Genomic DNA, 55796 nt, shown 5'->3' on the forward strand with positions numbered 1-55796 from the left:
GGGCTGGCTTTGGTGAAGGAGTTGACGGCCTTGCATGGAGGGCGTGTCGAAGCGCGTAGCGAGGGGGCGGGTAAAGGTTGTGTGTTTACGCTGCGTTTGCCGCTGGCTTTAGATGCCGTCATTCCCGCGTAGGCGGGAATCCAAGTTCTGCGTGAGCTAACTTAACGCATCCAAACTTGGATTCCCGCCTTCGCGGGAACGACGGGCCATGATCCGCTCGATCATCCGCTCCGGCGACTCTTCGACATCCAGCACCATCCCCGCCTCATCCCCCTCCAGCGGCTCCAGATCCCGCAACTGGCTATCCAGCAGCGACAAAGGCATGAAATGCCCCGCCCGCGCCCCCATCCGCGCAGCGATCGTCTCGCGGCTCCCATGCAAATGCACGAAGCGCACATCGCAACCCGAGACACGCAGCGTATCGCGATACGCCCGCTTGAGCGCCGAGCAGGCCAGCACCACCTCGCGCCCGCCGGCGCAGGCGCGCGCCAGTTCGTGGGCCAGCAGGGTCAGCCAGCCTTCGCGGTCGGCGTCCGTCAGCGCAATCCCGGCCGACATCTTGCGCACGTTCTCGTCTGGATGAAAGCGGTCGCCCTCGATGAATTCGGCGCCCAGGACATCGGCCAGGCGCTTGCCGACCTCGCTCTTGCCGCAGCCGCTCACGCCCATGATCACCCAGGCGCTCATGTGCTCTCCCGCTCGCGCAGGGTGAAGCCGAGGTCGATGCGGCGCGCTGCCGGCGTTTTGCCGGCAATGAGATCCAGCAGCAGCGAGGCGGCCTGGTAGCCGACCTGGTAGCGCGGCGTGTCGACCGTGGTCAGCGAAGGCAGCATCAGGCTGGAGGCCGGCAGGTCGTTGAAGCCGGCCACCGCGATCCGTCCAGGCACCGGTATGCCGGCGCGCTGGCAATGGAAGATGGCGCCATGCGCAAGGTCGTCGTTGCAGAAGAAGACGGCATCGGCATCCGGCAGCTCGGCCAGCACGCGGCGCATCAGCTCCGCGCCGAGGGCGACGGTCGAGGGTGCGGGCGTCATGATTTCGAGGCGCTGGTCGAACAGGCCGGCCTCGCGCATCGCCTGGCGCCAGCCGTCGGCGCGGCGCAGGGTGCGCTCGTCGAGCTGGGCGCCGACGAAGGCGATCCGGCGGTAGCCTTTCCCCAAAAGGTGGCGCGTCAGGGCCATGCCGGCGTCGAGCTGGGAAAAGCCGACCGACAGCGTGGATGGCGTTTCCGCCAGGTCCATCATGGCCACCACCGGCACGCGCAGGGTCTCGAGCATGCTTGCCACTTCGGGGCTGTGGCTCAGGCCTGGCAGCAGGATGCCGTCCGGGTCCGATTGCAGGTAAGTGCGCAACAGCTTCTCTTCTTCGCTGTCCGAATAATGCGTATTGCCGATCAGGAGCTGGTACTGGCTGGCCTCGACCGCATCCTGGATTCCGTCCAGCACCGCCGTGAACACCGCGTTCGACAGCGATGGCACCAGCACCGCGATCACGCGCGACTGGCGCGATGCCAGCGCCCGCGCCGCGCGGTTAGGCACATAGCCGAGTTCCAGCACGGCGCGCTCGACCCTGGCGCGGGTCGCGCTTGAAACCAGCTGCGGCTGGCTGAGCGCGCGCGAAGCGGTCATGGTCGACACCCCCGCCACGCGCGCTACTTCCTCCAGCGTTGCCCGTCCCGTTCCACGTCCTTTGCCTGTGCTGCTTTTGCTCATCGTCTTCCTGATTCAGGCCACTCGGCCGCCCCCGGATTGCGCCACGCTTTGGACAGTTTGTCAATGTCATGTCCGAGATGTCCTACGCGTCCTCCGCCTATTTTCCGATTGCCGCTATCAGTAAGCGGACTACCATGAAGTTTTCGGCACCGAAAGGAGGCGCGAATGCCAAGTAACCAGGAATATAAGGGTAAAGGCAATAAAGGCAGTAATTACGATGAATTGAGCGGTGTAGGGACCAGCAGCGCCGGCAAGACAGGCACGACTGGCAACCTCAACGACGGCGGCCGCGATGGCGGCATCGGATCGCCCGACCTCGCCGACTCGGGCAATTTGCAATCGGCCAACGCCGGCCAGCCGGGCGGTACTCCAGCCCAGGGTGATTCCCAGCGCGGTCAGGCCAATCCGGGCAATCGTCAGCAAGGAGGAGATTTAAATCAGCAACAGGGCAAGCAACAACCGAGCAACAAGCAGCAGAAGTAAACCCTTCCTTCAGCGGCGGGCGCAATGTCCGCCGCGCACTCCTTCCCTCAGTATTATCCACAGTTCTTGAACTGTCGTATCCACGCCGCAAGTGCTGGATGTTTCCGTAGGGAATGAATATACTGCCCTTGCAGGCCTACCCTGCATGCATATCACCACTCCCCTCCCCACCATGGACGCGCCGGCCCCGAATTCCCTCGCCGCAGACCCGCAACTGCGCATCGACGACGCGCTGGAAGAGCTGAAACGCTCGCGCGAGCGCATGAACGCCATGCTGGAGAGCATAGGCGACGCCTTCTTCGCAGTCGACCGCGACTGGCGCGTCATCTACGCCAACGGCAAGGCCGCGAACTTCGTCGATGTGGAACTCGGCAGTACCATCGGCAAGCCCTTGCTGGACGTGGTGCCGGACCTGAAGGACACCGCCATCCTCGAGCGCTACCTGCAGGCGATGGAAAGCGGCCAGCCCGCCGTGTTCGAAGACTACTGGGCGCCTACCGCCACCTGGGTCGAAGCGCGGGCCTATCCGACCGCGGACGGCCTCTCGGTCTACTTCCACGACATCACCGAAAAGCGCCTCGCCGAGGAAGCGCTGCGCAAGAGCGAACAGCGCTTCCGCAACCTGTTCCAGCAGGCCGGCGACAGCATCCTGATCACGGACCGCCAGCTGCGCATCGTGGCCGCCAACGGCCGCGCCTGCGCCCACTTCGGCTACCGCGAGGACGAGCTGCTGGGGATGTCCGCGCGCGAGATCGACAGCAATTTCAGCTATGGCGTCGAACTGTACGAAAGCCTGCTGCGCGGCCAGACGCACCTGCTGCGCATCGTCAAGAAGCGCAAGGACGGCAGCACCTTCCCGGCCGAAGTCCGCGTCTCGCGCTTCGAAGAAAACGGCCAGGGATTCTTCCAGGCGATCATCCGCGACCTGACCGAGCGCGAGGATGCCGAGCGTCAGCTGCAGCATCTTGCGACCCACGACACCCTGACCGGCCTGCCGAACCGCGCCCTGCTGCACGAGCGCCTGCAGCGCATGCTCGACGACTGCGCGCCGGGCCGCTCGGTGGCGGTCATGTTCCTCGATCTCGACCGCTTCAAGGAAGTTAACGACTCCTTCGGCCACGAGCACGGCGACGTGCTGCTGTGCGAAGTCGCCGCGCGCCTGCGCCGGGTGCTGCGCCCGGCCGACGTGGTGGCGCGCCTGGGCGGCGACGAATTCGTGGTGGCGGCCGAAAGCGGCGGCGGAAGCGATGCCGCCGCCTCCATCGCGGCCAAGCTGCTCGAGGTGCTGACCCTGCCGGTCACGGTTGGGGCCCAGGACGTGGTGGTGGGCGCCTCGATCGGCATCAGCATGTACCCGCGCGATGCGGCCACGCGCGAGCTGCTGTTCCAGACCGCGGACACCGCGATGTACCGCGCCAAGGCCGAAGGCCGCAACCGCTACCGCTTCTTCGAGCCGGAAATGACGGTGGCGGCGCGCGCCCGCATGGCGCTCGAGCTGTCGCTGCGGCCGGCGCTGGCGCGCGAGGAATTCGAGCTCCACTACCAGCCGCGGGTGGACCTGCGCAGCATGGAGGTCGTGGGCATGGAAGCGCTGATCCGCTGGCGCCATCCACAGCAGGGCATGGTGCAGCCGCAGCAGTTCATCGGCATCGCCGAGGAGACCGGTCTGATCGTACCGATCGGACGCTGGGTGCTGCGCGAGGCCTGCCGCCAGACCCGCCGCCTGATCGACGAGTACCGACGGCCGATCCGGGTCTCGGTCAACGTCTCGGCGCGCCAGCTGGCCCAGCCGGGCTTTGCGGCCGAAGTGCGCGAAGCGCTTGCCGACGCCGGCCTGGCCCCGGTCGCGCTCGAGCTGGAGCTGACCGAGAGCGCCCTGATCGAAGACCTGGAGCGCACCGCCGCCATGCTGGGCGAGCTGCAGGCCCTGGGCGTGAAACTCGCGGTGGACGATTTCGGCACCGGCTATTCCGGCCTGGCCTACCTGCGCCGCCTGCCGATCGACGTGCTCAAGCTGGACCGCTCCTTCGTGCTGCAGGACGACGGCCGCATCAGCGCCTTCGATTTCGTGAAAGCCTTCGTCGACATGGCGCACGCGCTGCAGATGTCGGTGGTGGCCGAAGGCGTGGAAACCACCGAGGTGCTGGACTTCCTGCGCGCCGCTTCCTGCGACGAAGCCCAGGGGTATCTGCTGGGACGCCCGCTGCCGCTGGCGGAACTGCGCAAGCTACTGGGCAGCAGACCAGAACGCGGCAGTGTCCTCGTCGCCGGCATCGGGGCCTGACGAGGCTTCCAGCGGCTCCGCCACCAGCAGCGCCAGCCTGCCTTCCAGCGCCTCGAAACGCAGCGGCAGTTCCAGCTTGCAGACTTCACCGTCGGCCGCCACCTTGATTCTGCGCCGCCCGGACAGGAATGGCGCCCGCACCGTCATGCTGCGGAAGGCAAAAGCAGTCACGTCCTCGGCCTCGCCCAGGCGCCCGAGCGCGCCGCGCAGCAGTAGCGCGAGCATACGCCATTTGCCGACAGGGCGCGGGGCGATCGCCGCCAGCCTGCCCTCCTCCACCGCATGGTCGAGCGGCTGCATGCCGACCTGCTCCATCTGCAGGCGGTTGTTGCCGACGAAGAGCGTCGGGGTCCGCAGGCGGTGGGCCCGGCCATCCAGCTCCAGCTCGATGCGCAGGTTGCGGTGCCGGCCCAGCGCCGTCTTCAGCGCCGACAGGATCGCCACTACGCGGCTGCGGCCGTACTGGCGCTTGTCATTCTCGCGCTCTTCCAGCAGGCGCGGATACAGGCCAACGCTGGCGTTCACCAGGAAGCTGCGTCCGTTCACGGTACCGACCTGCACGTGACGCACGCGGGCGCGCAGCAGCGCCTGCACGGCCTCGCGCAGGTCTTCCGGTATGCCGTGGGTGCGGCCGAAATAATTGAAGGTGCCCTGGGGCAGTACGCCGAACACGCAGCCGTGGCGCACCGCTTCGTGCGCAACCGCGTTGAGGGTGCCGTCCCCGCCGGCCGCGACCAGGATGGCGGCGTCAAGCGCGGCCTTCTGCGCCACCCTGGCGGCGGCTTCGGGCATGCGCGCGCCCTCGTGCACGACCTCGATCTCGCAACGGCGCCCGGCGCCTTCCAGCACCTCGCGGATGGTGGTGCAGCGCAGCTCGGTATCGGTGCGGCCCGAGCCGGCGTTCAGCACGACGTAGTATGGCGCTTCGGGGCCTGGGTCCTGCATGACCATCTCGTTTGCTCCTCCTCTGTGACGTCGGTGTCGAAAGGGTAGCAGTTTTGGCGGGCGTGCCGCTCCCGCTTGCCGGGCGGAACCGCGACGCCCTTGTCGCCAATTTCGCGACATCGTGCTGCACCGGGCGCGGCTTATACTGCGGCGCTATGAGAATCAGCAAGGAAAAAGCCGCCGAGAACAGGGTCGCCCTGATCCGCGCCGCCAGCAAATTGATACGCGAACGAGGCATCGATGGCGTGGGCGTGGCGGAAATCAGCAAGGCGGCCGGGCTCACGCACGGCGCGCTGTATGCCCACTTCCGCTCCAAGGAGGAGCTGGCCCTGGCCGCGCTCTCGCATGGACTCGAGCAGACCTGCGCCGGGCTGGATGAGGCCAGCGCCGACGGCTTGAGCGGCCTGTCGCGCTTCCTCGACGACTTCCTGTCGCTCGCCGGGCGCGACGACTATGCCGCCAACTGCCCCGTGGCCGCTTCGGCCAGCGAGATCGGACGCCAGGACAGTGCGCTCAGCGCACGTTTTGGGGAGGGGATTCTTTCGATGGCGGCCGCGTTCGAGCGCGGCATGGCGCCGGGCATCGACACCAGGGCGCGCGCGCTGACGGTGGTGGCGGCCCTGGTCGGCGCCCAGGCCGTGGCGCGCGGCGCCGCCAAGGGCGACCCCGCGCTGTCCGAAGAAGTGCTACGCTCCGCGCGCCAGACGATCGTCGGCGCACTGCTGGCGCCGCGCGCGGACTGATTACTTCGCCGTTTACTTCGTGACGGCGATCTCGGTACGGTGGCCGCCCTTGAAGGTGTAGAGGGTGATGGTGCCGTCGCGGATGTCGCCGTGCGGGTCGAAGGCGATGTTGCCGGTCACGCCCTTGTAGCGGATCTTCGCCAGCTCCGGCAGGTATTTCGCCGGCGCCGAGGAACCGGCCTTGTTCATCGCCTCGGCCAGGATCAGGGTCGCGTCGTAGGAATACGGCGCGATGATCTGGACGTCGATGCCGAAGCGCTTCTTGTAATCGGCGCGGAACTTGTCCATGCCGGCCTTGCCGGCCGCCTCGACGCCGCCCGCTTCCGCGCACACCACCTGGCCGTCGGCCATGGTGCCGCCGGACAGCTTGTGCATCTCGTCCGAGCAGATGCCATCGCCGCCCATCATCTTGACGTTCAGGCCCAGCTGCTTCATCTGGCGCAGCATCGGGCCGGCCACCGCATTCATCCCGCCAAAGAACACCAGGTCGGGATTGCTGGCGCGGATGCGGGTCAGGATGGCCGAGAAATCGGTCGCCTTGTCGTTGGTGAACTCCTTCGCCACCACCTTCATGCCCTGCTGGCGCAGGCCGTTGACGAACTCGGTCACCAGGCCCTGGCCGTAGGCGGTGCGGTCGTCGATCACGGCCACGCGTTTGGCGGCCATGCTCTTGACCGCGTAGCGGCCCAGCGCGCGGCCCAGCTGGATGTCGTTGGCGACCACGCGGAAGGTGGTGTTGAAGCCCTGCTTCGTATAGGCCGGATTGGTCGACGAGGCGGTGATCTGCGGGATGCCGGCATCGAAGTAGATCTTCGAGGCCGGGATCGTGGTGCCCGAGGTCTCGTGGCCGATCACGCCGTTGACTTTCGCATCGGCCAGCTTCTGGGCCGCGGCGGTCGCCTGCTTCGGCTCGCCGGCGTCATCTTCGGGCGCCAGCACCCACTTCACCTTGCGTCCGGCAATCGTGGCGCCGCGCGCGTTCAGCGCCTCGATCGCCATGCGCACGCCGTTTTCGCTGTCCTTGCCGAAGTGGGCCACCGGTCCCGTCATGGCGGCTACGTGCCCGATGCGGACGACTTCCTGGGCCGGTGCCAGGCCGGCCGCCGACAATGCGGTCAAGGCAAACAGATACTTCTTCATTCCATCCTCGTATATACAGGTGATTCTTTATACCAAAAACGATATGTTACAAGGGATAGTGGTAACTCTCAAGTATTCCCTGGCAACAATCCGGTTTTCCTGCAGAATGGCGACCATGCCTGAGAAACTGCCGACACTTTCCGCCTCCACCCTGCTGCGAGCCCTGTTCAAGCGCCCTGCCCGCGGCGCCTCCGCCGGTCCGATTCCGACCCGCTACCTTCTCGACCGCATCGACCTTGAACAGGTGGCGCGCTACCGGAGCGGCCTGGGCTTCGGGGGGACGCGCATACCGCTCACCTATTACTACCTGCTGGCCCAGCGCGCCCATCTGGCGACCATGCTGGGCGCGGCCTTCCCCTTCCGCCTGGTGGGGGCGATCCATGTCGACAATACGCTGCGCGCGGGCGTGCAGCCGGTGACCGGGCGCCCGCTGGAACTGGCGACCGAAGTCCGCATCGAGCCGCCTTCCGCCAACGGCGCCGTGCACGCCGTACTGGACACCCAGGCGACCCAGGACGGCCAGCTGGTGTTTGCCTGCAGCAGCACCTACCTGGTCGCGCGCGGTAAGCGCAGCGGCGGCGGTCCGCGCGCTTCCGCAACGGCGGCGCCGGCGCTGGCGTCCGTAAGCGCCTGGCGCCTGTCCGCCGCCAGCGGCCGGCACTATGCCGCCCTGTCCGGCGACTGGAACCCGATCCACCTGTGGCGGTGGTCGGCACGCCTGATGGGCCTGAAGGCGCCCATCATCCACGGCATGCACACGCTGGGCCGGGCCTGCGCCGAGCTCGAACGCGCCGGCGGGCGCCCGCTGGCGCGGCTGGACGGGCGTTTCCGCGCGACGATCGAACTCGGCGCCGAAGCCGCGCTGGCGGCCAGCCTGGCGGACGGCCGTTTTACGGTCGGGACCGGCGGCCGCGTCGCCGTCGAGGGCGAATTCGCGTTTGATTCATCTCAACCCATGCAGGCAGCATATCCGCGATCCTGAATGGGCCGCCTCGCATCGGGCGGCGCATCCATGGGAGGACGGCCATGTACAAACACATCCTGATCCCGAGCGACGGTTCCGAAACGTCCCGGCGCGCCATCCTGGCCGGTGTCGAATTCGCCCGCGAGGTGGGCGCCGAGGTGGTGGGCCTGACGGTCACGCCCGAATTCCACGTGCTGAGCACCAGCAGCGAGATGATCGAAGACACGCCCGAGCAGTTCGCCGCCGCCAGCGAGGGCCGCGCTCGCCGCATCCTGGCCGACATCGACGGCGCCGCGCGCGAAGCCGGCCTGCCCTGCCGCCTCGAGCATGCCGTCGACGACGATCCCTATGCCGCCATCGTCGCCACCGCGGAACGCCTGGGCTGCGACCTGATCGTGATGGCCTCGCATGGACGCCGCGGCCTAAAGGGCCTGCTGCTGGGCAGCGAGACCCAGAAGGTACTGGTGCACGGCACGGTGCCGGTGCTGGTGCACCGCTGAACGCCCTGCTCGCCACGCACCATGTACAAGCGCATCCTCGTGCCCACCGACGGCACCGAACTCTGCACCGCCGCACTCGGCGCCGCCCTCGAGCTGGCGCAGGCGGGCGGCGGCGCCATCCTCGGCCTGCATGCCGGCCCGCCCGAGCGCCTGAACCCGCTGGCCGAAGAAGATCCGGTGCGCGCCGCCTGGCTGATCGAACGCGAACAGGCCGGCGACGACGCCCTGGCCTGGGTCGCGCGCCGCGCCGTGGAAGCCGGCGTGCCCTGCGAAACCCTGCTGGTCCACAGCGAGAGCCCGGCCGCCGCCATCGTCGAAACGGCGCGCGACCGCCTGTGCGACCTGATCGTGATGGGCTCGCACGGCCACGGCGGCCTGCGCGCGCGCCTGCTGGGCACCGAGACCACCAGGGTGTTGGAGACTTGCGCGATACCGGTGCTGGTGGTGCGCGGACCCTACTCCAGACCGAGCCAGCGGCGGTAGGCCGCGTAGTGGTGCACGACGTAGCCGCCGAAGGACCGCATCCGCCCCACGCTGCGCGACGTTGCCGCCAGCTCGCGCTCGAGGTCGGCCTCGCCCAGGTGGTGGAAGGACACCTTTTTCAGCGCGTTCGGCATGGTCTCGATGCCGATCATCACCGGCCGGCCGATCGCCTCGCCGTAACTGAGTTCGTCCATCGCATGGCTGACCAGGCCGTCGCCGCCGTCGGCGTGATCGCGGTAATCCATCAGCGCGACGAAATCGTAGATGTCCTGCACGTGCTGGCTGACCGGCTTGCGCTGGCCCTTCCAATCGAGCTGGATGCCGTCCAGCCAGAACGGTATCGCAGGCCCCATCGGCAGGGCCTGGCCCGAGGCGGCCTTTAGCCGCATCAGCGCATCCGACATCTCGACGAAGTTGGCCAGCAATTCCATCTTGCGGGTCGACCACTCGGCCAGGATGTGCGGCTCGATATCGAGATTGATGCCGTCGAAGCGCTCTTCCGGCGCGGCCGCCTTGTTGTAGTCGAGCACGCGCTGGAGCATGGCCAAGGCGTCCTCGCGGTGGCGCGGCAGCACGTAGCGTTCCGTGTTCAGGTAGCCCGAACCCAGGAGCGCGTAGACCTTGAGGCCGGACGCGTGCATGCGGCGCAGCAGCCGGCGGTATGCCTGGGGCTGGGACGCGATCAGGTTGCGTCCGCGCGAGGCGTCTGCGTACAGGTAGATGGTGCCGATGGACTTGGCCTTCAGGAAGGCGATGCCCTGGGCCGCCGCGCCCTCGCTGTCGAGCATGGCGTAGGACTCGCCTTCCCAGGTCCAGATCGCGCGCGGGCCGGCCGGGGTGAGGGGCAAATCGGCGGCTTGCGCGCTGCCGGCTGCGAGCAGCGCGGCCAGAACCAGGCTGCGCATCACAGCTTCATCTCCACGTGGTACTGGCCGATGCCGATCGAACGGCCGGTCTCCGGATGCGAGGGAATCATCGACACGAAATAAGTCCCGTGCGGCAGCTTGCCCAGCCTGGCCGGCAGCGCCACTTTCAGCGTGGCGCCCGGCGCCAGCGTCTGCGGCTCGCCGGCGGCCTCGCCGACTTCCAGCCCGCCGGCGTCGCTGATCACCAGCAGCGGCACGAAGGGTTGCGAGGTCGAGGTCGACTGATTGCTCATGGTCGCTTCGATCATGGCGGCGCCGTCCGGTCCCGGTGCGGCGGCGCGCCTGACGCCGGCGACGCCGACGCCGCCCTCGGCCGCCAGCGCCACGCTGCGCAATTCACGCGCCTCGGCGCGGTAAGGCGCCAGCTGGTCCATGACGGCGGGCGGCGCCAGCGCGGCGGCCCGTGCGGCCACGCGGTTGGCCTGCAGGAAGCCTTCGAACTGGCTGCGCGCCGTGGCCAGCGCCTTGCCGTCTGGCGCGCGGTCGGTCAGCAGGCCGTCGGCCAGCGCGTACAGCCGGCCCTGGGCCAGGTAGACCGAGCCGGAGACGAAGTCGCTGAGTTCTGTCTTGGTCTGCTTCAGCGGGATCACATGCAGGTTGCGGAAGCTGGTTTCGGTATCGAGACCGGTGCCGAGCCAGGACACCTGGGCGGGCGACTGCAGGCCGTGATTGTTCGACAGGTAGGCCAGCAGCGAAGGCGCGAGGTCGAACTGCGAGGACATCGCCTTGACCGCGCGCGGCGCCTTCAGCATCGGCGAATACACGATCAGGGGCACGTGGTAGCGCTCGATGCGGGTGTCCATCGGCAGCTCGGGCAGGCGGTGGTCGCCGGTGATGATGAAGATGGTGTTCTCATAGCCCGGCAGTTTCGCCGCGCCCTCGAAGTAGCGGCGCAGCGCGTCGTCGGTATAGAGGATGGAGGCGAAGATCTCGCGCTGGGCCGCATAGCCCGGATTCGCATTGCCGGCGATGCCCAGCTGTGCCAGGCGCTGCCCCACCTTTTCCAGGTAGCGCGGCTTGTCCGGGAAGCTGAAAGGGTCGTGCATGCTGGTGGTCTGGATGATCGAGACCGTGGGCGCCTGCTCACGGTCCTGCCCCTGGCGCCGCAGCGCCATATCGACCAGATCGCCGTCCGGATAGCCCCATTCGTTGCTGCGCTGGGCAGGCGGGCCGTAATCGCGCTCGCTGACGAAGCCGTCGACGCCTTCCTGGCGCAGGTATTTGCCTTCGTTGTCGAACTCCAGGTTGGAGCCGCTGTAGAAGTTCAGGCGGTAACCCTGGGCCTTCAGGACGCTCAGCAGCGAGGCATGGCGCGGCATCCGGTCACCCAGTGCCGCGAGGCCGTTCTCGCCGAAGGGCAGCGAACCGAAGACCGTGGTCAGCACGCCGAAGGTGCGGCCCTGCCCTGAAAGGAAGTTCTCGAAGTAGAGGCTGCGCCCGGCCAGCTCGTCGAGGAAGGGCGTGAAACTGCCGAGACGCGCGCCCGGACCCGAGAAGGTGCGGCCCAGGCCTTCGACGATGATGAAGACCAGGTTGGGCGGCGCCGTGCCCGGGTGGCGTTCGAGCAGCGGGCCCAGGGTGTCGGGCGTGCGCTCCGCATGCGCGAAAGGATAACGCGCGTCCTTGCCAGCCCAGGGCAGATCGCCCCTGCCGTGTCCGACCTCGCCGGCGCCGCCCCTTCCCGCCACGTGGGCCAGGTTGCGGTCGGCAAAATAGGCCGTCTTGTTCAGCAGGTAGTCGATGCTGGCTTCGCTCTGGGCGGCCGGCGGCGCGAAGTGATCGGGCAGGACGGCGAAGCCCAGCAGGCTGACGGCGCCCGCGATCAGGGCCGGGCGCGCAGCAGCACGTGGCCACCACGCCCGGCTGCAGGCATTCAGCGCCACCCACAGCACGGCCAGGGCGGACAGCAGGGCCACCACCAGCGGCGGATGGACGCGCCAGCCGCCGCCGACGGTGGTGGCCACCTCGGCGCGCGTATAGCCGAACAGGTCGGCGCCGAGCGGCACGCCGGCGATCCACTCGTATTGAACCAGGCCGGCCTGGCAGGCCAGCAGCACCGACCAGCACAGGCCCAGCAGCGCCAGGCGCCAGCGCCGCGCCGGGATCGGCGCCAGCAGCGGCGCGCCCAGCACGAACAGGAAGCCGTAGCGCAGCAGCGACAGCAGGTCGTTGGCAAGCGCCGGGCCGAACAGGATGGACACCTTGACCGCGCCGGCCACGTGCGAGGTTTCGGCGATGCGCAGGCAGAGCCAGGCCAGCATCAGCGCCGGCAGGCAGCTGAGGACATCGCCGAGGGCGGCGCCCAGCGCGCGGCGCACCGGTCCTGTCTCCTTGACCGGCGCCGGCGGCTTGTCGACGACGGCTACCATCGGCGGTACAGCGCGAAGCTGATGCCGCGCTCGTTGCCGGAAGCGGCGCCGCCCGACGCCGCGCGCGAGAAGCTGGCGCCGATCTTGCCGCCCCATTGCGGGCTGAAGTAGCGCACCAAGGCGATGCCGCCGCCGCCCGAACGGGCGCGCCCGCCGACCAGGCTGAGAGAATCGTCGCTGCGGCCGCTGTTGGCGCTCAGCTCGAGGTAGTTGTCGGCATCGCCCGTGTAATACCAGCGCGCCAGCAGGCGCTCGCCTGTGCTGTGCGAGTCTTCGGAGACGATGTTCTGGTGGCGCAGCTGGATGTAGAAATTGCCGGTGTATTTGGCCAGGCTGATGCCGTAGATATTGACGCGCGAGTCGAAGCCCAGCACGTCGTCGCTGAGCGAGGCTTCCCAGCCCTGGCCGAGCGCCTGCCAGACTTCGACCCGGCCTGAATTCGCCGGGAACAGGCGGCTGCTGGCCGAATGCTGGTAGCGCAGGTTGGCATAGGCGCCCTGCCACAGGCTGGCGTAGCCGTCCAGCGCCCAGGCGTAGTCCTGCTGGCCGAAGCGGTGCGCGCGCAGGGTCTCGAAGCCGAGCGAGCCGGCTTTCATGTAATGGCGCAGGCTGGCCGTTTGATCGTTCCAGCGCGGACCAGTGCCGACGTCCGTCCAGCTCGAGGCCAGGCTGGCGGCCCAGTCGTAACCGGCGGCGCCGGTGGCGTCCGGCGTGCCCGCGGACGGTAGCGTTGGGCGGGGCTGCAGGTCGGCCAGCAGGCCGTCGATCTCGCCCACGTCGCCGCCGAGGGCGCGGGCGCGTTCGAGGTCCGCACGCGCTTCAAACGCATGGCCGAGGGCGCGCTGCGCACGCGCACGCGCCACCAGTGCAGCCGGATCCTTCGGGCGCAGGGCGACAAGGTGTTCGTAGGCTTCCAGCGCCTTCGCCGGCTGTTCGCTCCATCGATACGTATTGCCCAGCGCTTCCCAGACGTCGGCATAGTCCGGCGAGGCGCTCGCGGCCGCCGACAGGTCGGCCACCGCTTCGTTCCAGCGTCCGAGGCGCGAATACACGACGCCGCGGCCCAGCAGCACGTCGGCATTGCCCGGCGAGCGCGTCAGCAGGGCCGAATACGCCGCAAGCGCAAGCTCGGGCTGGCCGCCGTTGGCGAGCGCACGCGCGTTCGCGTACTGATCGTCGAAGGACGGGGCGCTGGGCGGCTGGACCTGGGCGGGCGGAGAGTCGGGTAGCTGGAAGTCGATGGGCATGTAGCAGGAAAAAGAGGCAAAAGACGCAGGCCAAACTGTGCCGGACTCGCCCTATTGCGTCAAGGAAAGCACCTGTTGTGCGGGCCTTGTGTCGCGCAAAATACTCAAATCGATGGTCATCCAGACATCGATGCTGCAGGACTGGCAAGTTCATTTCAGGCCCGGCCGGCTGAGGTCGACCACGCGCCCGGACAGCGTGAAGATGCCCTCACCCTGATAATGCAGGGTCTCGGGGTGCGCCGGCGTGGCCGCGACGCGCGCCGCCACCACTTGCCAGATGAAGAAATTGTATTTGTCGACCAGGCTGTCGTCATGCAGCCGGCATTCGAACTGCGCATGGCATTCGCGGATGGACGGCGCGCCCACCAGCCGCGAGGGCTGGGCCGTCAGGCCATGCATGTCGAACTTGTCGATGTCGGCGCCGCTGGTCGAGCCGATGCCGAGCACCGCCTCCGTGAGCGCCGTGGTCGGCAGGTTGATCACGCACTCGCCGCTGGCGCGCACCAGCTCGAAGCTGTGGTTGCTGGACGCGATGACGCAGCCGACCAGCGAGGGCGTGAATTCCATCACGGTGTGCCAGCCCATGGTCATGATGTCGCGCCGGCCCTGCCAGCTGGAGGACACCAGCACCACCGGGCCGGGTTCGAGGTAGCGCCGCACCTGGTGCAGCGGGAGCGTGTGCTTGCGGGGCAGGTTCATGGATGCATCATCGCTCGGCGGCCGCGGCCGGGGCGCACGGATGGGCGGCGGCGGCGCCAGGCGGTACACTAGCGGGATGAAGTCCACTGCTTTCCTGTCGCGCAACCGCCGTCTCCTCGTACTGTGCGCGGTGTCGGTCGCGCTGCATGGCGCCTTGCTGGAGTTGGCTGCGCACCGCAAGCCCGGCCCGCTGGCGCCGGCGATGGCGCCGGCGCCGCTGGCGCTGCGCCTGGTGGATGTGGTGCCGCAGGCGCACGGCAGCGCCGCCGCTGCGCAGCGTGAGCCGGAACCCGAACCTGGGCGGCAAGCCACGCGGTCCGCGCCGGATAGCGCCGTCACGCCTGTGAGACCACCGGCGCCCGCTTCCCGCCCGCGTCAGGCCGCACCCGCGGCGCCGGCAGTCGCGCCGGCCAATGCCGCCCCTCCTCCCGCGCAGCCGGCGCCAGTCACCGGCGCGCGCCTGCTGATGCAGATGCCGGGCCGCTACCGGGTCTCCCTGCCCCCCTCGGCGCGCCTGCGCTACGAACTGCTGCTGCAGGGACGGCCGGCGCCGGACAGGCCGGCCTATCTCGACTGGCGCAGCGACGGCGCGACCTACACGCTCGACATCGACGGCCTGACAGGCCGCCTGTCCAGCCGCGGCATGGGCGGCGACGCCGGCATTGTGCCGCAGCAGGCCAGCGAAACGCAGGGCGAGCGGGCGCTGCGCACCAGCTTCGATCCGGAGACGGGAGAAGTACGGTTCGAGGCCGGCGGCACCCGCGCGCCGGCCTCGATCGGCATGCAGGACCGCGCTTCGGTGCTGGTGCAGCTGGCTGCGATCGGCCGCGCCGATCCAGAGCAGATGCAGGACGAGATCCGGATCGCCGTGGCCGATGCCGCCGCGGTGGGCGTCAGCCAGTACCAGGTGCTGGGGCAGGAAGACGTCGCCACCGGCATCGGCACCCTGCCGGCCTGGCATCTGGCGCAGGCGGCGGCGCCCGGCCAGGCGCGGCTCGAACTGTGGCTGGCGCCGTCCCAGGACTGGCTGCCGGTGCAGCTGCGCCTGACCGCCGCGGATGGCACGGTGTCGACGCAGGTCCTCACCCGCGTCGACCGCTAGAGATTACTCGCGCACGCGGCGCCAGCCGGCGCGGTGCGCCTCGACATCGGTGGCGCGCGCCACACTGGAGGTGATGGTGTTGCCGTCGGCGGTGGTGGTGACCATCTTCAGGGCGCCCGAAGGCAGGCGCACGATGATGAAGCCGACCGCCGCCGAATTGCCCGACAGCGTGGACCCGGCAATCGCACCGACGCCCTGCTGGCTGTTCACCGGCATCCCCGTGCAGACGTTCAGCTGGTACACATTGCTGCTGCCGCCGACCTTGCAGGAGGACGAAGACGAAGGCATGTTCGACACCACGGTCAGGGTGCCGGCCGCCACTTTCGGATCGAGGTTGACGCGCTCGCCGGCGTTCTGGTCGAGGTCGAAGAACCAGCCGGCCCTGGCGCCCAGGCTCACGGTCGGGCCGCTGATCGTGTACACCGAGGTGTTCGCCGGGTGGGCCAGGGTCTGCTCGTCCATCGAGAGCGGATTGCGCCAGCTGGCCGCGCCGATGCCGGTGTTGCTGTCCTTGAGCACGTAGACGCTCTGGGTCGCGGTGTCGGCGATGTCCGGCAGGTCGAGCAGGCGCCCGGTGCCGAAGATGACGATCTTCTGCGCGCTCACGGTCGTGACCCCGAGCTTGTCGGTGTTCGAGACCTGGCACATCGTCACTTCCGGCCGGCTGGTCACCGGCTGGGCGCTGCCGGCATCGCCCATCTGCACCACCGCAGGGTCGCCCTGGGTGGTGAAGTCGAAGCGCCACATCTTGCCCTGGTTGTCGCCGCCATACACATAGGTGACCAGCGGGTCGGTGAGCGGATTGTTGGTGACAGCCGTAATCTTGGCCAGGCCCGAGGGCGTGGTGGTATCGCCCACGCCGGTGCTCTTCTTGCTCAGCACGCGGCCGCTGGCGATGTCGACCACGTACAGGTAGCCCTTGCCGTCGCCGCCGAAGCCGGTGGATGGGATGTTGTTGTAGCCGGAGGTGAGGAACACGACCCAGTGCTCGACGCCGGACGAATCCTTCCAGGTGCCGAATTGCGGATTGCCGAAGGACAGGCCGATGTCGGCGTCGTAGCTGGTGCCGCTGCAGACGCTGGCGTCGGCGCACAGCTCCCACAGGGCCACCGGCGTGGCCGGGTTGGTCACGTCGATCGCATAGTAGCCGCGGCCGCCGGCGTTCAGGCCGGCCACCAGCACCGAGCGCCACTCGGTGCCGATCTTGACGTCCGAGATCTCGGGCGAGCCGTCGGTGCTGAACTGGTGGTTGGTGCTGTAGGTCGTGCTGGCCTGCAGGTGCAGCTTCTTCATGGTGGCGCGCGGCAGGTAGCCCCACAGCTCGTTGCCGTTGGCGGCGTCGAAGGCGTGCAGCATGCCGTCGTTGGCGGCGACGAACACCGCCGGCGTGCGGCCGACATTGTCGACCTTGAACTTGGCGTAGCCGGCGGCCGTGTAGTTCTTGCGCGGCTCGCGCTGGTAGGCCGGCTTCGACGCGGCGATGTCGCCGAGGACGATCGGCAGCACCTGGGTCACGCCTTCGTCCTTGGTGTTGGACAGGGTGTAGGCGCGCAGGCGGGTGTCGTCCGCATACTGCTGGCGCCCGCGCAGCCAGTCGACGATATTGCTGCCGTTGTTGACGATCAGGCGGTCGGCGGCCGACAGGTTGGTGCACTGGGCCAGCGCACCGCACTTGTTGTCGAACCAGGCTTTTTCGGTGGCGTTCAGGTTGTCGTACAAGAATTCCTTGAGGCCGCCATTGTCGACGTCCAGCATCTTGAGCTTGCGGGTGTCCGTGGCGGCCGCCACCTTGGCGCCGAGGGTATTGCTGGAGTGCCAGGTGATGGTCTTGATCACTTCGCCGCTGACCGGGTCCAGCTTGCGGTCGGTGAGCACGCCGAACCATTTCACGGTGGTGAAGGTCGCGGAGAAGATGTCGTTGTCTTCGAGCGTGATGTTCGGGGTCGAGGTCGCGGATGCGGCGGCGGCGCCGACGTGCACCTCGATGTTGGCGAGGGCCTTGGACAGGCCGTCCACCACCTGCGTCGGGTCGGAGGCGCTGAAGTATTTGCCGTGGCCGTTGATGGCCGCGTGCCAGAGGTCGTCGACGCGCTCCTGCAGGGCCGCGCTGCCGCTGTCCTCGCTGGTGTTCGGATCCGGCCACACGTAGGCGCCCTTGTTGTTCCAGGGGCAGCCGGTGGTGACGCCGGTGACCAGCTTGTAGAAGTCCGAGCCCTCGGTGGCGCCGGTGTCGTACTTCGGGTCGAAGGTCATGACCCCGTCCACGCCCAGGCCGAGCGCGTAGGTGTTCATGTGCAGGTGCTGGTTGTCGCCGGCGGCGGCCGGCACCACGCCGTCCTTGGTCATCGGGTCGATGTCGGTGCGCAGCGAGCTGGTGCCGGTGCTGCTGCCGCCGTTGTACCAGTGCAGGGCCACGTCGGCCAGCGAGGCGGCGCTCTGGTCGCGGGTGTCGACGCAGCCCAGGCGCTTGCTGCAGAAGCGCGACAGGTTTTCCGTGTTGTCGTTGTTGGCCACATTGCTGGCCGCGCCGCCGTTCCAGTAGCCGTCGGTGGTGACGAAGGCGAAGTTCTGCTGGCAGGGATACTGGATCACTTCCGAGCCGGCCGCGCGCTTCATGTTGCCCTGGTTGGCGTACATCTTGCCGATCGCGTTCAGGGCCAGCCGCAGCGGCGTCGAGTTCGAGCCGTTCATCTTGTACAGCGCGGTGTACCAGGCGCTGCGGTTGGTGCCGGAAAACTCGGCGGGATAGGTGAAGCCGCTGGACGACTCCGCCGCGGCGCTCGACAGCGAGACGATGCCGACGTTGTAGTTGCCGTTCAGCGCCTGGAAGGCCTGGCCGACCGCCGTCTTCATCATCTGGTTGCGCGTCTTGTAATAGGCGTACCAGTTGGCGAAGTTGGTCATCTCTTCGTCATAGGTGCAGGTCGCGCCGGCGCAGTCGGTGCGGGACGGCGCCTTCGGGTAGCTGGTGGTGGTCGACACGATGTCGGTGCGCACGAACACCGGCGCGCCGGTGCCGAGGGCGGTGGTCGTGGTGGGGATGACGTCGGTATTCTTTTTGCTGATCGACTTCTCCTGGGCGTCGACGTTCACCGCCCAGCCGTTGCGGCTGCCGTCGGCCACCACGGTGCAATCGGTGCTGGTCTTGGCCGCGCCGGCCGGGCACACGATCGGCACGATCGCGATCACGTTATTGGCCGGAAGATTGATGCCGTAGGTCGAGCAGGCCGGCGCCGCGGCGCTGGTCGGGCTGCGCACACAGGCCATGTATTGTCGGGACAGGCCGGTCTTGCCGATGATCGAGGCAGCCAGCGCGGTGGCCAGCGCGCTCTGCTTGGACAGGGTCGTGGTGCCGTTGTTCGCCGTCACCGCGCCGCCGGTGATGGTCACGGTGCCGCCGGACTCGCTGACCGTGATCTTGTTGATCACCAGGTCGTTACTGGTGTCCGACGCGCCGATGGTAACGGTGCCGTAGGCGGCGGTGACGGTGCTGGTGGCGCTGGCGAAGCGCGGGTATTTATAGGCGCCCACGTATTTCGCCTGGCAGTCCGTCAGCGCGGTGCTGTTGCAGAAGCGGACCTTGGCCGGGAAAGGATAGCCTGCCGGCGCCGCCGCGCCGACCGAGACGTTTTTGCAGGTGACCAGGCTCGCTTCCTTGCAGTACTCGGCGACGTTGATCGTGTAGTAGTAAGGCGCCGTGCCTCTGTAATAATTGGAGCTCTTGTAGGTGGCGTCCGGATAGACATAAGTCGGATTGCCATAGACGCAGTTGGACGAATCCGGCTTGCACCAGCCGATCTCGGGAAAATCGTTCGCGAGGTCGGTATTGTCCTCGCCCTGCCCCAGCAGATTGGTCTTGTTGATGCCGAAGCCGTCGGTCGGAACCTTGGTCCAGGACGTCGTCTGCGCCTTTGTCATCGATGCATACGAATTGCCCTGGGCGTCCACCGGCGGCGTGTACTGGACCTTCGGATCGTAATACTGGCGATTGAAATCGGCGCTGTTGAAGGGCGGATGGCCCGGCTTGCATGCGGTCCTGCCGTTGGCCAGCGTGGTGTTGTTGCGGCAGGTCGTCGAGTCGTCCACGTAGTCCGGTGTGAACATGTAGGTCATCGAGCCCGAGTTATCGTACAGGAGCATCAGGTTGGGCTTGACGTTGCCGCTGCCGGTGATGTTCAGCAGCGGCAGCTGGGCGATGCTGGTCGGGGCCGCGCAGGCGGCGGCGCCAAGCAGGACCAGGAAGAAGAAAGCGAGGAGTTTTTTCATGGGAGACCCAAACTTACACACCGATCAGCACGATCATCTGGTTGATCACGTTGCTGCCCCGCGGCCCGTTGATGCGCGAGGCGATCACATAATGGAGTTGCGGCGCGCCGTCGAAGCTGGGCGCGTCCGATGCAAGGCTCTCGCCCAGCGCCACGGCGTTGCCGAGGCTGCCGCGCACCGAGGAGGTCTGCACGCAGCGGTTGTCCTTGACGTCGTAACGGCCGTCGCGCGCGCACAGGCGGTGCACGACGTACTGGATGCTGTTGCCGTCGGCGTCCGTGATGGTTTTCGCGTCGTCCCAGAAACCATCGTCATGCGGCGTGACCTTGGTGCTCAGCGAGGCGTGGTAGCCGTCGTCCGGGTCGTCGGCGTCGAGCGCGGCCTTGTTGGCGGCGGCGGTGGTGCTCAGCCACTGGAAACCCTGGTGCAGGCCGAGGTCGGCGGCGCGATTGAGGGTGGCGTCATAGGCCAGGTTGCCGGTCGCCAGCGCGGTCGAGTGGCTGGACTTCAGCAGGTAGACGCTGCCGACCAGCATGACTGCCAGGATGATCAGCATGACCGGCAGGGCCACGCCCTGCTCGCGCGCGCGGCGCAGGATGCGCGACAGTGGCGGCTTCGGCGCCTTGTTCATCATGGCCTCCAGACGAAGTTACGCAGCGGGACGATGGTCTCGAACACGCGGTAGCGGTAGCAGCGCCAGTCGACCGTATCGTCGGGGACGCCCAGCTTGACCTTGACCGGGACCGCGTCCGCGCCCGCGCTGCCGCCGGCGAACACCGTCAGCGGCCCGGTGGTGGCGGTGCAGCTGCCGCCCGCGGGCGCCGCATCCGGCGTGCGGCTGCGTGCGACCACGGCCAGGCGCACCGCCGCGATGCGCAGGTAGTCGCCGGCGCCGCCGGTCACGCCGTCGCCGTCGGCGTTGATCATCGTGGCCGACCATACCTTGACCTGCATGCCGGCATCCGGCGTGAAGTTGGCGCCCACGCGGTTGTCGAAGCCGTACTGGGCCTTGATCGAGACGATATCGCCGGCCACCGCGGCGGGATTCTGGGCCGCGCCCGCCATGTCGGTCGAGCGCAGCTGCAGGAAGCCGTTCGCGACCGACCAGGTATGGAAGGACAGCGAGCTTGCCGGGCCGAGATTGAACACGCGCGACACGCCGGCGCCGAAGCTGGCGCCCAGGCCACCGCTGTTGTAGCGGTAATCGCTGTTCTGCACCACGTCCACCGACTGCTGGGCCGGCAAGGCCGCCAGTGCGTCCGGATCGGACGAGATCTGGGCCAGCGCGCACTTGCCGCCCAGCTGCTCGGGCGCGACCACGATCACGTCGCCCTGGCGGAAGCCGTAGGGCACGCGGTCGACCACGATGCGGGTGCCGGCGGAATACGCGGACAGCAGGCGCAGGGTGCCGGTGCCGGTGATCGAGCTGCCGGCGTAGAAGTTGACGCGGTCCGGGTTTTCGCCGTCGGTCGTGGGCGTCGCGCTGGCCCCGCCGACTTCCTTCTCGATGATCACCGGCGCCAGCGGCGTGACCGCCACGCCGCCGGCGGTCACCGACGCCAGCGCATAATGCTGGGCGTCGCTGAACACGGTGTCGCAGCCCGCGATGATCGGATCGTTCAGGCCATACCCGGCCTGGGCGGCGTCGCCGCTCATGGAAAACAACGCCAGCATCCCGTTCTGCATGGCGTCCGAGCTGCCCACGCCGTTGCGCTGGGTGCGTTCGGAGCCGCTCATCAGGCGCAGCGCGAACACCAGCGCCAGCATGCCGATGACAATGCTGATCATCAGCTCGACCAGCGAGAATCCCTGTTCACGTGAGCGCATACGGCCTGTCATGTCTTGCTGCCCGCAATATAGGAAGTGATACGGTGCTGGTTCGCGGCGCCCGCCTTGCGGGTCCAGGCGATCCTGATGTCGACGCGGGTGCCGGCGGCCGCGGCCCCGGGGGTGACGGTCACGCCGATGGTGGCGCTCGGAATACGGGCCTTGGTGGCGTCATGCCAGGGCTTCAGCTGTGCCCCCGGCGCGGCGCCCTCGGCCACCGCATAGGCGGCCAGGTTGGCCTGGTCGGTGGCCATGATGCCGAGCAGGCTTTCCGCGGCCAGCGTGGCTTCGGTGCGCATGGCGGAATCCTCCAGCGCCGAGACCGAGCGTGCCTGCAGGCCCAGCATGCCGATCAGGCCGATGGCCAGCAGCGCCACCGCAACCAGGGCCTCGACCAGCGCGAAACCCTGCTGCGCGCGGCTGCGCAGACGGCGGGCCGGCGTCATCGCGGGCACCTGCGGCGGTCGGGCGCCACCGCCGCCGGGTCGCAGCGCATGGCCACGCCGGCCAGGGTCAGCGACACCGCGACCGGGACGAAGGCGCCGGCGCGGTCGTCCGTGGGCGACAGGGTGATGCGGGAAATCTGCGGCGAGATGCGGGTATCGATCCAGCCGAGCGCGGTGAAGTACACGGCGTTGGCGCCGGACGGTCCCACCAGCAGCGACACGGAGCTTGCCGACGGCAGGCCGTCGGCGCTGCGCACGACCGACTTGTCGCCCTGGGCGCCGCGCGGGTCGCCGGCAGCCGCCGCGGCGGCAGTCGACCAGCCGGCGCTGTCTTCGTCGCAAGCGTCGTCGGTGGAGGGATAGCAGAGGTCGACCCGCCATTCCTGCTGGCCGCTGGCGGCGTTATCGTCCAGCACCAGCCGGCTTGTGCTGTTGTGGCCGATGGCCTGGCTGCGCGCGAAGGCGAAGCCGTCGGCGTAGTAGCCGGCCGCGGCGCTTGCCTTGCGGCCCAGCAGCCAGGCCGACATGCTGGGGATGCCGACGCTGGCGAGAATAGCGAGGATCGCGACCACCACGGCGGCCTCGACCAGGGTGAATCCGCCGGCGCGCGGCGGTGGCGGCATCACTGCACGCACCGGCCATCCTTGCGGTCGATCCAGCAACTGGTGCTGGTGGTCCAGCCGGTGGGCGCGCGCGGCGTCGTGCGGGCGCCGTTCTCGTCGACGGTGAACTTGAAGCCCAGCGCCGGGCCCTTGCCCGTCGCGGTGACGACGTAGGCCGAGGCGGTGCCACTGGTCAGGGTATAAGCGAAATTGGCGGTTTCCGCCGGCAGGCGGTCGAAGCCGGCGTAGGTCCGGTTGTTCGACCAGTATTCCTCGGCGGCGGTCTGCACGGTGCCCAGGCCCGAATAGGCCTCGGCCAGGCGCGCGCGCATCACGTAGTTGCCATAGGCGGGAATGGCGACGGCGCCCAGGATGCCGACGATGGCCACCACGATCATCAATTCGATCAGGGTAAAGCCGCGCTCCCGCACGGTGGTTCGCTTGAAGCTCGACATATGGAATCCCGGAAAAATACTTGCCCAACGACAATATTAGCCTAAGCCGCTGGATTTTGGGCCTGAAAACCGACAAAAAACAACGAAATCCCGGGTGAATGCGGCGCCCGAAACGCGCCTGGCGGCCGAAACGATGTCGATCGATTATTGGGTGATGTCGTTCGAATATTGGGTGATGTTTTTCGGTCATCGCAAGGCCGGCCGGTCCGCACCGCGCGACATGTAGAGCGCGCCCTCGGGGTAGGTCGCCAGCCGGCGCGCGCCCTCCTCCCCGGCATCCTGTACGGCAAAGCCCTGGCCTTCCCAGAAGCGGCGCGAATCCTGCACCGCGACCAGTGCGGACCAGGGCAGCGCCTGGTTTGCATCCAGCAGCGAGGCGACCAGCCGGCGCGCCAGCCCCTGGCCGTGCACACGCGGCGCCACCGCGAGGTCGTGGATGTACAGGGTATCGGCATCCGGCGCGGGTGCGAAACCGGCGCCCAGCGGCGTCACCGCGCCAAGCCGCGAGGGATAGGCGAACAGGTAGGCGCACACGCCGGCCGCGTCGCAGGCGACCAGGACCGTGCCGGGGGCCGTGCGCAGGCGCGCCAGCAGCACCCCGGATGCTTCCTGCATCGCCGGCGGATAGCATGCGGCCTGCACCGCCAGGACGGCGTGCAGGTCGGCTTCTCTCATCGTGCGGATCATGGCGGGGTCAGGCGGGCGGCTGGACATGGGGCGGCATTATGCCACGGCATTGCCGCCGGCTGGCGGAAGCGCTCCAGCAGTTGCTCCGGCGGCAGCGGCCGCGCCACCAGGTAGCCCTGGATCTCGTCGCATCCATGGCGCTGCAGGAAAGCCGCCTGGCCGGCCGTCTCCACGCCTTCGGCGATGACGCGCATGCCCAGTGCCCTGGCGAAGGAAATCACAGCCAGCACCACGGCGGCGGCGCTCGGCACGGTCTCGATTTCGTGGATGAAGGAGCGGTCGATCTTGAGCTTGTCGGCCGGGAAGTTGCGCAGCACGCTGAGGCTGGAATAACCGGTGCCGAAGTCGTCGATCGAGATCGCCACGCCCAGCGCCTTGAGCTCGTGCAGCAGCGCGGTCGCGTGGCCAATGTCGTGCATGATCGAGCTTTCCGTGATTTCCAGTTCGAGGCTGGACGGCATCAGGCCGGTGGTCTGCAGGGCCTGGCGCACAGTGTCGACGATGCGCGCATCGCGCAACTGGCGCGCCGCCAGGTTGACCGCCACGGTCTTGTCGCCGAAGCCGGATTCGCGCCAGATCCTGGCCTGCAGGCAGGCCTGCAGCAGCACCCGTTCGCCCAGCGCCACGATCAGCGCCGAGTCCTCGGCCAGCGGAATGAAATGCGAAGGCGGCAGCAAGCCGCGCCTGGGGTGGTCCCAGCGCACCAGCGCTTCGGCGCCGGCAAACACGCCCGTCACCAGGTCCAGTTTGGGCTGGTAGTGCAGCACCAGCTCGCCGGCCGGTACCGCCCGCCGCAGCTCGGTTTCGAGCTCGATGCGCTCGGCCACCGCGGCGTCGCGCGTGCTGGCGTAGAGCTGGATGCCGTCCTTGCCCGAGCTCTTGGCCCGCAGCATGGCCGAATTCGCGCGCCGCACCAGCAGCTCGGCCTCCTCGCCGTCGAGCGGATAGACGGCGGCGCCGATGCTGCAGGTGACCACCGCGTCCTTGTCCGCCAGCGGCACGGGTTCGCGCACCGCGGTCAGCATCGCGTTCAGGCGCCCGCTGCTGCGCTCCACGCTTTCCAGCCCGGCCAGCAGGATCACGAATTCGTCGGAACCGATGCGCGCCACCGTGTCGCTGTCACGCACCAGGCGGCCGAGGCGGCGCGCGGTCTCGCGCAGGAATTCGTCGCCGCAGGCGCTGCCCAGGCCCGTGTTGATGAAGGTGAAGCTGTCGATGTCCAGGTAAACAACGGCCACCATGCGCCCTTCGCGCTGGGCATTGCAGATGGCGCCGCGCAGGCGGTCGATCAGCAGCGCGCGGTTGGCCAGCCCCGTGAGCTGGTCGTGGGTTGCGCGGTATTCGAGCTCGCGGGTGCGCTCGGCCACGCGCTGCTCCAGCCCGTCGCGCGCCTGGCGCAGCTCTTCGTTGGCGCTCGCCAGGCGCTGCTGGACGTGGCGCGCGCACAGGATGCGCCCCAGGTTGCCGGCGATATTGCCGAGGAAAGGCACGTAGGGCCGCAGCGCTTCCTTGTCGTCCACCTTGAGCAGCAGCCAGCCCAGGCGCCGCCCCGGCTCGTCGATCGGGAAGCACTGCACGCCGCTGCCGCGCTGGCGCATGAAATTCAGCACCGGCACCGGCGAGTGCTCGCGCTCGCAACGCGACTTCAGCGCCGCCATGTAGTCGTCCGGCGGACCGGTATGGCCCTCGAGGTGCACGTGCGCCTCGGCCACGCCCGGCAGGCTGGCCAGCGCCCGGCCGACAAAATCGGCGATGTGGACTTCGTCCGGCATGGCGTCGACGGCCTGCTGGATGACGAGCAGGCGTCCCAGCATGGTGGCGTCCGGCGCCAGCGGCTGCGCGCGTTCGAGGGACGTCATGGCCTCACCCGTCGTTCTGGTAGAAGGGATTGCGCAGGATGTGGCCGCCGACGATCACGACGGGATGCACGTTCAGCACCTCGTACAGCATGCCGCCATCGAACAGGTTCAGGTCGTACTGGCACATGATGGTCATCGGCGCCTCCTTGACCAGCTGGTTGATCCGGGTTTCGCATTCGAGGATGCGGTCGGCCCCGGGGATGCCGCGCAGCGCCCAGGTCATCTCGCCGGCGAAGCGGGCGCCGGCCAGTCCGTTCGCCCGGCATTCGGTCCAGGCTTCGCGCAGCCGCGCCAGCATCTCGTCCGGGCTGAAGTGGCCGGTCGGGTAATACCCTTCTTCGGTGATCGCCGCTGTCATCTGGCCGGGACCCTCGCACACGGGCCGCGCCAGGCCCAGCTCTTCCAGGGCCCGCGGCAGCTCGGCGCGGCTGGGCACGTCCGCCACGTAATTGAAGGCTTCGCGTGCGAGCAGGGCCTGGTGCGCATACAGGGGCAGGATCTGGCGGCGCTCTTCATCGCCGTTGTAGAGATAGCAGATATGCGTGCCCGCCGGGTACGGCTCGTCCGTGAACCCGAGGCATACATGTCGTTCCGGCTCGCTCATGCTCTCCTCCCTGTGCCCGTTAAGGGCAAGAATACACCCTCCGGGCGGCGATGCCAGGCTTTCGCGTTCCGGATTCCGCCCATGCTTCCGACATATGGCAGCGCGCATCTCCATGCACCTGCGATTTTGTTTAGTAAACACTATAAACAGCATGGGCTGGGCCGAAGTGCTATTGCTGCTTGATAAGTTTCAGGCTATGTTTCCTGAATTACACCAAGGAGACACCATGGGTAAACAAAAACATCTGACGGCCATCTGCCTGGCCGCCGGCCTGCTGTGCGCCGGCATTGCACGAGCCCAGCCCGCCACGGCGCCGAGCGCCAGAACCGCCGAAGTCAACGTCTTCGTCGGCACCGGCGGCGACGGCCACACCTTCCCCGGGGCCACCCGCCCCTTCGGCATGATCCAGCTGAGCCCCGACACCCAGGTCCGCCATTTCAAGCAGAGCTACCCCTGGGCCGCCGGCTACCGCTACGAGGACGATTCCATCCTCGGCTTCTCGCACACCCACTTCTCCGGCGCCGGCCACTCCGACCTCGGCGACGTGCTCCTGATGCCCACGAGCGGCGAACTGAAACTCGAGCCGGGCTACCCGGAGCGCCCCTTCAGCGGCTACCGCTCGCGCTTCTCGCACAAGGACGAACGTGCGGAACCGGGCTATTACGCCGTCAGGCTGCTCGACAACGAAGTCGACGTCGAACTGACCGCCAGCGAGCGTGTCGGCCTGCACCGCTACCGCTTCAAGCCCGGCGCGGAAGCACGCGTGGTGCTCGACCTGCGCTCCAGCATCTACGACTGGAACGGCAAGAACCTGTGGTCGCGCCTGCGGCTACGCGGCCAGGACACGATTACCGGCATGCGCGAAACGCGCGGCTGGGCGCCCGGCCGCCAGCTCTACTTCGCGATCCGCTTCTCGCGCCCCCTGCACGGCCACCAGCTGATGAACCGCGAGGAAGGCGTCGAATACCGCGGCTTCGCTTCGCCCGGCAAGAACCCGGCCGAGAAGGTCCTGGTCGAGGGCAAGGCGCTGGAGGCCGCGCTCGACTTCGGCCAGATCGGCGAAGCCCCGCTGATGGTCAAGGTGGCGGTGTCCGCCGTCAGCGAGGATGGCGCCCTGGCCAACCTGGACGAGATGCCGGGCTGGGACTTCGACGCCGAACGCAAACGCGCGCACGAGGCCTGGGAACAGGCGCTGGGCGCGGTCGACATCGATGCTCCTGCGCCGATGAAGCGCATGGTCTACACCAGCCTGTATCACAGCCTGCTGGCGCCCAGCCTGTTCATGGACCGCGACGGCAAATACCGCGGCCCGGACAACCAGGTGCACCAGGCCGACGGCTTCCGCTTCCACTCGACCTTCTCGCTGTGGGACACCTACCGCGCCCTGCATCCGCTGCTGACCCTGATCCAGCCGGAGCAGCGCAACGCCGACTTCGTGCGCTCGCTGATCGCCTCGCAGCAGGCCAGCCCCTACGGAATCCTGCCGGTGTGGCAGTTTGCCGGGCTGGAGACCTGGTGCATGATCGGCTACCACGCGGTGCCGGTGATCGCCGACGCCTACATGAAGGGCATCCGCGGCTTCGACCCCGAGCAGGCCTTGAAGGCGATGACGGCCAGCGCAGAGTACGGCCCCTACGGCGGCCTGCAGCACTACATGAAGTACGGCTACGTGCCGATCGACCTCGAGCCGGAAGCGGCGTCCAAGACCGTGGAGTATGCCTTCGACGACTGGACCATTGCGCGCATGGCCGAGAAGATGGGCAAAAAGGATATCGCCGATCGCTTCTACAAGCGCGCGCAGAACTGGCGCAACGTGTTCGATCCGAAGACCGGCTTCGTCCGCGCGCGCAAGTCGACCGGCGAATTCCGCACGCCTTTCAACCCCGTGCAGTCGAACTTCGGCAGCGACTATACCGAGGGCAGCGCCTGGCAGTATTCCTGGTATATGCCGCACGATAATGCGGGGCTGGTGAAATTTTTGGGCGGCGATGCCGGCCTGGTGAACAAGATCGACCAGGTCTTCGATGCGAAGATCGACGCCAACGTCTATGCCCACATGGAGGACATCTCGGGCCTGATCGGCCACTACGCCCACGGCAACGAACCTTCGCACCATGTGGCCTACCTGTACAACTACGCCGGCGCGCCCTGGAAGACCCAGGGCCGCCTGGCGCAGATCGTCGCCAGCCAGTACAAGGATGCGCCGGACGGCCTGGCCGGCAACGACGACCTGGGCCAGACCTCGGCCTGGCTGGCCTTCACCGCGATGGGCTTCTATCCGGTGGCGCCGGGGACCAACGAGTACGTGATCGGCCGCCCCTTCGTCGAGCGCGCCACGCTGAATCTCCCGAACGGCAAGCGCTTCACGGTGCGCGCCCTGAATCTGTCGGACGCCAACGGCTACGTCGGTAGCGTCACCCTGAACGGCAAGCCGTTCGAACGCAGCTACCTGCGCCACGAAGACATCCTGGCTGGCGGTGAACTCGTGTTCACCATGCAGGCCGCACCGAACCACAACTGGGGCAAGGCGAAGAGTGCCCGTCCCTACACGCAAACGGCCTACCAATGAAACGACTCGTCTTCACCGCCGCCTTCGGCCTCGCCGCCCTTGCCGCCCAGGCCGCGCCGCTCGACCACGCGCCGCTGGATTACGTCAATCCGCTGATGGGCACGGCCAGCAAGCCGGAGCTCTCGAACGGGAATACCTATCCCTCGGTCGGCATCCCCTGGGGCATGAATTACTGGACCCCGCAGACCGGCAAGATGGGCAACGGCTGGGCCTATACCTATGACGCCGACCGCATCCGCGGCTTCAAGCAGACCCACCAGCCCTCGCCCTGGATGAACGACTACGGCCAGTTCGCCATCATGCCGCTGACGGGCAAGAAGCGCTTCACCCAGGACGATCGCGCCAGCTGGTTCTCGCACAAGGCGGAGCTGGCCAAGCCGGATTACTACCGCGTCTACCTGGCCGACAGCGACGTCACCACCGAACTTACGCCGACCGAGCGCGCGGCCCAGTTCCGCTTCACCTTCCCGAAGACGGACCAGGCCTGGGTCGTGATCGACGCCCTCGACAAGGGTTCCTTCGTCAAACTGATCCCGGCCGAGCGCAAGATCGTCGGCTATTCGACCCGCCACGCGGGCAAGCCGATGCCGGGCTTCCGCAACTGGTTCGTGATCCAGTTCGACAAGCCTTTCACGTCCGCCGAAGTCTGGGACGGCGACAAGCTGATCGCGGGCGCCCAGGAGGCGGAGGTGCAGCACGCCGGCGCCATCGTCGGCTTCGCGACCCGCGACGGCGAGAAGGTCGCCGCCCGCGTCGCCTCTTCCTTCATCAGCCTGGAGCAGGCCGAGCGCAACCTGGCCCGCGAGATCGGCGGCGACGATTTCGAAGCCACCCGCGCCAGGGCCGCCAAACGCTGGAACGAAGTGCTGGGCCGCGCGGAGGTCAAGGGCGGCAGCATCGACCAGCAGCGCACCTTCTATTCGAGCCTGTACCGCATGGTGCAATTCCCGAACAAGATCTACGAACTGGACGCCGACGGCAAGCCTGTCCACTGGAGCCCCTACAACGGCAAGGTCCTGCCGGGACGGATGTTCGCCGGCACCGGCTTCTGGGACACCTTCCGCGCCCTGTATCCCTTCCTGAACCTGATGTATCCGTCGGTGAACAAGGAAATGCAGGAAGGCCTGGCCAACGACTTCAAGGAAGGCGGCTGGCTGCCCGAATGGTCCAGCCCCGGCTACGCCAACGTCATGGTCGGCAATAATTCGGCCTCGGTGGTGGCGGAAGCCTGGCTGAAGGGCCTGCGCGGCTACGACATCGAGACCCTGTGGCAGGCCCTGGTCCACGGCGCCAACAATGCCGGGCCGATGGAGGCCGTCGGCCGCGCCGGCGTCGAAGACTACAATCGCCTCGGCTACGTGCCCTACGATTCCGGCATCAAGGAGAACGCCGCCCGCACCCTGGAATACGCCTATGACGACTTCGCCATCTACCAGCTCGGCAAGGCGCTCGGCAAGCCGCAGTCGGAGATAGCCATCTACGCCGAGCGCGCCCGCAACTACCGCAAGCTGTTCGACCCGGAGACGGGCCTCATGCGCGGGAAGAACCGCGACGGCAGCTTCCAGGCGCCTTTCAATCCGTTCAAGTGGGGCGACGCCTTCACCGAGGGGAACAGCTGGCATTACACCTGGTCGGTGTTCCACGACGTGGCCGGCCTGGTCCAGCTGATGGGCGGCCGCAAGGCCTTCGTCGGCAAGCTGGACGCGGTATGGAGCTTGCCCCCGGTGTTCGACGACAGCTACTATGGGCAGGTGATCCACGAAATCCGCGAAATGCAGATTGCCGGCATGGGCCAGTACGCCCACGGCAACCAGCCGATCCAGCACATGATCTACCTGTACGACTACGCCGGCGCGCCCTGGAAGACCCAGTACTGGGCACGCGAGGTGATGAACCGGCTGTACCGCGCCACCCCGGACGGCTATTGCGGCGACGAGGACAATGGCCAGACCTCGGCCTGGTACGTGTTCTCCAGCCTGGGCTTCTACCCGGTCACGCCGAGCCGCCCGCAATACGCGCTGGGTGCGCCGCTGTTCCCGGAAGCCGTCCTGCACCTCGAAAACGGCCGCCAGGTCACGATCAAGGCGCCCGGCAACAGCGATGCGCGGCGCTACGTGGATGCCCTGCGCATCGACGGCAAGAAGGTAGAACGCAACTGGGTCAGCCATGCGGAACTGATGCGCGGCGCGAAGCTGGACTTCAGCATGTCGGACAAGCCCAACCAGACCCGCGGCACGAAGGAAGAAGACGCGCCCTACTCCTTCTCGACCGCCGCGGAGGAGAAGCAATGAAATGACGGTCACGATCCGCGACCTCGCGCGCGCCGCCAACTGCTCGATCGGCACAGTGTCGCGCGCGCTGAAGAACCAGCCCGGGCTGGGCGAGCCGACCCGCGCGCGCATCCTCTCCACCGCGCGCGAGCTGGGCTATGACTTCGGCCGCCTGCGCCTGGGCGCGATCCGCCGCATCGCCTTCCTGCTGCACCAGCAGCACAAGACCCTGTCGTCCAGCCCCTTCTATTCGCCGGTGCTGCAAGGCGCGGAACAGGCCTGCCGGCGCGCCGGGGTGGCGCTGTCCTTCTACGTCGTGAACCCGGCCGAACCGGTGGCCGAACTGCTGCGCGCCCAGCAGCCGGACGCCATCCTGTGCGCCGGCTATTTCGAACCGGAGCTGGTGGCCGTGCTGCGCGACAGCGGCAAGCCGCTGGTGCTGGTCGACATGCACCTGCCCGGCTTCAGCTCGATCAATCCGGACCACCACCTGGGCGGCTATTTGGCCACGCGTCATCTGATCCGCACCGGCCGGCGGCGCATCGCCATGATCTCCGGCTCGCTGGCCCACTTCAGCATCCACCAGCGCGCGCGCGGCTACCGCAAAGCCCTGTTCGATGCGCGCATGCTGGCCGACCCGGAGCTCGAAGTCCACGTTCCCACCAGCGGCGACCCGGCGGAAGGCGTGCGCGAGGCGACCCGGCGCCTGCTGGCCCTGAAGCCGCGCCCGGACGCGCTCTTCTGCTACAACGACAGCACCGCGCTGACGGCCATGCAGACCTGCCTGGACGCCGGCCTGAAGGTGCCGTCCGATATCGCCATCGTCGGCTTCGACGACATCAGCGCCGCCGCCCAGGCCATCCCGCCGCTGTCCAGCATCGCCATCGACAAGGAAGCGCTGGGCGCCGCGGGGGTCGAACTCCTGCTCGAAAAGCAGACCGCCGAATCGACCCTGCCGGTGCAGCTGATCGTGCGCGAGAGCAGCTACGACGACTGAGCGCTGCGCAGGCCGGCCAGCGCCCCCAGCTTGTCGGGATTGCGCACCACGTAGATGGCGGCGATGCGGCCCTCGCGCACGTCCAGCGAGGTAACCGAGTCCGGTCGCCCGTTGCGCCAGGTCAGCAGGCCGGGTCCGCCGTTCACCCGGATCAGCTCGTGGCGGCCCTCGCCCTGCCATTTGCGTTCGATGCCCGCCACCAGGCGCGCCACCCGGTCCGCACCCAGCACCGCCCGCACCGTGGTCTTCGCCTTGCCGCCGCCATCGCCCATGTAGGTGGCGTCCGCCGTCAAGAGTTCCTGCACGCGCGCCGGCACGCCCGAGCGCGACGCCTCGATGAACCTGGCCAGCAGCGCCAGGTGCTGTTCGCGGCCGACCTCGAAGCGCGGGCGCCCGGCGCGCACCCGCTCGCGCGCCCGCTGCAGGATCTTGCGGCAGGCCGCCTCGGTCTTGCCGACCATCGCCGCCACTTCGCCGTACTCGAACTCGAACACCTGGTGCAGCAGGAAGACGGCGCGCTCCTCGGGACCGAGCCGCTCCAGCATCAGGAGGAAAGCCGTGGAGATGTCGCCGGCCGCTTCGAGCGCCGCTTCGGGCGTAGGCGCCGCATCATCGATCAGGGGCTCCGGCAGCCAGGGGCCGACGTAGCGCTCGCGCTCGGCCATGGCGCCGCGCAGGCGGTCGATGCTCAGGCGCGTCACCACGGTCACCAGCCAGGCCTCGGGGATGCGGGCTCCGTCGCCGCCGCCATGCTGCCAGCGCAGCCAGGCTTCCTGCACGATGTCCTCGGCGTCGGCGCGCACGCCCAGCATGCGGTAGGCGATGCCGAACAGGCGCGGGCGCAGGGCTTGGAAAATGTCGGTTTGTGTGTCCATGAAGATTAGACGAGCCCGGGCCGCGTTTCGTGACAGCGGCGGGGATTGTCACAAAACGGCGTCCCCGTTCGACTAAGCATGGTAAGCCAACCAAACTGAAGGAGCACACCATGCAACGCCTCGATTTTGCCAAAGCCTCGCCCGCCGCCTACAAAGCCCTGCTGGGCGTCGAAAACTACCTGCGCGAATCCGGACTCGAACACAGCCTGCTCGAACTGGTCAAGCTTCGCGCCTCCCAGATCAACGGCTGCGGCTACTGCGTCGACATGCACGCCAAGGATGCGCGCGCGGCCGGCGAGTCCGAGCGCCGCCTTTACGCGGTGGCCGTGTGGCGCGAGACGCCCTTCTTCAGCCCGCGCGAGCGCGCTGCGCTGGCCTGGACCGAAGCGTTGACGCGCCTGTCCCGGCAGCCGGCGCTGGAGGCGGATTTTGCGGCCTTGAAGGAGCATTTCAGCGAGCGCGAGATGGTCGACCTGGGCCTGGCCATCTCGGCCATCAACAGCTGGAACCGGCTGGCCGTGGGTTTCGGCCTGCAGCCGGCAGTGTAAGAAATGGCGCGCGCGGCTCAGCTGCCGGCGATCGGGCTGCCGAAGATGCCGACGGCCAGCTCCGCCCAGGTCAGCAGGAGGGTCAGCAGCAGGCCGCCGCCGATGGCGCGGCGCTGGGTCGCGGTGCGCAGCTTGCGGGTGAGCAGGACGTAGAGGCTGCCGATGCCGGCCAGCAAGACGCCGGCGACGAGGAAATCGAACACGTCCCAGTTCACCTCGCGGGTGAAGCGCATGGCCACCAGCGGGATCATCAGGATCGCGCCCGTGCCCAGCAAGACCCGGCCCAGGCTTTTGGCAAGTGCGCCCTGGTTCTGGGCATCGTCGTGATTGTTCATTGCGCGCATGGCGTGGTCTCCTTCTTTCCTGGACGGATGATGTGTTGTCTTGACATCATAGTACGGTTCGGAAGAAAAGTCGCGTCGGCGCGGATGGGCGCTCAGAGCGGCGCGGTGTGGACCAGGTTCAGGCCGGTCCTGGCCAGGGCCATTGCCACCGGCAGCGCGCACAGCACCAGCACGACGCCGATGCGGACACGGCGCGCGCGCTGCTTCTGCTGCGACAAACGTGAGAGGCGGACGCCTTTATCGTGATTCATGACAGCCCTTTCATGTGCATTGAATTACGAAATCATAATACGCCTGCGCTTAAACCCACGACACGAATGGTTCAGCATATCCAGATCCATTGTTTTGGCGCATGCTTCGGTGTCGCCCGCTCGCAACAGCCCTTGCCTGCCGGCTGCGTCCGGGCGATCAGGCCAGGCCGCGCGCGACGGCGCGCACCTGCTTCGTCTGGGGGCGCAGAGCCTGTTCGATATGCGCGAGCGCCAGCTGAGGGCGCGCGGCGCCGCACATGAAGATGTCGACGGCGGCAAAGCCGGCTTCCGGCCAGGTGTGGATCGAAATATGCGATTCAGCCAGCAGCAGCACGCCGGTCACGCCCTGCTCCGGGCCGAAGGCGTGAAAATGGCCGTGCAGGATGCGCGCGCCGGCCGCCTCCGCGGCGCCGCGCAGCAGGGCCTCGATGGCCAGAACGTCGTGCAGCGGCCCCGCCGGGATGCCGTGCAGGTCGGCCAGCAGATGGGTCCCAGCGGCCTGGAAGGCGCCGTTCATTTGTGGCCGCCTCCACCGGAATAGCCGCCGCCGTAACTGCCGGTGCCGTGCGAGCCCGAACTCCAGCTGCTGCCGCTGCGGCCCGAGCCGCTGGCGGTATTGATCATGCTCACCCAGCAGGCGAAGGTGGTGACGATGGTCACGAACAGTGCATAGAAGAAGTACTTATTCATTCTTGACGAACCGGGGCGGCAGCACGAGGGCCAGCAGGCCGATGAGGAGCCAGGGCGCGGCGCCGCCGAAGTTGACGACCAGCGGCACGATGTTCAGGCAGCACAGCCAGAGCAGGAATTTGCCGGATTGCGCGCCCACCGTGGCGCCGGCGCCGGCCGGCTCCAGCGGCGACGGCACCGCCTTGGCGCTGAGGCCGAACCACGCCCGCACCTGGTCGGCGCTGACCCGCGTCGAACGCGACCAGGTGAATTCCTCGGGGCTCAGCTCGGCCGCCAGCCGGGTCTGGCCCTGCTGGTATTCGGACACGCGCACGGTGTCCCCGGCCGCCACCTTCCAGTTGAAAGCGCCGAGCGCCAGCTCGACCGTCGCCGTGTAATCGTATAAATGGGTGTAGGCGGCGCCGTCCAGGCGCACCGCCGATGAACCGGCCGCCGCCGGCCAGTCGTCCATCACGTCCGCGCGCCACCAGCCTTCATCCGTCTCGACCAGCCAGGAAAAGCCGGCGCGCGGATTGAACAGCAGGTATTCGCTCCATTGGTTGCCCTCGTCGTCGGCGCGCAGCATGGCGCCTAGCACCTGGACCTGGCGGCCGACGATGGTGGCGCTGCTGCCGAGCGGGATGGTGAAGCGGTGCTGGGCGGCGGCAGCGTCGCCCGCTTTCAGCACCTGCACGGCGGGCGTGGCGGCGTCCAGCTCCGAACGGCAGTTCTGGCAGATCACGTTGGCGGTCACGCCGGGGATGTAATTGATCGATGTACCGCACTGGGGGCAGGACAGCGACGAGGCCTTGCCGCGGTACTTGCCGGCGCTGGCCATGATCGCTTCGTCGTCGCGCAGCAGCTGGCAGTCCATCTGCTCGAGGGTGACAGAGCTGCCGCCATACAGCACGGGCTTCTCGCCGTCCGAATAATCGAGGGTGACGAAGGCACGGCCCTGGCGCAGGTCGGCGACCCGCGCTTCCCAGCCTTCGCCGACCCGGAACGGCAGCTCGCCCTGGCCGCCGATGCAGCGCGCGACGCGCTTCTCGGCCGCGATGAAAGCACCGGTCTCCAGCTCGACTTCGCGGCCGGGCCGGATCATCTCGAAGGCGGGATAAGACCCTTCCAGCGGCCGCTCGGTGGTGATCACGTACAGCCCGGACGAGTCGCCCAGCCAGCCGTTGGAACCGTCGTCGAACAGCAGGAACCATTCGTTCCAGATGCCGCTCGCGTAGCGCAGCTGGATACGGCCGACCACCGTGAACGTGCGGCCGCCAACGCTGCCGGCCGTGCCGATCTGGATCGGCGAATAGTCTTCCAGCACCTCCGACATCTTGCCGAGGTCACGCACCGAGCCGGCGTCCTTGACCACGGTGGCGCGGCAGAACTCGCACACCGCCATCACGGAAGCGTGCGATTTGAAGGCGAGCGGCGCGCCGCAGCTTGGGCAAGAAACGGTCTGCATGCGTCCTGGCTTAGCCGATCAGCTTTTTCAGCAGTTCGGCCTTGGTGCCGTCGTAGTCGGCCTGCGAGATCAGGCCCTTGTCGAGCAGACCCTTGAGCTTGCCGAGGCGGTCCTCGATCGACTCGCCTGCCGGCGTGGCCGCCGCCGCCGCGGCCGGGCTTGCGGGCGGCGAGAAAGCCCCGCCCAGGCCCTGGGCCATGGCCTGGCCGACCGCCATCCCGGCGCCCACGCCGGCGCCGATGCCGGCCACGCCGCCCTCGTTCTGCGCTGCCAGCGGGATGCTGCTGGCGACCTGGAACTGGGTGTAGGTGCCCATCTGGCTTTGCGACAGGGTGCTCTTCATGCCCGCGGAGATCCGTTCGTCCAGCGCTGCCTGCAGTTCTTCCGGCAGGCTGACGCTGGCGACGTTGAACTCGTCCAGCTCGATGCCGTAGCGCGCGAAGGCATTACCCAGGTCGCGGCGCACCTGCTGCGCCATCAGCGCCTGGTTGGCGGCCATGTCGAGGAAGGCCACCTGCGAGGAGCCGAGCGAGGTCGCCATCGTCGCCAGCATGATGCCGCGCAGCTGGTCCTCGACCTGCTCGCGGGTGTAGGCGTCGCGCGTGCCGCTGATCTCGGTGAAGAAGCGGCGCGGGTCCTGCACGCGGTAGGAGAACATGCCGAAGGCGCGCACGCGGACCATGTCGAAGTCCTTGTCGCGGATCGTGATCGGCTGCGGCGTGCCCCATTTACGGCCGGTCTGCACGCGGGTGCTGAAGAAGTAGACGTCCGACTTGAACGGGGAATCGAACAGCTTGTCCCAGTTCATCAGGTTGGTGAGAACCGGCAGCGTGCGGGTGTTCAGGGTGAAAGTGCCGGGCGTGAACACGTCGGCGATCCGGCCTTCGTTGACGAATACCGCCACCTGCGACTCGCGCACCACCAGCTGGGCGCCGTTCTGGATTTCGAAATCCTGCATCGGGAAGCGCCAGGCGAGCACGCCTTCGCTGTCCTCGTTCCACTGGATGACGTCAATAAACTGCTTTTTGATGAATGAGCCAAGAGACATGACAACCTCTTTAGTCAGATGAGGACAGAGCCCAAGCGTATGATTCGGGCCCTGTCCCCATGATTAAGATATGCAACCTGCGTTGATGACGCCGATCGACAGCGAGATCGCGCCCAGCAAACCGCCGAAGGCGCAGTTGTTGGCTTCGATCTGGTCCTTGGCCATGCGCAGCAGTCGGGTGGCAATGACATACACGAGCAGCTGCACGACCAGGGCGCCGAAGGCCCAGCCCGCGAACTGGTAATAATCCATGGTGTGCACCAGGCTGGAAGCGATGGTCGCCGAAAAGCCCAGCAGGCTGCCGCCCAGCGACAGCGCGGCCGCCGCATTCCCCTGGCGGACCAGCAGCACTTCGTCATACGGCGTCACGCGCGTGTACACGACAAAAAATGCCAAAACCAGTGCGACAGCCGTAAAAAGATGCAGCAGATAGTTTAGGATGGCGGGCAAACTATTCTCCCAAGAAATAGTCAAAGAGACAAAAAGCATCTTAGCGCAAAGAGCAGTAATGACCAAAAAAATTCTGATCCTGTCGGTATTCGTTGTCGCTTCTTGCGGCCTGGCCTATGAACTGATTGCCGGCGCCCTGTCGAGCTACCTGCTGGGCGACTCCATTCTTCAGTTTTCGACCATTATCGGCTGCTATCTGTTCGCGATGGGCGTCGGCGCCCACTTTTCGAAGTACGTCAAGGACGAGGCCGTGCTGGAGCGCTTCATCGACATCGAGCTGGCCGTCGGCCTGATCGGCGGCGTGTCGGCGGCCCTGCTGTTCATGACTTTCTCATGGATGAGCGCCCCCTTCCGTACCCTGCTCTACGTGCTGGTGTTCCTGATCGGGATGCTGGTCGGGATGGAAGTGCCGCTGGTGATGCGCGCCCTGAACGCGCGCCAGACCGAGTTCTCGGAACTGGTGAGCCGGGTGCTGACCTTCGACTACCTGGGCGCGCTGGCCGTGTCCCTGCTGTTCCCGCTGGTGCTGGCGCCGCAACTGGGCCTGGTGCGCACCGGCTTCCTGTTCGGGATGCTGAATATCGGCGTGGCCTGCTGGACCCTGCATACCTTCCGCAGGGAGCTGACGAATGTGCTGGGCCGCGCGCTGCGCGCCGGCGCCGTGCTGTTCGTGCTGGCGCTGGGCTTCGGCCTGTCCGAGCGCATGGTCGCCTGGGGCGAGCACGGCCTGTTCGGCGACGAAGTCGTCTACTCCACCAGCACGCCCTACCAGCGCCTGGTGATCACGCGCTGGAAAGACGACCTGCGCCTCTACATCAACGGCAACCTGCAATTCTCCTCGCGCGACGAATACCGCTACCACGAGGCGCTGGTGCACCCGGCGCTGGCCAGCCTGCCGTGGGCGCGCAGCGTGCTGGTGCTGGGCGGCGGCGACGGCCTGGCCCTGCGCGAGATCCTGCGCTACCCGAACATCAAACAGGTCACCCTGGTCGACCTCGACCCCGCCATGACGCGCGCCTTCACCACGCGCCCGGAACTGGCGGCGCTGAACAGGCATTCCTTCTCCGACCCACGCGTCAAGGTGGTCAACGCCGATGCCGCCATCTGGCTGCAGCACGCCGACGCCATGTTCGACGCCGCCATCGTCGACTTCCCGGATCCGTCCAGCTTCGCCCTCGGCAAGCTGTACTCGGTGCCCTTCTACGGCATGCTGAAGAAGCATGTGGCGGAGAACGGCCTGATCGTCGTGCAGTCGACCTCGCCCTTCTTCGCCCCGCACGCCTACTGGACCATCGATGCCACCCTGCGCGAGGTCGGCCTGCACACCCGGCCCTACCACGCCTATGTTCCTTCTTTCGGCGAATGGGGCTTCATTCTCGCATCAAAGCGCGAGGGCTACACGCCGCCCGCCAGCTATGGGCTGCCGATGCGCTTCCTCAACGCCGACACCACGCGCGAGATGTTCGCCTTCCCGCCCGACATGCAGCGCCAGAGCATGGCGCCGAACCGCCTGAATACCCAGTCGCTGGTGCGCGAGTTCGAGCACGACTGGCGTAACGTGATCCGCTGATGGACCGCCGCAGCTTCATCCGCACCGCCGGCGCCGCCGGGCTGGCCGCCGGCGCCAGCGCCCTCGGCTTCGCGCGCTGGCAGGAGATTCCTTCGAGCCTGAACTACGTCGGCCGCGCCGAAGGCCACTACCTGCGCGACCGCCACGCCGTGCCGCCGCCCTCGCAAGTCATCGAGACCGATGTCGCCATCCTCGGTTCCGGCATCGCCGGCCTGTCCGCGGCCTGGAAACTGGCGCGTGAAGGCCATCACGATTTCCTGATGGTCGACGGCCCGCAACCGGACGGCAATGCGGCCGGTGGGCACTTCGGTGACCTGGCCTACCCGACCGGCGCCCACTACCTGCCGCTGCCTTCGCCCGAATCGACCCATGTGCGCGAAATCCTGGCCGACCTCGGCATCATCCAGCGCGATCCCTTTGCCGAGCAGCCGACCTACGACGAGCGCTTCATCCTGCACGGACCGGAAGAACGCCTGCTGTTCAATGGCGCCTGGCAGGACGGCTTTCTGCCGACCGAGGGTGTCCCGGCCTGGGAACTGCTTGAACACCGCCGCTTCTTCGCCGAGGTCGAGCGCCTGCGGCTACTCCGCGGCACGGACGGGCGGCGCATCTTCGTGTTCCCGACCGTGATGTCGTCCGAAGACCCGGAATGGCGCCGGCTCGACGCCATCACCCTGAAGCAGTGGCTGGAGCGCGAAGGCTACCGCGCGCCGACCCTGCACTGGTACCTGAACTACTGCTGCCGCGACGACTACGGCACCCGCTACGACAAGGTTTCGGCCTGGGCCGGCCTGCACTACTACTGCAGCCGCTGGGGCAAGGCCGCGAATGCCGGCAACGGCGCCTGGCTGACCTGGCCGGGAGGCCTGGCGCCGCTGGCCACAGCGATGGCGGAGCGCTCCGGTGTGAAGCGCCATACCGGCACCGTGGTAAAGCTCAGGCGCAATGGCGACAAGGTCGAGGCGCTGTGCTTCACGTTGAAGAACGGCGTGGCGCGCAGCTACCTGGTGCGGGCGCGCAAGGCCATCGTCGCGATGCCGCTCTACGTCGCGTCCCGCGTGGTCGAGGGAATAGGCGAACTGGGCTTCGACGCCCGCCGCGATACGCCCGCCTACGCGCCCTGGATCGTCGCCAACTTCCTGATGAAGGATTTTCCGCGCGAGCTGCCGCATGCGCCGCTGTCCTGGGACAACGTGGTCTACCAGGAACCGGGCCTGGGCTATGTGGTGTCGACCCACCAGGATATCCGCGTTGCGCCGCCGGAAAAGACCGTGTTCTCGGCCTACCTGGCGCTGTCCGACCGCACGCCCGACGCAGCGCGCAAATGGATGATGAAGGCGAGCCCGGACGAACTGGTCGAAGCCGCCGGCCGCGACCTGAAGACGGCCTATGGCTGGACCTTCGCGCCCTGCGTCGAGCGGGTCGAGATCACCCTGCGCGGCCATGCGATGGCAGCGCCGCTGCCCGGCTTTCGCAGCAATGCCGGCGCGCGCGCCCTGCGCGAGGCGGATGGCCCCATCCTGTTCGCGCATGCCGACCTGTCGGGCTTCTCGGTGTTCGAGGAAGCCGCCTGGTGGGGCATCCTCGCGGCCGGCCGGGCGCTGGGCGGTGCGGCCTAGCCGCGCTCAGCTTCTGTCCACGATCTTCGTGATGCCGCCCGCGCCGAAGTTGAATTCGGAGCGTCCCGTCATTTCGAGCAGGGTCCCGGCCGGCGGGCCGTCCGGCACGTCGGCCGCAAGCCGGCCGCGCCAGGCGATGTCCGCCACCACGGTATCGCCGTCCAGCGCCAGGTCCGTCACCCGCTGCTCGCGTTCCGAGAACATGCCCTTCGATTGCTCCGCCAGCGCGCGGAAGGCGTCGATGCCGCTGGTCTCCGCGGTCAGCTGGCCGCCAGAAAAATTCTCGAAGCGGACCGCCGGGTCGAGCTGGGCCAGCATGGCCTCGATGTCGAACGCATTGTAGGCCGCCAGGTAGCGCGCGATCAGGTCCTTCCGCCTTTCGTCGATCATGGGTCCTCCTCCCTTAAAACTGCCACATCACGGCCGAGGCATCGTCGGCCTGTTTGACGGCCAGGCCGGCGCCGCCGGATGCCTGCTCGTGCGCCCGTAATTCGGCCAGCAGCGGCGCCAGGCCGCGCTCCGCGCAAGCCTGCAGCAGGCTGGCGTCGGTGTAGAGGCCATAGGCATCCACCAGCCGGTAAAAACCATCGGTCATCACCAGCAGCGTCGCGCCCTGTCCGGCACGCGCCGCGTAACGGCGCGCGCCGAACGGCCCGGCCGGCGCCAGGCACAGGCTTTGCGGCGGCAAGGCCGTGTTCTGCTCCTCGCGGCGGCGCCTGAGCATGGGCAGCAGGCGCTCGCGCCGCACAGCCGGATCGTGTATGCCTTCGCGCACCAGCGCGGCGATGGCGTCCCGCACCACGGCTTCCTGCGGATTGGTCCACGGGTCCAGGTCCTGCACGCTGCCGTCGGTACGGCGCAGCAGGGCCTTGCAGTCGCCCAGGCAGTACACGATCAGCTCCGACGCGGCGCCCAGCGGCATGATGCGCACCCAGGTCATGGCCGCGATCGGCCAGGCATGCACCGGCACGGCCAGGCCGGCGGTGCGGTCCTCGAATTCGGCGCGCACCGCATCCACCGCGCTGCGCACCGCCTGCTCCTGCGATGCGCGCGCCGCCAGCGAGCGGCCGAAGGCGGCGCTGAAACGCCGCACGAACCAGGCGACGTCGCCGTCCTCACTGCCTATGTAATCCTGCTGCGCCACCGAACTGGCGCCGTCCAGCACCACGATGTCCGCCAGGCCGCCCTGCTCGAATACCACTGCATGATCCTCGTTGGCGTGCCCTGCGGCGGCCGAGGACACTGATGTCCAACTCATTCCACTATCACTCCAGAAACCATTGCCTTAATAATAGGGCAATTTCCATCTGGAATGTTAAAGGACGGTCAGAACCACCCGGCGACGGTGCGGCGCAGTCCGGTGCTCCCACAGGTAGATGCCCTGCCAGGTGCCCAGCAGCAGGCGTCCGCCGCCGACAGGCACGCTCAGGGAAGTGGCCGTCAGCATGCTGCGCGCATGTGCCGCCATGTCGTCCGGGCCTTCGGCATCGTGGCGGTAGGCGGGGGAGCCGTCCGGCGCCAGGCGCGCCATGATGGTCTCGAGGTCGCGCCGCACGTCGGGGTCGGCGTTTTCGGTGATGGTCAGCGAGCAGCTGGTGTGCTGCACGAACAGGTGGGCCAGGCCGACGCGCAGCCCGGACGCGGCCACCGCATCGGCGACGGCGTCCGTGATGTCCGTGGTGCCGCGCCCGGCAGTCTTGAATTCGAGGATGGTCTGGTAAGTCATGGCGTCTCAGCTTATCATCGGCGCGACGCCGCCGCCAACGCGGCCTTCCCCGCCCGGAGCCATGCCATGCACATGATGCTGACGCAGTCGCTGTTCGCCGCCGCCCTGCTGGCTGGGCCGGGATCTCCCGCGCCCGCTGCGCCGGCGCCCGCCACCGTGGTGGCGATCCGCTACGATCTCGACGAGATGTCGGCCGAGCGCATCCAGGAAGCCGTGGCCGAACCGCTGGCACGCAGCCTGCGCGACGTCGCGCGCGTGAAAAACATGGTCACCACGGCGACGCACCGCCTGGCCGAAGCGGAACTGGTTTTCGAAGACGGCGCCACCGAGGCCGATCTTGCCGATATCGTCTACCGGCTCGACCGCCTGCGCCTCGACGCCGGCATCGCCGTCGAGGGCCGCTCGGTGGCGCTGAAGCCCTGTCGGCTTGCATGCGAAGACATTAGCGCCTCACGGTGACCGGGCTAATCTGACGCGTCAGTCGCGCTGCAGCTGCGCCAGCAAGCCGCGCGCCTGCTCCGCCTGGGCGAAGCGCATGTCGCCAGCCGCCAGGGCTTCCAGCTCCTTGCGCGCGCCGGCGCGGTCGCCGGTCTTGGCCATCGCCGCCGCCAGGTGGTAGCGGATATCGCGCGCCTTGGGCGCCAGCGCGTGGGCCTTCTGCAGCAGCATCAGGCCGCGCGCGCCGTCGGCCTTGGTCGCGCCCTTCTCGACCAGGATCCAGGCCAGGGTGTCCATCACGTCAGGCTGTTCGCCGGCCTGCCGGTAGGCCGCTTCCGCGGTCGCCTGCGCGCGCGCGTCACCCAGTTCCTGGTAAGCCAGGGCCAGGTTGTTGAGCGCCACCGCGTTGCCGGGCTGGCGCTTGAGCACCCCTTCGAGGCGCGCCGCCGCCTGCCTGAAGTCGCCCTCCGCCATGCAGGTCTGGGCCTTGTAGGCCTGGGCGCGCACGTCGTCCGGATGCGCCGCCAGCCAGTACTCGAAGCGCTGCACGGCTTCGTCGCGGCGGCCGGCCTGGCGCAGCGCGTCGTCGATCTTGATCGCCAGCTCGTTGACCGGGTTGAGCTTGAAGGCGCGCTCGTACAGCGCCAGCGCCTGGGCCGCCTGGCGCTTGGACATCAGGATGTCGCCCTGCAGCTGGTAGCCGGCCGCCGCGTCCGGGTGCTTGCGCTGCAGCTGCTCGGCCACGATCAGGGCGATATCGCGCGAGCCCTTGCGCACATACAGTTCGGCCAGCGCCACCTGGGCGGCGGGGAAGTCGGGCTGGATCGCCAGCGCGCCCTTCAGCGCCTCCTCGGCCTGCACCGGCTGGTTCAGCACCAGCGACAGCGCCGCCACCTGCATCTGCGCCTGCGCCGAGCGCGGCAGCGCGAAGGACAGCTTGCGGTAGGTTTCCAGCGCCTCGGCGCGTTCGCCGTTCGCCAGCTGGCTCTTGCCCAGCAGGTCGAGCAGGTCCGGATTGTCCGGATGTCCCACCTGCAGGGTACGCGCCAGCTTGAGGGCCTTTTCCGGCTGGCTCACGCGCAGGTACTGGCCGATCAGGTTGACGGCGGGGCCGACCGCGTTCGGATCGACGGCCGCGGCCTGCTCCAGCCAGCGCGTGGCCTCCTCGGGCTTGCGGTCGGCCTCTGCCAGCGAGGCCAGCATCGTCAGCGCCGGCACGCTGGCCTTGTTCTTCGCCAGGAAGCCGGCCATCTGCTGGCGCGCCTGGTCCGGATGCTTTTCGTCCAGCGCCAGCTGGGCCAGGTCGGCCGCCGCCGCAAAATAAGTCGGGTCGATCGCCAGCGCGTGCTGCAGGGCGGCGCGCGCCTTCGCCGGCTCGCGGCGCGCGATCGCTACCAGGCCTTTCAGTTCGTGGACCACCGCGTTTTCCGGCTGCACCCGCTCCAATGCCTGCACCGCCTGGCCGGCGGCGTCGAAGTGCTGCAGGCGCAGCTCGGTGCGGATCAGCGCCACCGCCGCTTCCGCCGAATCGCGGTCCAGCGAAATGGCCGCCTGCAGTTCACGGATGGCGCGCGCGGTGTCGCCCTTCTCCAGGCGCGACAGGCCGAGCGAGGTGCGCAGGCTGCTCGAGTCGGGATCGAGCGCGCTGGCCTTCTCGAACAACTCGGTCGCCGCATTGAAGTCGCGCGAGCGCATCGACGATTCGCCGGCCAGCGCCAGCAGCTGGGCATCCTTGTAGCCGCTGGCCTCGGGATTGATCAGCATCGGCTCCAGCGCTTCGCGCGCTTCGCGGCTGTGGCCACTGCCCAGCAAGCTGGCGGCCAGCATCTTGCGCGCGTACAGGTTGCCCGGCGTGCGTTCGAGGTAATGGCGGAAGTGATGTTCGGCCAGGTAGTAGGAACCGAGGCGCATGTTGACCACGCCGGCCAGCAGCACGCTGGGCATGTGTTCCGGCGCCACGCGCAGCACCTTGAGCAGCGAGTCGTGCGACTCCTGGACGCGCCCGCGGGAAAAATCGAGCAGCGCCTGGGTATAGGCCACCAGCACGCTGCCGGGCGCCAGCTTCAGGGCGGCATCCAGCTCGGCCTGGGCCATCTGGAAGCGCTCCAGGCCGATCGCCGTGTAGGCCTTCTCGACGTGGGCCGAGCGGTGCTGGGGCTGCAGCGCCAGCACCTTGTCGTAGATGTCGAAGGCCTGCGCGCCCTTGTTCTCCGCGCGCAGTAGCTCGGCTTCGAACATCAGCGCGTCGATCTGCTTCGGATCGTGCGCCAGGATGCGCGCGGCCCAGGCGTGCGCTCCGGCCGCGTCGCCGTTCAGGAAGGCCACGCGGCCCATGCCGATCATCGCCGCGCTGTCGTTCGGGCGCTGCTGCAGCGCTTTTTCGTACAGGCCGCGGGCGCGGTCCTGCTTGTCGAGGGCCAGCCAGGCGTCGGCGCGCGGCGCCAGCAGCGCGCCGCGGGCATCCTCGTCGGCGCCGGTCTGGTCCAGCGCCTTCTGGTACTCGGCCTGCAGGTTCAGCGACCGCGCCAGCAGCGCCAGCGCGGCTTCCTTCGGATAGCCCTGCTGCAGCGCCAGCCGCGCTTCCTTCTCGGCCGTCAGGCCGTCGCCCAGGTCGTAATACGTTGCGGCCAGCAGGTAGCGGATCTCGGCGTTACGCGGCTCCTTCTCGATCGCGTTCTTCAGCATGATCACGGCGCTGTGCTGGTCGCCGCGCTGGCGGAATGCCTCGGCCTTCGCACGCAGTTCGGGGCCGGATTCGCCCTGACAGGCGGTCAGCACTACCGGCAGCAGCAAGGCTGCCAGCAAGGCCGGCATCGAAGAAAACCGTCGGGTAGGTGTGATGGAAGCAGGCATGGCCAATCGCCGTAGGGACCGGCGCTCTAAATCAAAAGCGTATTGTCGGGGCGGCATCCTCGGCCAGGCAAGCAAAATTTCCGGACTGAATCTTCGCTGCCACGCGCCGAAGCCGGCGTCCAGTGACGGAAAACTTTACAGTTGCGTACATGGGACAACTTAACCGGTGGCCAAGTGCCTGATTTACAAGTAAAGTTAATCTGTGGCATGATTAATGCTTGAGCAAAGATAAAAACCAGGTCACCGGGGGATCCGTGAAAAAAGCACTCAAGTTTGTCCTTGGCGCCATCGCGCTGTTCGCTGCCATGAGCGCCCGTGCGGGCGGCATCAGCGACACTGGCGTCAATGCCTATTGGGGCTCGGACAGCCACGGCTACGGCGACGTGATCGGCGGCAGCACCTACGATATCCAGGGCGCCACCATCACCCGCGTCGGCAACGTGCTGACCATCGCGATCGCCACCAGCTTTGCCGGCCACGCCGGCATGGATGCGAATATGACGCAGGGCGGCATCGGCTACGGCGACCTGTTCCTGGCCCAGACCTGGAACCCCTTCGGCACCGACGCCCACCACGCCAGCGACAACGACAACAACGGCACCCTTTGGTCCTATGGCTTTGCGCTGGACAACCGCTACAGCAATACCGGCGGCAGCTTCACGCTGTACCAATTGAACGGGAGGACCAACGACGCCAATGTCATCGATTCCGAAAAGTTCATGAGCTGCAGCCTGGGCAGCGCCTGCTACTACCGCAACGGCCAGGCCACCGCCGTCAACACCAGCAAGTACAACACCAACGTGAAGAATACCGGCATGACCGGCAACTGGACCATCACCGCGAACAAGGAAATCAAGTTCACGCTCACCCTGGCGTCCACCTCGGACCTGCTGAAATACAGCTCGCTGGCCATGCACTGGGGCGAGACCTGCCAGAACGACGTGATCGAGGGCCAGGTAAGCCTGGTCCCCGTGCCGGGCGTCCTGCCGCTGACCGGCCTCGGGCTGGTGATGCTCGGCCTGTCGCGCCGCCGCCGCCGCGCGCAAGCCGCTTAAATCTTCCTCCTCAGGCCGGACCGCCGACGATGCGGTCGCGGCCAGTGTTCTTAGCGTCATACAGGCGCCGGTCAACCGTCTCGATGAAAGCGCGCACATTGTCGTGCGCGCCGGGGACGATCGTTCCCACGCCCATGCTGCAGCTCACCCAGTCCGACACCATCGACGCGCCATGCGGGATCGCGGCCTGCGCCAGCAGCTTGCGGCAGCGCCGCGCGACTTCCTGCGCCGCCAGCGCGCCGGTAGCCGGCAGCAGCAGCGCGAACTCTTCGCCGCCAAGGCGCGCGCACAGGTCGCGCGTGCGCGAGGCCGACTCGTCCAGCACCCTGGCCACCTGGCGCAGGCAAGCGTCGCCCTGCGGGTGGCCGTGGCGGTCGTTGTAGGCCTTGAAGAAGTCGATATCGAGCAGCACCAGCGACAGCGGCTGGGCCGTGACGCGCGCCTTGGTCCATTCCATCTCGAGGATGGTGTCGAACATGCGGCGGTTGGCCACCATGGTCAGCGAGTCCTGGTAGGACAGCGCTTCCAGTTCCTTCTGCAGCTGCAGGATCTTGTCTTCGGCCTTCTTGCGCTCGCTGATGTCGAACATGAAGCCGACCAGCGCCTGCGGGCTGCCGTCGGGATTGCGCACCACGTGCACGACGTCGCGGATCCATACCATCTCGCCGTCGGCGGTCAGCGCGCGGTAATCGGCTTCGTGGTCGGCGCCCTGCATCGACTGGGCGACGCAGAAGTCCACGGTCTTCTGGCGGTCGTCCTCGTGGATGCGCGCGGCCCAGTCGTTGACCGTCTTCCAGCTGTCCTGGCGCCAGCCCAGCAACTGCTCGATCTGCGGGCCGATGTAGGCGAACTCCATCGTCGCCCAGTCGATCTTCCAGGGGATCGCCTTCGTCGATTCGAGCAGGGTGCGATAGACGTTGGGATCGTTCGGCAACGGGTTCATGCCGCCTCCCCTTTCAAGGCGCGTGCGTACAGCGCCAGCAGTTCTTCGGGACGGTCGTAGGCGATGCGCAGGCCGGCGCGCAGCTCGCGCCGCATCAGGCGGATCATCCGGGTCAGCACGGCCTCCGGAAAATCGGCGGCCGGCGCGCCGGTGACTTCGGCCAGGCGGCCGGCGATCACCGGCGTGTCGCTGACCAGCGGGCAGATACGGTAGCCGTAGCTGCCGCCGATGCGCTCCGGCGGCAGGTCCATGAAGCGGTCCGCCGTCTGGCGAAAGAAATCAAGTGTCAAGCGATACGCGTTGCGGCCCAGCACCGGCACGTCGTCCGGCACCGGCGCGCCGGCGTCCAGCTCGGCAAGCGAAGTCGCCAGCGGCAGCAGCTTGTGCAACTGGTACTGCTGCATGTGCGGGTTGCCGGCGCGGACCAGGTTGGCGATCAGCTCACCCAGCGAGGCATGGCCGATGATGGCCGCCTGCTTGGGCAGGCCGCCCCAGATACCGTCGGCGCCGCGCAGCAGGGCTTCGATCGCGGACGCGTTCTCGACCCCGGCGCCGGCATGCAGGTGCATCAGCAGCTTCTTCGGCGGGCTTGCCTGATCCATGAAGCGCCGCGCAATCGCAACATAAGTCCCGACCTGGAAAGGGAAATAGGTGCCGCGGTCGTCCTCGATGCTGACGCCCTCCACCGCCGCCTCGCCCACCAGCAGTTCCAGGATGCCGCAAGTGCGTTCCAGGTTTTGCGCGAAGGCGTCGCAGCCGTCGACGATGTTGATCAGGATGCGCGGCGCGCCGCCATGGTCGCCGGCGATGTTGGCGGCCGTCCAGGCGATGCTGGCCAGCAGGTCGCGCCGCAGCTCGGCGATGCCGTAGCCGGCGCCGTAGACGGCCAGCATGCCGGCGTCGCTCAGGTAGACCTCGTGCAGGGTGTTCGGCACCGTATAAGCCTGCAGTTTCAGCTGCGACGGCGAGGGCTGGAACACGCCTGCTGCATCCACCTTGCCGATGTCGGTGAAGGCGAAGCAGCCAGTCATGTCGATGTCGTGATCGCGCAGCCAGGCCATGAAATCGTCGTCGACTTCCGGCTCGTCCGGCAGCGAATAATCGAGGCTGCCGAGGTGGATGTTGCGCATGCCGAATTCGCGCAGCTGCGGCAGGATGCGCAGCTTGTCCTGCAGGGTCTGGCCGATGCCGGAACCCACCGGGTTCTCGCGCAGAGACAGGTCGATCAGGTAGGGGTCGATATCCTGCAGGCGCTTCAGCTGGCGCAGCGAATCGGCCATCAGGGCATGCGCGTCGGCCAGCGCATCGGTAAAGTTCGGCATTGTCGGCTCACAAACGAATCGGAGCCGACGATGTTACCGGAATTGCATTGACGAAAGTTAAATCGCGTAAAGATGTGTCCTGTTCGCAACGTTCACTATCTCAGGGCCGCAACCCATAACGCTCGATAAAGGCCTTGACGCCATCCGGATGGGCGGCCAGCCAGCGCTCGTAGTCGGGACGGTGGGCTTCCTTGTACAGCAGGACGAAGATGGCCGGCTCGAGCTGGCCGTCGCGCGCCAGGCCCTGCATGGCCAGCAAGGCCGGATCGCTCATCGGCGCCGCGCCCCTGGCTGCGGTCTCGTCGGCCACCTTGAGCGCCATGCGCCAGGCCTGCAGCTCGACCTCGAAGGGGCTGGACCTGGCGCCATCGGCGGGCTTGCGCGCGTTCGCTTCGGCCATCGCCAGCGCCAGGCGGATCGCGTTGTCAGGCGTCGATGAGGATTTCTGCAGGTCGCCGTCGATGCTGATGGTGGTCTTGCCGTCGGCGCCGGCACCGACCCGGGCGCCGCGCCGCAGCGCCAATGGTTTCAGCGGCTTGCCGGCGCGGGCACGCAGGCCGGCCAGCTTGTTCCAGCTGGGCAGCTGGGCAGGATCGGCGGCAATGCCGGAAAGCAGCGCATCCTCCGCGGCGGCCGGTTTGCCCTGTTCGTACAGGGCGTCCGACAGGAAGCGCCAGGCCTGGCCGTTGCGCGGCTCGATCCCGGTGGCGCGCCGGAACATGGCTTCTGCCCTGGCCCAGTCGTGCTGCATGTACCAGCAATCGCCCGCGCCCACCCAGGCGCCTGAGTACTGCGGATCCAGCTTCATCGCCTGCTCGTATTTCTCCAGCGCCGCCGCGAACTTGCGCTGGGCGAACAGCTGCTCGGCCGCGCCCAGCGGCGCAGCCGCCGCCTGGCTCGGCAGGCGCAGCGGCGAAGGCGTGGCATCGGCCAGCATGCGCAGCACTTCCTGGGCCAGCGGATCGTCGGCGGCCAGTTGCAATGCCGCGCGCGCCAGGCCCTCGGCCTGCTTGCGGACGGCCGGCGCCTGCTCGGGCTTGACCGCATCGACGATCAGCAGGTAGGCATGGGCAGCGGCAGAGAGGGGTGCCGAGGCCTTGGGCGCGGCTGCGGAAGCGGCCTTGAATTTGGCCATGGCTTCCTGCAGCTTGCCCTGCACGGCCAGCACACGGCCCTCGCCGACCAGGCTGGCGCAGGCGCCGCTGCAGGCGGGATCGGCTTCGGCGTGGGCGAAGGGCAGGACCAGCGAAATGGCGGCCGCCATCAGGATCTTGCGTAGCATGCTGTCTCCGTTGGACGAAAACACGGATGCTAACCGATCCGGGGGCTTACTGCTGCAGGCGCGGTCCGGACACCTTGCGGAAATCCGCCAGATGCGAAGAAGGAATGAGGTTGATCTCGGCCGAATGGAAATGGTCGCACAGCGGACGCAGGGCGCCGTCTTCCGGCTTCCAGCAGGCGGCCTGTTCGCCGTCTTCGTAGATGTCGACGGTCCAGCCGGCGCCGCCGATGGTCTGCACGATGCCGCTGACGCCGCCCTCGAAGGAGGCCGGCAGGTCGAAGGCAACGCGCAGCACGGTCGCATCCGGCAGGCGCGGATACGGCGTCGTATAAAAATCGTAGAGCTCGGCCGTTGGCCAGAACAGCGCCAGCACCTGTTTCAGCACGGCCTGGCTGTTGGCGGTGCCCCGCCCCGTGACGACGATGCGCACGCCCAGGCGCAGCCATTCGTCGCTTGTCGTTTCAAAGCGCTCCAGGGTTTCGACGTTCAGCATGGCAGTGCACTCCGGTAGATTGACGCTCGTCATACTACCCGGAGTGCAGGGCCAGATGCTCACAAAAAATCACAAGGCAGCGATTCTCTTGCCGCCGGTTGTAGCTACGCCACGGAAGGCAATTTTGGCAACAGCTTGTCGAGTGTGATCGGATAGTCGCGAACGCGCACGCCGGTGGCGTTGTAGATCGCGTTGGCTACCGCCGCGCCGACCCCGCAAATCCCCAGTTCGCCGACGCCCTTGGCCTTCATCGGCGAGGAGACGGGGTCTGGCTCGTCGAGGAAGATGACCTCCTGGTGCGGGATGTCGGCGTGCACCGGCACCTCGTACATGGCCAGGTCGTGGTTGATGAAGCAACCGATGCGCTTGTCGACCACCAGCTCTTCCATCAGGGTCGCGCCCACGCCCATGGTCATTGCGCCGATCACCTGGCTGCGCGCCGACTTCGGGTTCAGGATGCGGCCGGCCGCGCACACCGCCAGCATGCGCCGCACGCGGATTTCGCCGGTAATGGCGTCGACCCCGACCTCGACGAAATGGGCGCCGAAGGTCGACTGCTGATATTTTTTATCGAGGTCGCCGTATTCCATCTTGTCCTCGGCATTCAGCTCGCCGCCTTCGGCCGCTTGGCGCAAGGGAATCGTACGCCCGCCGCCCGAGACCATGCCGTTCGCGAACTGCGCACTGGCCGGATCAAGACCAAGCGTCGAGGCCACCATCTCGCGCAGCTTGACGCAGGCCGCGTACACGCCGGCGGTCGAGCTGTTGCCGCCCCACTGGCCGCCCGAGCCGGCGGACACCGGATAGTTCGAATCGCCCAGGCGCACCACGATCCGGTCGAGCGGCAATCCCATCATCTCGGCCGCGGTCTGGGCGATGATGGTGTAGGTGCCGGTGCCGATATCGGTCATGTCGGTTTCGACGCTCACCTGGCCGTCGCGCTCCAGGCGCACCCGCGCCGCCGAACGCATCACCAGGTTGTTGCGGAAGGCCGCCGCCATGCCGTAGCCGATCAGCCAGCGCCCTTCGCGCATCTGGCCCGGCAGCGGATTGCGCCTGTTCCAGCCGAAGCGCTCGGCGCCCTGGCGCAGGCAATCGACCAGGCGCCGCTGCGAGAACTTGCGCTCGCGCTTTTCCGGGTCGACGCTGGTGTCGTTCACGATGCGGAAAGTCACCGGGTCCATCTTGAGCTTCTCCGCCATTTCGTCGATCGCGATTTCGAGCGCCATCATGCCCGGCGCCTCGCCCGGCGCGCGCATCGCGTTCGCTTCCGGCAGGTCGAGCTTCGCCAGGCGCAGCGCGGTGTAGCGGTTCGGGCCCGCGTACAGCAAGCGGGTCTGCTGCACCGCCGTTTCCGGCTTGCCGTCCGGGAGGTCGCCGGACCAGCTCTCGTGGGCGATGGCATCGATCCGCCCTTCCCGCGTGCAGCCGATGCGGATGCGCTGGATGGTGGCCGGACGGTGGGTCGTATTGTTGAACATGAGAGCGCGCTGCAGCGCCACCTTGACCGGCCGCCTGGCCTGGCGCGCGCCCAGCGCCGCCAGCAACGCCTCGGCGCGCAGGAACAGCTTGCCGCCGAAGCCGCCGCCGATGTAGGGCGAGAGCAGATGCACGTTCTCCAAGGGGATCCCGAGGGTCTTCGCCATGTCCTTCATGCCCCAGTTGACCATCTGGTTGGCGGTGAAGATCGTCAGCTTGTCGCCCTCCCATTTCGCGATCGAAGCATGCGGCTCCATCATCGCGTGCGACTGGTCGGGCGTAGTGTAGATGGCGTCGAGCTTGACCGGCGCGGCGGCCCAGGTGGCGTCGAACTGGCCGGTGCGGGTCTCGGGCTTGTCTTCCTTCTTCGCGATCGGCGCGCCGTCCTTGGCTTTAGCCAGGTCGTATTCGCCCTTCGTCTTCGCATACTCGACCTTCACCAGCCCGGCCGCGGCGCGCGCCTGCTCGAAGGTCTCGGCCACCACCAGCGCAATCGCCTGGTGATAGTGCTCGATCCCGGGGCCGCCCAGCAGGGTCGCCGTGTTGAACTTGCCCTTGCCCAGCTTGCCGGCCGTCTGCGCGGTGACGATGGTGATCACGCCGGGTGCGCGCCTGGCGGCGGCCAGGTCCATCGAAACGATGCGGCCCTTGGCGATGCTGGCGCCGACCACGTAGCCGTAGGCGGCATTCGGGATCGCCTGGTTCTGCTCGTAGGCGTAGGGCGCGGTGCCGGTGGTCTTCAGCGGGCCGTCGATGCGGTCGGTGGGCCGGCCGACGACCTTCAGCTGGTCGATCGGGTTGGCGCCGGCGGGGGTGGTGAATTTCATCCTCAAGCCCTCCTGGCTTCGAGCAGCAGGCTGTCCAGCGTGCGCTGCACGAGCGTTACCTTGAATGCGTTGTCTTCGTTGACGCGGGCATTGGCCAGCAGCTGGTCCGTCAAGGCCTTGCCGCCGCGCGGCAGCAGCTGCTCGGCGGCCGGCACGCGCCAGGGCTTGTGGGCGACGCCGCCCAGGGCCACGCGCCCGTTGCCATCGCGGCCGATGATCGCGGCCACCGACACCAGAGCAAAGGCATACGAGGAGCGGTCGCGCACCTTCTGGTAGAAGTGCCGTCCCCCCAGCGGCTTCGGCAGGATCACGGCGGTGATCAGTTCGCCCGGCGCCAGCACGTGCTCGATGTGGGGCGTGTCGCCCGGCAGCCGGTGGAAGTCGGCGATCGGGATCACGCGCCGCCCACCGTCGGCCTTGACGGTTTCGACCTGCGCATCGAGCACCCGCATGGCGACCGCCATGTCGCTGGGGTGGGTGGCGATACAGGCCTCGCTGGTGCCGACGATGGCGTGATGGCGGTTGAAGCCGCCGATGGCCGAGCAGCCGCTGCCGGGCGCGCGCTTGTTGCAGGGCTGGTTGGTGTCGTAGAAATAAGGGCAGCGGGTGCGCTGCAGCAGGTTGCCGGCGGTGGTGGCCTTGTTGCGCAGCTGCGGCGAAGCGCCGGCCAGCAGGGCCCGCGACAGCACGGCGTAGTCACGGCGCACGCGCGGATCGGCCGCCAGGTCGGTGTTGCGCACCAGGGCGCCCACGCGCAGGCCGCCGTCGTCAAGCGCTTCGATCCTGTCCATGCCGATGCCGTTCACGTCGATCAGGTGCGGCGGCGTTTCGATCTCCAGCTTCATCAGGTCGAGCAGGTTGGTGCCGCCGGCGATGAAGCGCGCGTGCGGCGTGGCGATGGCGGCGGATGCCGCTTCGGCCGGCGTCTTCACGCGCTGGTAGGTAAAGGCTTTCATGCCTTGCCTCCCGCATCCGCGCCCGATACTTCCGCAATCGCTTCCATGATGTTGGAGTAGGCGCCGCAGCGGCAGATATTCCCGCTCATGCGCTCGCGCATCTCGGCCGGCGAGAGCAGCGGCCGCGCGTTCAGGTCGCCCGTTACGTGGCTGGGGATGCCGCGCTGGACCTCGTCCAGCATCGCCGCCGCCGAGCAGATCTGGCCCGGCGTGCAATAGCCGCACTGGTAGCCGTCGTGCTTCACGAAGGCCGCCTGCAGCGGATGCAGCTTGTCCGGCGTGCCCAGGCCTTCGATGGTCGTGATCTCGGCGCCCTCGTGCATCAGCGCCAGGCTGAGACAGGAATTGATGCGGCGGCCGTCGGCGATCACGGTGCAGGCGCCGCACTGGCCCTGGTCGCAGCCCTTCTTGGTGCCGGTCAGGTGCAGGTGCTCGCGCAGCAGGTCGAGCAGCGTGGTGCGGGTGTCAACTTCCTTGTCGTAGCGCTGGCCGTTGACGCGCAGGGCCACCCGGGACAGCACCGGCGCCGGCGTCGATGCGTCCTTCTGCGCGCTGGCGCCGGGGGTCTGGGCGCCGGCCGCGCCGGGCAAGGCCGCCGCAGTGGCCGACAAGGCGCCCGCAATCAGCAGATCGCGCCGCGCCGTATTGACATCTGGATGCTCGTCCATGGCTTCGCTTCCTTTCCCCGTGAGTGGCGCCGCCATCTTAAGTCGATTCGCCATCGGCGCCGCACACGGTTCGCCGGGCGCTGCCAGGCGTGTGGGCAGGATCCGCGATTGTTCGGTAAAATTGCCGGTTTGACCATAATAAGCCCGTGCCCACGATGACCCACCGCGACGCTTTCCTCGCCAATGGCGGCGACGCCGGCGCACGCACACTTGCGCAGGACTGGCACGCCCACCCGCTCGGCCCCATGCAGGACTGGCCGGCCGCGCTGCGCATGTCGCTCGGCATGGTGCTCGGCTCTTCCTTCCCTTCCTTCATCGCCTGGGGTGAAGAACTTTTCGTCTTTTACAACGACGCCTACGCGCCCATGCTGGGCAACAAGCCTGGCGCCATCGGCCTGCCCCTGCCCCAGCTCTGGTCCGAAGTCTGGGACACGATGGCGCCGCTGGCGCGCCGCGTGCTGGACGGCGAGGCCCTGTTCTTCGAGAACTTCCAGCTCACGGTCGAGCGCAAGGGCTACCCGGAACAGGCCTGGTTCACCTTCTCGTACAGCCCCCTCCGCGACGAGACCGGCGCCGTGCGCGGCCTGCTGTGCACCGTGGTCGAAGTGAGCGACAAGGTGCTGGCCCTGGCCCGCCACAAGGAAGCCGAGGAGCGCTACGCCCTGTGCCTGGAGGCGTCGGGGAATATCGGCACCTGGGCCTATGAGCTCGACACCGGCGCCACCTTCGTCGACGA

Annotated in this window: 53 protein-coding genes (1 of these 53 running past the window's edge); 17 read left to right on the forward strand and 36 right to left on the reverse strand. The window is 67.7% G+C overall.

Annotation, left to right across the window (positions count from 1 at the left end):
- The first annotated feature begins 12 nt into the window (after nt 1-12).
- Nucleotides 13-132, forward strand: a complete 120-nt coding sequence (locus LQV39_RS26500) for a hypothetical protein (RefSeq protein WP_374199481.1) — start codon at nt 13-15, stop codon at nt 130-132.
- A gap of 24 nt (nt 133-156) precedes the next feature.
- Here LQV39_RS26500 and LQV39_RS24260 read toward each other — a convergent pair whose 3' ends face one another.
- A complete protein-coding gene (locus LQV39_RS24260) occupies nt 157-687 on the reverse strand; it encodes a gluconokinase (protein WP_230029758.1) in 531 nt (176 codons plus the stop codon).
- Nucleotides 684-1712, reverse strand: a complete 1029-nt coding sequence (locus LQV39_RS24265) for a LacI family DNA-binding transcriptional regulator (RefSeq protein WP_230029759.1) — start codon at nt 1710-1712, stop codon at nt 684-686. Before LQV39_RS24265 ends, LQV39_RS24260 begins: the two co-directional genes overlap by 4 nt.
- Before the next feature lie 165 nt (nt 1713-1877).
- On the opposite strand from LQV39_RS24265, the gene LQV39_RS24270 reads away from it, so the two are divergent.
- Nucleotides 1878-2195 carry a hypothetical protein gene (locus LQV39_RS24270; protein WP_230029760.1) on the forward strand — a complete coding sequence of 106 codons (318 nt, stop codon included), beginning with the start codon at nt 1878-1880 and terminating at the stop codon, nt 2193-2195.
- 145 nt (nt 2196-2340) lie between these two features.
- Entirely contained in the window at nt 2341-4479 is a 2139-nt protein-coding gene (locus tag LQV39_RS24275) for a bifunctional diguanylate cyclase/phosphodiesterase (protein ID WP_230029761.1), read from the forward strand.
- Here the strand turns inward: LQV39_RS24275 and LQV39_RS24280 are convergent.
- Complete coding sequence (locus LQV39_RS24280; protein ID WP_230029762.1) at nt 4423-5424, reverse strand: diacylglycerol kinase family protein; 1002 nt, start codon at nt 5422-5424, stop codon at nt 4423-4425. The genes LQV39_RS24275 and LQV39_RS24280 overlap by 57 nt on opposite strands.
- Nucleotides 5425-5579: 155 nt before the next feature.
- On the opposite strand from LQV39_RS24280, the gene LQV39_RS24285 reads away from it, so the two are divergent.
- A complete protein-coding gene (locus tag LQV39_RS24285; RefSeq protein ID WP_230029763.1) occupies nt 5580-6167 on the forward strand; it encodes a TetR/AcrR family transcriptional regulator in 588 nt (195 codons plus the stop codon).
- A 12-nt stretch (nt 6168-6179) separates the two neighbouring features.
- Here the strand turns inward: LQV39_RS24285 and LQV39_RS24290 are convergent, their stop codons facing one another.
- Nucleotides 6180-7307 (reverse strand): branched-chain amino acid ABC transporter substrate-binding protein, encoded by a 1128-nt coding sequence (locus LQV39_RS24290; RefSeq protein WP_230029764.1) that lies wholly within the window; start codon nt 7305-7307, stop codon nt 6180-6182.
- 115 nt (nt 7308-7422) lie between these two features.
- Between LQV39_RS24290 and LQV39_RS24295 the strand changes: the two genes are divergently transcribed.
- Genes LQV39_RS24295 through LQV39_RS24305 form a run of 3 tightly spaced genes read left to right on the forward strand, consistent with a single transcriptional unit; the run spans nt 7423 to nt 9254 of the window.
- On the forward strand, nt 7423-8289 hold the full coding sequence (locus LQV39_RS24295) for a MaoC/PaaZ C-terminal domain-containing protein (RefSeq protein ID WP_230029765.1): 867 nt from the start codon (nt 7423-7425) through the stop codon (nt 8287-8289).
- Between the two features lie 44 nt (nt 8290-8333).
- On the forward strand, nt 8334-8771 hold the full coding sequence (locus LQV39_RS24300) for a universal stress protein (protein WP_230029766.1): 438 nt from the start codon (nt 8334-8336) through the stop codon (nt 8769-8771).
- Between the two features lie 21 nt (nt 8772-8792).
- The gene (locus LQV39_RS24305; RefSeq protein WP_230029767.1) at nt 8793-9254 is read left to right on the forward strand and encodes a universal stress protein; all 462 of its coding nucleotides are present in this window, start codon (nt 8793-8795) and stop codon (nt 9252-9254) included.
- Here the strand turns inward: LQV39_RS24305 and LQV39_RS24310 are convergent.
- The 4 genes from LQV39_RS24310 to LQV39_RS24325 form a co-directional block, all read right to left on the reverse strand.
- Nucleotides 9227-10159 carry a hypothetical protein gene (locus LQV39_RS24310; RefSeq protein WP_230029768.1) on the reverse strand — a complete coding sequence of 311 codons (933 nt, stop codon included), beginning with the start codon at nt 10157-10159 and terminating at the stop codon, nt 9227-9229. The two genes, LQV39_RS24305 and LQV39_RS24310, sit on opposite strands and share 28 nt — an antisense overlap.
- On the reverse strand, nt 10159-12549 hold the full coding sequence (locus tag LQV39_RS24315; RefSeq protein ID WP_230029769.1) for an LTA synthase family protein: 2391 nt from the start codon (nt 12547-12549) through the stop codon (nt 10159-10161). The genes LQV39_RS24310 and LQV39_RS24315 overlap by 1 nt, the downstream gene beginning before the upstream one ends.
- Nucleotides 12543-13796 (reverse strand): YaiO family outer membrane beta-barrel protein, encoded by a 1254-nt coding sequence (locus tag LQV39_RS24320; RefSeq protein ID WP_230029770.1) that lies wholly within the window; start codon nt 13794-13796, stop codon nt 12543-12545. Before LQV39_RS24320 ends, LQV39_RS24315 begins: the two co-directional genes overlap by 7 nt.
- A 150-nt stretch (nt 13797-13946) precedes the next feature.
- Nucleotides 13947-14495, reverse strand: coding sequence for a flavin reductase family protein (locus LQV39_RS24325; protein ID WP_230029771.1), 549 nt, complete (start codon nt 14493-14495; stop codon nt 13947-13949).
- On the opposite strand from LQV39_RS24325, the gene LQV39_RS24330 reads away from it, so the two are divergent.
- Nucleotides 14494-15597: a DUF3108 domain-containing protein gene (locus LQV39_RS24330; RefSeq protein ID WP_230029772.1), complete on the forward strand. Its 1104-nt coding sequence runs from the start codon at nt 14494-14496 to the stop codon at nt 15595-15597. The genes LQV39_RS24325 and LQV39_RS24330 overlap by 2 nt on opposite strands.
- A gap of 3 nt (nt 15598-15600) precedes the next feature.
- Here LQV39_RS24330 and LQV39_RS24335 read toward each other — a convergent pair whose 3' ends face one another.
- From LQV39_RS24335 to LQV39_RS24375, 9 genes are all read right to left on the reverse strand, one after another.
- Nucleotides 15601-19863 (reverse strand): pilus assembly protein, encoded by a 4263-nt coding sequence (locus LQV39_RS24335; protein ID WP_230029773.1) that lies wholly within the window; start codon nt 19861-19863, stop codon nt 15601-15603.
- 13 nt (nt 19864-19876) lie between these two features.
- A complete protein-coding gene (locus LQV39_RS24340) occupies nt 19877-20497 on the reverse strand; it encodes a hypothetical protein (RefSeq protein WP_230029774.1) in 621 nt (206 codons plus the stop codon).
- Nucleotides 20494-21690, reverse strand: a complete 1197-nt coding sequence (locus LQV39_RS24345; RefSeq protein WP_230029775.1) for a PilW family protein — start codon at nt 21688-21690, stop codon at nt 20494-20496. The genes LQV39_RS24340 and LQV39_RS24345 overlap by 4 nt, the downstream gene beginning before the upstream one ends.
- Before the next feature lie 8 nt (nt 21691-21698).
- Entirely contained in the window at nt 21699-22136 is a 438-nt protein-coding gene (locus LQV39_RS24350) for a prepilin-type N-terminal cleavage/methylation domain-containing protein (RefSeq protein ID WP_230029776.1), read from the reverse strand.
- Entirely contained in the window at nt 22133-22771 is a 639-nt protein-coding gene (locus tag LQV39_RS24355; protein ID WP_230029777.1) for a Tfp pilus assembly protein FimT/FimU, read from the reverse strand. Before LQV39_RS24355 ends, LQV39_RS24350 begins: the two co-directional genes overlap by 4 nt.
- A complete protein-coding gene (locus LQV39_RS24360) occupies nt 22759-23193 on the reverse strand; it encodes a type IV pilin protein (protein WP_230029778.1) in 435 nt (144 codons plus the stop codon). Before LQV39_RS24360 ends, LQV39_RS24355 begins: the two co-directional genes overlap by 13 nt.
- Nucleotides 23194-23379: 186 nt before the next feature.
- A complete protein-coding gene (locus LQV39_RS24365; RefSeq protein WP_230029779.1) occupies nt 23380-23868 on the reverse strand; it encodes a GNAT family N-acetyltransferase in 489 nt (162 codons plus the stop codon).
- Nucleotides 23869-23876: 8 nt separating this feature from the next.
- Nucleotides 23877-25739 (reverse strand): bifunctional diguanylate cyclase/phosphodiesterase, encoded by a 1863-nt coding sequence (locus LQV39_RS24370; RefSeq protein WP_230029780.1) that lies wholly within the window; start codon nt 25737-25739, stop codon nt 23877-23879.
- Between the two features lie 4 nt (nt 25740-25743).
- A complete protein-coding gene (locus LQV39_RS24375; protein ID WP_230029781.1) occupies nt 25744-26343 on the reverse strand; it encodes an MEDS domain-containing protein in 600 nt (199 codons plus the stop codon).
- A gap of 226 nt (nt 26344-26569) precedes the next feature.
- Between LQV39_RS24375 and LQV39_RS24380 the strand changes: the two genes are divergently transcribed.
- Genes LQV39_RS24380 through LQV39_RS24390 form a run of 3 tightly spaced genes read left to right on the forward strand, consistent with a single transcriptional unit; the run spans nt 26570 to nt 32179 of the window.
- On the forward strand, nt 26570-28912 hold the full coding sequence (locus LQV39_RS24380; RefSeq protein ID WP_230029782.1) for a GH92 family glycosyl hydrolase: 2343 nt from the start codon (nt 26570-26572) through the stop codon (nt 28910-28912).
- Nucleotides 28909-31203 carry a GH92 family glycosyl hydrolase gene (locus LQV39_RS24385; RefSeq protein ID WP_230029783.1) on the forward strand — a complete coding sequence of 765 codons (2295 nt, stop codon included), beginning with the start codon at nt 28909-28911 and terminating at the stop codon, nt 31201-31203. Before LQV39_RS24380 ends, LQV39_RS24385 begins: the two co-directional genes overlap by 4 nt.
- 1 nt (nt 31204) lies before the next feature.
- Nucleotides 31205-32179: a LacI family DNA-binding transcriptional regulator gene (locus LQV39_RS24390; protein WP_230029784.1), complete on the forward strand. Its 975-nt coding sequence runs from the start codon at nt 31205-31207 to the stop codon at nt 32177-32179.
- Here the strand turns inward: LQV39_RS24390 and LQV39_RS24395 are convergent.
- The gene (locus LQV39_RS24395) at nt 32167-33054 is read right to left on the reverse strand and encodes an RNA polymerase sigma-70 factor (RefSeq protein ID WP_230029785.1); all 888 of its coding nucleotides are present in this window, start codon (nt 33052-33054) and stop codon (nt 32167-32169) included. The two genes, LQV39_RS24390 and LQV39_RS24395, sit on opposite strands and share 13 nt — an antisense overlap.
- A 110-nt stretch (nt 33055-33164) precedes the next feature.
- On the opposite strand from LQV39_RS24395, the gene LQV39_RS24400 reads away from it, so the two are divergent.
- A complete protein-coding gene (locus LQV39_RS24400; RefSeq protein ID WP_230029786.1) occupies nt 33165-33602 on the forward strand; it encodes a carboxymuconolactone decarboxylase family protein in 438 nt (145 codons plus the stop codon).
- A gap of 17 nt (nt 33603-33619) precedes the next feature.
- Here the strand turns inward: LQV39_RS24400 and LQV39_RS24405 are convergent, their stop codons facing one another.
- From LQV39_RS24405 to LQV39_RS24435, 7 genes are all read right to left on the reverse strand, one after another.
- Nucleotides 33620-33946 (reverse strand): hypothetical protein, encoded by a 327-nt coding sequence (locus LQV39_RS24405; RefSeq protein ID WP_230029787.1) that lies wholly within the window; start codon nt 33944-33946, stop codon nt 33620-33622.
- A 92-nt stretch (nt 33947-34038) separates the two neighbouring features.
- Complete coding sequence (locus LQV39_RS24410; protein ID WP_230029788.1) at nt 34039-34197, reverse strand: hypothetical protein; 159 nt, start codon at nt 34195-34197, stop codon at nt 34039-34041.
- 157 nt (nt 34198-34354) lie between these two features.
- Nucleotides 34355-34714 carry an adenosylmethionine decarboxylase gene (gene speD / locus LQV39_RS24415; RefSeq protein WP_230029789.1) on the reverse strand — a complete coding sequence of 120 codons (360 nt, stop codon included), beginning with the start codon at nt 34712-34714 and terminating at the stop codon, nt 34355-34357.
- Nucleotides 34711-34887 carry a hypothetical protein gene (locus tag LQV39_RS24420; protein WP_230029790.1) on the reverse strand — a complete coding sequence of 59 codons (177 nt, stop codon included), beginning with the start codon at nt 34885-34887 and terminating at the stop codon, nt 34711-34713. Before LQV39_RS24420 ends, speD begins: the two co-directional genes overlap by 4 nt.
- The gene (locus LQV39_RS24425) at nt 34880-36331 is read right to left on the reverse strand and encodes a DUF4178 domain-containing protein (protein ID WP_230029791.1); all 1452 of its coding nucleotides are present in this window, start codon (nt 36329-36331) and stop codon (nt 34880-34882) included. Before LQV39_RS24425 ends, LQV39_RS24420 begins: the two co-directional genes overlap by 8 nt.
- Nucleotides 36332-36341: 10 nt before the next feature.
- Nucleotides 36342-37379 carry an SPFH domain-containing protein gene (locus LQV39_RS24430; protein ID WP_230029792.1) on the reverse strand — a complete coding sequence of 346 codons (1038 nt, stop codon included), beginning with the start codon at nt 37377-37379 and terminating at the stop codon, nt 36342-36344.
- Nucleotides 37380-37442: 63 nt separating this feature from the next.
- Complete coding sequence (locus tag LQV39_RS24435) at nt 37443-37829, reverse strand: DUF350 domain-containing protein (RefSeq protein WP_230029793.1); 387 nt, start codon at nt 37827-37829, stop codon at nt 37443-37445.
- Here LQV39_RS24435 and LQV39_RS24440 point away from each other — a divergent pair.
- Both LQV39_RS24440 and LQV39_RS24445 read left to right on the forward strand, forming a co-directional pair.
- Complete coding sequence (locus LQV39_RS24440; protein WP_290368624.1) at nt 37819-39399, forward strand: polyamine aminopropyltransferase; 1581 nt, start codon at nt 37819-37821, stop codon at nt 39397-39399. The genes LQV39_RS24435 and LQV39_RS24440 overlap by 11 nt on opposite strands.
- A complete protein-coding gene (locus LQV39_RS24445; RefSeq protein WP_230029795.1) occupies nt 39399-41018 on the forward strand; it encodes an FAD-dependent oxidoreductase in 1620 nt (539 codons plus the stop codon). The genes LQV39_RS24440 and LQV39_RS24445 overlap by 1 nt, the downstream gene beginning before the upstream one ends.
- Before the next feature lie 6 nt (nt 41019-41024).
- Here LQV39_RS24445 and LQV39_RS24450 read toward each other — a convergent pair whose 3' ends face one another.
- The 3 genes from LQV39_RS24450 to LQV39_RS24460 are packed head-to-tail and all read right to left on the reverse strand — an operon-like array spanning nt 41025 to nt 42744.
- Nucleotides 41025-41408: a nuclear transport factor 2 family protein gene (locus LQV39_RS24450; RefSeq protein WP_230029796.1), complete on the reverse strand. Its 384-nt coding sequence runs from the start codon at nt 41406-41408 to the stop codon at nt 41025-41027.
- 13 nt (nt 41409-41421) lie between these two features.
- A complete protein-coding gene (locus tag LQV39_RS24455; RefSeq protein WP_230029797.1) occupies nt 41422-42276 on the reverse strand; it encodes a protein phosphatase 2C domain-containing protein in 855 nt (284 codons plus the stop codon).
- Nucleotides 42277-42333: 57 nt separating this feature from the next.
- Nucleotides 42334-42744, reverse strand: coding sequence for a secondary thiamine-phosphate synthase enzyme YjbQ (locus LQV39_RS24460; RefSeq protein ID WP_230029798.1), 411 nt, complete (start codon nt 42742-42744; stop codon nt 42334-42336).
- 66 nt (nt 42745-42810) lie between these two features.
- Here LQV39_RS24460 and LQV39_RS24465 point away from each other — a divergent pair, with 66 nt between their 5' ends.
- On the forward strand, nt 42811-43203 hold the full coding sequence (locus tag LQV39_RS24465) for a hypothetical protein (protein ID WP_230029799.1): 393 nt from the start codon (nt 42811-42813) through the stop codon (nt 43201-43203).
- 18 nt (nt 43204-43221) lie between these two features.
- Here the strand turns inward: LQV39_RS24465 and prsT are convergent, their stop codons facing one another.
- Complete coding sequence (gene prsT, locus LQV39_RS24470; protein WP_230029800.1) at nt 43222-46035, reverse strand: XrtA/PEP-CTERM system TPR-repeat protein PrsT; 2814 nt, start codon at nt 46033-46035, stop codon at nt 43222-43224.
- Between the two features lie 254 nt (nt 46036-46289).
- Between prsT and LQV39_RS24475 the strand changes: the two genes are divergently transcribed.
- Nucleotides 46290-47090 carry a hypothetical protein gene (locus LQV39_RS24475; protein ID WP_230029801.1) on the forward strand — a complete coding sequence of 267 codons (801 nt, stop codon included), beginning with the start codon at nt 46290-46292 and terminating at the stop codon, nt 47088-47090.
- A 10-nt stretch (nt 47091-47100) separates the two neighbouring features.
- Here the strand turns inward: LQV39_RS24475 and LQV39_RS24480 are convergent, their stop codons facing one another.
- From LQV39_RS24480 to paoA, 7 genes are all read right to left on the reverse strand, one after another.
- On the reverse strand, nt 47101-48033 hold the full coding sequence (locus LQV39_RS24480; RefSeq protein WP_230029802.1) for a diguanylate cyclase: 933 nt from the start codon (nt 48031-48033) through the stop codon (nt 47101-47103).
- A complete protein-coding gene (locus LQV39_RS24485) occupies nt 48030-49355 on the reverse strand; it encodes a hypothetical protein (protein ID WP_230029803.1) in 1326 nt (441 codons plus the stop codon). Before LQV39_RS24485 ends, LQV39_RS24480 begins: the two co-directional genes overlap by 4 nt.
- Nucleotides 49356-49455: 100 nt before the next feature.
- Complete coding sequence (locus LQV39_RS24490; RefSeq protein ID WP_230029804.1) at nt 49456-50637, reverse strand: tetratricopeptide repeat protein; 1182 nt, start codon at nt 50635-50637, stop codon at nt 49456-49458.
- Between the two features lie 46 nt (nt 50638-50683).
- Nucleotides 50684-51130, reverse strand: coding sequence for a hypothetical protein (locus LQV39_RS24495; protein ID WP_230029805.1), 447 nt, complete (start codon nt 51128-51130; stop codon nt 50684-50686).
- Nucleotides 51131-51234: 104 nt separating this feature from the next.
- On the reverse strand, nt 51235-53436 hold the full coding sequence (gene paoC, locus LQV39_RS24500) for an aldehyde oxidoreductase molybdenum-binding subunit PaoC (RefSeq protein ID WP_230029806.1): 2202 nt from the start codon (nt 53434-53436) through the stop codon (nt 51235-51237).
- Between the two features lie 2 nt (nt 53437-53438).
- Nucleotides 53439-54392 (reverse strand): xanthine dehydrogenase family protein subunit M, encoded by a 954-nt coding sequence (locus LQV39_RS24505; RefSeq protein WP_230029807.1) that lies wholly within the window; start codon nt 54390-54392, stop codon nt 53439-53441.
- On the reverse strand, nt 54389-55060 hold the full coding sequence (paoA, locus tag LQV39_RS24510) for an aldehyde dehydrogenase iron-sulfur subunit PaoA (protein WP_230029808.1): 672 nt from the start codon (nt 55058-55060) through the stop codon (nt 54389-54391). Before paoA ends, LQV39_RS24505 begins: the two co-directional genes overlap by 4 nt.
- A gap of 155 nt (nt 55061-55215) precedes the next feature.
- On the opposite strand from paoA, the gene LQV39_RS24515 reads away from it, so the two are divergent.
- On the forward strand, nt 55216-55796 hold the beginning of the coding sequence (locus LQV39_RS24515) for a PAS domain-containing protein (RefSeq protein ID WP_230029811.1). Its footprint extends 2254 nt past the window's final position; 581 of the gene's 2835 nt are visible here — the first part of the coding sequence; the start codon lies at nt 55216-55218; the stop codon falls past the right edge of the window.

Origin of the sequence: Massilia sp. Bi118 (assembly GCF_918697865.1) — a bacterium.
Taxonomy (GTDB): Bacteria; Pseudomonadota; Gammaproteobacteria; order Burkholderiales; family Burkholderiaceae_D; genus Telluria.

Excerpts from the sequence above, each read along its gene's own strand:
- LQV39_RS24440 (WP_290368624.1), top strand. The coding sequence starts at position 37,819 with ATGGCGGGCAAACTATTCTCCCAAGAAATAGTCAAAGAGACAAAAAGC.
- LQV39_RS24480 (WP_230029802.1), bottom strand. The coding sequence starts at position 48,033 with ATGAACCCGTTGCCGAACGATCCCAACGTCTATCGCACCCTGCTCGAA.
- LQV39_RS24465 (WP_230029799.1), top strand. The coding sequence starts at position 42,811 with ATGCACATGATGCTGACGCAGTCGCTGTTCGCCGCCGCCCTGCTGGCT.
- LQV39_RS24340 (WP_230029774.1), bottom strand. The coding sequence starts at position 20,497 with ATGATGAACAAGGCGCCGAAGCCGCCACTGTCGCGCATCCTGCGCCGC.
- LQV39_RS24365 (WP_230029779.1), bottom strand. The coding sequence starts at position 23,868 with ATGAGAGAAGCCGACCTGCACGCCGTCCTGGCGGTGCAGGCCGCATGC.
- LQV39_RS24505 (WP_230029807.1), bottom strand. The coding sequence starts at position 54,392 with ATGAAAGCCTTTACCTACCAGCGCGTGAAGACGCCGGCCGAAGCGGCA.
- LQV39_RS24290 (WP_230029764.1), bottom strand. The coding sequence starts at position 7,307 with ATGAAGAAGTATCTGTTTGCCTTGACCGCATTGTCGGCGGCCGGCCTG.
- LQV39_RS24420 (WP_230029790.1), bottom strand. The coding sequence starts at position 34,887 with ATGAATAAGTACTTCTTCTATGCACTGTTCGTGACCATCGTCACCACC.
- LQV39_RS24455 (WP_230029797.1), bottom strand. The coding sequence starts at position 42,276 with ATGAGTTGGACATCAGTGTCCTCGGCCGCCGCAGGGCACGCCAACGAG.
- LQV39_RS24360 (WP_230029778.1), bottom strand. The coding sequence starts at position 23,193 with ATGTCGAGCTTCAAGCGAACCACCGTGCGGGAGCGCGGCTTTACCCTG.
- LQV39_RS24335 (WP_230029773.1), bottom strand. The coding sequence starts at position 19,863 with ATGAAAAAACTCCTCGCTTTCTTCTTCCTGGTCCTGCTTGGCGCCGCC.
- LQV39_RS24375 (WP_230029781.1), bottom strand. The coding sequence starts at position 26,343 with ATGAGCGAGCCGGAACGACATGTATGCCTCGGGTTCACGGACGAGCCG.
- LQV39_RS24395 (WP_230029785.1), bottom strand. The coding sequence starts at position 33,054 with ATGGACACACAAACCGACATTTTCCAAGCCCTGCGCCCGCGCCTGTTC.
- LQV39_RS24265 (WP_230029759.1), bottom strand. The coding sequence starts at position 1,712 with ATGAGCAAAAGCAGCACAGGCAAAGGACGTGGAACGGGACGGGCAACG.
- LQV39_RS24370 (WP_230029780.1), bottom strand. The coding sequence starts at position 25,739 with ATGACGTCCCTCGAACGCGCGCAGCCGCTGGCGCCGGACGCCACCATG.
- LQV39_RS24450 (WP_230029796.1), bottom strand. The coding sequence starts at position 41,408 with ATGATCGACGAAAGGCGGAAGGACCTGATCGCGCGCTACCTGGCGGCC.
- LQV39_RS24285 (WP_230029763.1), top strand. The coding sequence starts at position 5,580 with ATGAGAATCAGCAAGGAAAAAGCCGCCGAGAACAGGGTCGCCCTGATC.
- LQV39_RS24275 (WP_230029761.1), top strand. The coding sequence starts at position 2,341 with ATGCATATCACCACTCCCCTCCCCACCATGGACGCGCCGGCCCCGAAT.
- speD (WP_230029789.1), bottom strand. The coding sequence starts at position 34,714 with ATGAACGGCGCCTTCCAGGCCGCTGGGACCCATCTGCTGGCCGACCTG.
- LQV39_RS24495 (WP_230029805.1), bottom strand. The coding sequence starts at position 51,130 with ATGCTGAACGTCGAAACCCTGGAGCGCTTTGAAACGACAAGCGACGAA.
- paoC (WP_230029806.1), bottom strand. The coding sequence starts at position 53,436 with ATGAAATTCACCACCCCCGCCGGCGCCAACCCGATCGACCAGCTGAAG.
- LQV39_RS24300 (WP_230029766.1), top strand. The coding sequence starts at position 8,334 with ATGTACAAACACATCCTGATCCCGAGCGACGGTTCCGAAACGTCCCGG.
- LQV39_RS24320 (WP_230029770.1), bottom strand. The coding sequence starts at position 13,796 with ATGCCCATCGACTTCCAGCTACCCGACTCTCCGCCCGCCCAGGTCCAG.
- LQV39_RS24390 (WP_230029784.1), top strand. The coding sequence starts at position 31,205 with ATGACGGTCACGATCCGCGACCTCGCGCGCGCCGCCAACTGCTCGATC.
- LQV39_RS24345 (WP_230029775.1), bottom strand. The coding sequence starts at position 21,690 with ATGCGCTCACGTGAACAGGGATTCTCGCTGGTCGAGCTGATGATCAGC.
- paoA (WP_230029808.1), bottom strand. The coding sequence starts at position 55,060 with ATGGACGAGCATCCAGATGTCAATACGGCGCGGCGCGATCTGCTGATT.
- LQV39_RS24445 (WP_230029795.1), top strand. The coding sequence starts at position 39,399 with ATGGACCGCCGCAGCTTCATCCGCACCGCCGGCGCCGCCGGGCTGGCC.
- LQV39_RS24305 (WP_230029767.1), top strand. The coding sequence starts at position 8,793 with ATGTACAAGCGCATCCTCGTGCCCACCGACGGCACCGAACTCTGCACC.
- LQV39_RS24425 (WP_230029791.1), bottom strand. The coding sequence starts at position 36,331 with ATGCAGACCGTTTCTTGCCCAAGCTGCGGCGCGCCGCTCGCCTTCAAA.
- LQV39_RS24270 (WP_230029760.1), top strand. The coding sequence starts at position 1,878 with ATGCCAAGTAACCAGGAATATAAGGGTAAAGGCAATAAAGGCAGTAAT.
- LQV39_RS24295 (WP_230029765.1), top strand. The coding sequence starts at position 7,423 with ATGCCTGAGAAACTGCCGACACTTTCCGCCTCCACCCTGCTGCGAGCC.
- LQV39_RS24260 (WP_230029758.1), bottom strand. The coding sequence starts at position 687 with ATGAGCGCCTGGGTGATCATGGGCGTGAGCGGCTGCGGCAAGAGCGAG.
- LQV39_RS24310 (WP_230029768.1), bottom strand. The coding sequence starts at position 10,159 with ATGCGCAGCCTGGTTCTGGCCGCGCTGCTCGCAGCCGGCAGCGCGCAA.
- LQV39_RS24400 (WP_230029786.1), top strand. The coding sequence starts at position 33,165 with ATGCAACGCCTCGATTTTGCCAAAGCCTCGCCCGCCGCCTACAAAGCC.
- LQV39_RS24490 (WP_230029804.1), bottom strand. The coding sequence starts at position 50,637 with ATGCTACGCAAGATCCTGATGGCGGCCGCCATTTCGCTGGTCCTGCCC.
- LQV39_RS24485 (WP_230029803.1), bottom strand. The coding sequence starts at position 49,355 with ATGCCGAACTTTACCGATGCGCTGGCCGACGCGCATGCCCTGATGGCC.
- LQV39_RS24280 (WP_230029762.1), bottom strand. The coding sequence starts at position 5,424 with ATGCAGGACCCAGGCCCCGAAGCGCCATACTACGTCGTGCTGAACGCC.
- LQV39_RS24385 (WP_230029783.1), top strand. The coding sequence starts at position 28,909 with ATGAAACGACTCGTCTTCACCGCCGCCTTCGGCCTCGCCGCCCTTGCC.
- LQV39_RS24315 (WP_230029769.1), bottom strand. The coding sequence starts at position 12,549 with ATGGTAGCCGTCGTCGACAAGCCGCCGGCGCCGGTCAAGGAGACAGGA.
- LQV39_RS24350 (WP_230029776.1), bottom strand. The coding sequence starts at position 22,136 with ATGACGCCGGCCCGCCGTCTGCGCAGCCGCGCGCAGCAGGGTTTCGCG.
- LQV39_RS24430 (WP_230029792.1), bottom strand. The coding sequence starts at position 37,379 with ATGTCTCTTGGCTCATTCATCAAAAAGCAGTTTATTGACGTCATCCAG.
- LQV39_RS24410 (WP_230029788.1), bottom strand. The coding sequence starts at position 34,197 with ATGAATCACGATAAAGGCGTCCGCCTCTCACGTTTGTCGCAGCAGAAG.
- LQV39_RS24330 (WP_230029772.1), top strand. The coding sequence starts at position 14,494 with ATGGATGCATCATCGCTCGGCGGCCGCGGCCGGGGCGCACGGATGGGC.
- LQV39_RS24325 (WP_230029771.1), bottom strand. The coding sequence starts at position 14,495 with ATGAACCTGCCCCGCAAGCACACGCTCCCGCTGCACCAGGTGCGGCGC.
- LQV39_RS24380 (WP_230029782.1), top strand. The coding sequence starts at position 26,570 with ATGGGTAAACAAAAACATCTGACGGCCATCTGCCTGGCCGCCGGCCTG.
- prsT (WP_230029800.1), bottom strand. The coding sequence starts at position 46,035 with ATGCCTGCTTCCATCACACCTACCCGACGGTTTTCTTCGATGCCGGCC.
- LQV39_RS24460 (WP_230029798.1), bottom strand. The coding sequence starts at position 42,744 with ATGACTTACCAGACCATCCTCGAATTCAAGACTGCCGGGCGCGGCACC.
- LQV39_RS24405 (WP_230029787.1), bottom strand. The coding sequence starts at position 33,946 with ATGCGCGCAATGAACAATCACGACGATGCCCAGAACCAGGGCGCACTT.